This is a genomic window from Arthrobacter sp. FW306-05-C (assembly GCF_021801725.1).
Classification (GTDB): Bacteria; Actinomycetota; Actinomycetes; order Actinomycetales; family Micrococcaceae; genus Arthrobacter.
This window is the reverse complement of the sequence record NZ_CP084556.1, coordinates 4,044,428-4,101,500: the sequence shown is the minus strand read 5'-3', so window position 1 is coordinate 4,101,500 and position 57,073 is coordinate 4,044,428. Positions and strand designations below refer to the sequence as shown.

Sequence of the window (57,073 nt, the reverse complement as noted above, 5' to 3'; positions counted from 1 at the left end):
CCCGGCATGGCGCACCTCGACGAGAACAAGTACTCGCTCAGCCGCCGGGTGGCACGTTTCGCCACCGAGCACGCCTGGACCGAGGATCCGCCGTCAAGATTGCGGCACTACGTCACGAACGTCCGCACCTTCCGCACGGACAAGGCGGACGAAATCGTCGCCGAATCGGCGGTGCTGCTCTTCCGGAGCCGGGGCGATGTCGGCGAGGCCGCCACGGTGTCCGCAGGCCGGGAGGACCTCCTGCGCCGCACCGGAACCGGCTGGGAACTGGCCCGCCGCACCATCATGCTGGACGAGTCCGTCATCCGGATGCAGAACCTGGCGATCTTCCTTTGAAACTCGGGTGGGAAGGTGAAGAAGAGGACCGTCTCGCAGCCATCCGGGCAGCAGAGGAACGCACCCGGCTCGAAGCCAGTGCCGTGGGGACTCCCATCGTGATCGCCAACGAATTCTCCGAGGTCCAGGTGACCCGCGTCGAGACCCGGAACGGGTCCCGGCTAATGATCACTTCGCCCCGTTCCGGCCAGTGGGTCACGCTGTGTCCGCTGGAACTCGAAGCCCTAACCTGGCAGGCCCCGGCCACCTTTTCGGCAATGATCGGAAACCCGTTCGGGCCCCTGATCACCGAAGACCAGTAACCAGGACCCACAAACAGCATCAAACCAAGCGAAGGAGCCGACCATGCCTGTCGTGAAAGCCGACCTGCAGGCCTGTCAGGGCTATGCCAACTGCGTTGTTGGAGCCACTGACTATTTCGATCTCGACGACGACGGAATCGTCGTTGTCCTGCGCACAGAGGTACCCGAAACCGACCGGCTGCGGGTTACTGAAGCTGCGCGCAGCTGCCCCGTTACCGCCCTCGTGGTGGAGGACGCATGAGTGACGCCACCGTCATCGTCGGGTCATCCATCGGGGGCGTCCGGACCGCCCAGTCACTGCGGCTGGAGGGTTACACCGGGGACATCGTCCTCGTGGGGGAGGAAACGGAACTTCCCTACGACAAGCCGCCTCTGTCCAAGGCGGTGCTGGCCGGCACGGCGGAGGAATCCTCCATCCGGCTGCTGACCGGGGGCGACGCCGATGCGGCCAGGATCCGGCTCCTGCTCGGGCACCGGGCCATCGGCGTCGACATCGCCGGAAGGACGCTCGAACTGGAAGGCCACGAGCCGGTAGGCTTCGACAACCTCGTCATCGCCACCGGAGCCTCGGCCCGGCCTTCGCCCTGGGGACAGCGGCCCGGAATCCATGTGCTCCGCACGCTCGAGGACGCCCGCAGGCTCCGCGCGGACCTGCTATCTGGAGGCCACCTTGCGGTTATCGGCGCGGGCTTCATCGGCGCCGAGGCCGCGGCCACCGCACGGTCCCTGGGCCTGGATGTTACGGTGATCGACCCGCTGCCCGTCCCCATGAGCCGGATCTTCAATCCCGAGATCGGCCAGTGGTTCGGGGATCTGCACCGCAGCAACGGGGTCCGGACCATCTTCGGCACCGGTGTGGAGTCGCTTGAAGGTGAGCAGGGGTCCTTCGTCCTCCGCTTGACCAACGGGGAACGCCTTAATGCCTCCGTGGTGCTGGTTGGCATCGGTGCTGTCCCCAATGACGCGTGGCTCGCTTCCTCAGGGCTGCTGGTGGACAACGGGGTGGTCCTGGACGAATTCTGCCGGGCCGTGGATGCGCCCGCCGTTTACGCCGTGGGCGACGTGGCCCGCTGGCGCCACCTCACCCACGGCGAAGACACCAGGATCGAACACTGGACAAACGCCGTCGAGCAGGCATCCTGCGTTGCGCACAACATCACCCACCCCGGCGCGCCGCGGGCCTATACGCCCACGGAATATGTCTGGAGCGACCAGCATGACTGGAAGATCCAGGTGGTGGGGCGTGTGGGCGGCGGCGCCAGCCACACCGTTATCGGGCACCCAGAGGCCCACGGCAGGTTCGCCGCCCTCTATACCGCAGACGGAACCAGCCTTCGCGGCGCGGCCATCGTCAACTGGCCCAAGGCACTCGTGGCCTGCCGCCGGGGCATGGCAACGGGCATCACGGTGCAGGAGCTGCGGGACAAGCTTGAATCCCAGCTCGACCCGCAACCAGTGGTTGCTTCATGAGCACGGACCGTCCGGCTTTCGCCGATGCCGGGCAGGCGCAGCGCGAATCCATTGCGCTGGCCTGCCGGGTCCTGGCCAACCGCGGCCTTGCGGACGGCATTCTCGGCCACATCAGCCTGAGGATCTCGGAAACAGAGCTCCTGGTCAGGTGCCGCGGTCCGCAGGAACGCGGCCTGGCCTACACCGCGGCCAGCGACATCCACCTGGTGGACCTTGATGGCAACCCGGCAGGAGCGGGGGAGCTCGACGGCGGATACAGCGTTCCCAACGAACTTCCGCTGCACACCGAGGTACTCCGGCGGCGCCCGGACATCCGGGCGGTGGTCCACGCCCACCCGTCGAGGACCGTCGCTGCAGATCTGGCAGGACTTGCGGTGCGGCCCATCGTCGGAGCCTACGACATCCCCGGAACCCGGCTGGCAGCCGGCGGCGTCCCCGTATATCCGCGCGGGGTGCTGGTCAGGAACAGGCAGTTGGCCGCCGAAATGTTAGAGGCCATGGGGGATAGGCCCGTAGTCGTTCTGCGCGGACACGGCATCACCAGTGCTGCTGCAACAGTGGAACAGGCGGTGCTGCAGGCTATAAGTATTGACGGTCTTGCCGCACTGGCGCTGCAGGTGTCTGCCGCGGGCGGCGAACTGATGGACCTGCCGGAAGCCGACATGGCCGAATTGCCCGACCTGGGCGGCTCCTTCAACACCGGCACAGCCTGGCGGCACGAACTCGCAAGGCTAGGTTCCGGCGTGTGAGGGCAGACAACCAGGCCCCTCCGGAGGCAGGTTTTCGGCTGGGTAGGATTAGGCCCATGCAACCAACAGACGTGGAGGGCCCATCCAAATACGGACCTCCTCCGCAGTACCGCATCGAGTCCGTCGACAATGCACTGCGCCTGCTGCTGTTGTTTGAAACCCAGCCGAGCATCAGACTCACCGATGCGAGCCATTTCCTGGGCGTGGCGTCCTCGACCGCCCACCGTCTGCTGGGAATGCTCCAGTACCGCGGCTTCGTCCGGCAGAACCCGTCCACCAAGGCCTACGAGCCGGGCCAGGCCCTGAGCTCCATTGCCGTCGCAATTCGGCGGCAGGTGGACATCAGGACGTTGGTCCATCCCGTACTGGAACGGCTTTTCGAATCGACGGGGGAGACGGTTCACTTCGGCAAGCTGGAGGGGACGAGCACCCACTTCATCGACGCCATCGAAAGCGCCAGGGCGGTACGCGTTGCCTCCCGGCAAGGCCTGACACTGCCAGCGAACTGCACTGCCACCGGCAAGGCCATGCTGAGCCGCCTCAGCAATGAGCAGCTGCGGAAGCTTTACCCCCAGGAAGAACTGCCAGGCCTGACCAAAGGCTCCATCACGACCCGGACCGAACTGGAGCGCGCCTTGGAGATCATCCGGAAGACCGGTTACGCCACGAGCCAGGAAGAAAGCGAAGACGGCGTGACCTCGGCAGCTGCCGCTGTCGTGAGCCCAAGCGGCGGCTGCTTCGGGATCAACGTGTCGGTTCCGGCCCACAGAATGACCGACCAACTCCGGATCGAACTCGGCACCAAGCTCCAAGAAGCCGCCGCAGAGATCGAGGGCCTGCTCGTCTAGCCTCGCACCAATCTAGTGCCCCCGAGGACACAGGGAGAGCGAAGCGAAATGTCCCCAGATAATGAATGTCCTTCCGGACCGTTGATCCTGATTGCTCGGCGGGCTGAGGCGGTGTGCTGCCAGGGTATACGACACGCCAGGCAGCGTTAAAGGCCAGTGCTAACCGGGTTTGCCGTCCCCGTTGGGATGTAATGCGGGGTGGAACGCCCCCGGGCCCAGGCAGGCGAGGTCCGCGAAGGAGAGCATAACGGTCTCCCCCGCGCGTTCCAAACGCCCGTGATGCTCGTCAATAGCCGTTCGAGTACGGAATTGGGAGGTCGGCGTAGGTTGCGCCATTGCCCACACCTCCGTAGCGTGGACTCGCCCTCCCGTACGCGCATCCGACTGTCTCAGACGCCGGCGGTGTGCTTCAAAGCGGCTTGACCTGATGCTGCCAAAACCCTCAGCGAAGTGTCAGCATGCACCGCTCAAATGGATCACCAGGTGCTCGTAAAACGTGCCGGACGCCGCCCTGGCAGAGTCAACGCCGCACACGATCTCCTGGCGCTGGCCCATGGGGAGGGGCGCACAGGGTCTCTATCTCTCTGTTACTCAACCAACCAGCCCGGCAAGTCCCGGACCCGTATCCCGGATATGCGATCACCGCTAGGGTCTCTAGCCAACCAACAGTGCAGGGTCGTCTGTGACTTGTTTATATCGTCGCCGAAGAACCCCGTCCCCGAGGGCCAAGAAAAAAGCCGAGAGCTATAGACATGGGGCCACGCAGGGTGAAGGATGAAGCCACTCTACAGAAGTGGCTTCTGTCCTCAAGAATCGGAAGAAGGATATCGGATGGATAATCACCTTTACGACTACAGCGCAATTGTTGATCGACCGGCTCTTCAATGGCCCGATGGTAAGCGCGTCGCTTTCTACGTGGGTCTGAACATCGAGCACTACCAGGTTGACAAGCCGTCCACCAGCATCTTCGGCGGGACGGCCGGCCTGCAGCCCGATCCGCTCAATTACGGCTGGCGTGACTATGGCCTCCGTGTTGGAATCTGGCGCATGATTGCAGCGCTCGATAGGCACGGAATTCGCGCCAGCGCAATTATCAACTCCGATGTGTGCAGCCGATACCCGCAAGTCATTAAAGCCGGGATTGAGCGGGGCTGGGCGTGGGTGGCGCACGGGCAGGACAACTCCACCTTCCAATCTGGGATGTCACGAGAAGAAGAGACTGCTTACCTCAAGAACGTAGTTTCAACCATCGAGGCGCATACAGGCTGCAAGCCACAGGGGTGGCTGGGCCCTGCCCTGACGGAGACCAGCAACACCCCCGAAGTCCTCGCAAAGCTTGGATTGAACTATGTGCTCGACTGGTGCTCAGACGACCAGCCCTTTGACCTCAACGTGGATGGCATGATGAGCGTTCCCTATTCGATTGAAGTCAATGACGTGACCCTCTTTTCCGGCAGGAACCTCCGGGGAAAGGACTTTTTGCAGGTCGTAAAAGATCAGTACGAACAGCTAAGCAAGGATGCCGCCGACAGCGGCCGGGTCATGGCTCTCTGCCTGCACCCCTTTATCATTAATCAGCCGTTCCGGCACAAGTATCTCGAAATGGCACTGGAGTTCATAACAGCTCAGCCGGATGCGTGGATCACGACGAGTGATGACATTGCCGCACACTACAGGGCTGCGAACCCCCGGCTGCTTCCCGCCGAATCAACAGCACAGGGCTCGGGTTCTGTCGTCTAACAAGCATTGGTTTGGCCTGCTGCGACTGCGGCAGCTGCCAAGGTGCATCCCGTTCCGTCTCGCCGCGACACGGCCCACGAGGACACCGTCAATTAAAAAGGGCGTCAAGGACAACGGGTCGGAGACAAGGGATGGCATCGCCGCCATCGTTCCAGTCGAAACCTCGAGATCGCTAGACGTGCCGCCCCGGACGCTCCGTCTGGGGCGGCCTACGACTTTCTACCTGCCGCTCGGGCGGCAGTTGCGTCGCTATCGTGAAGCCGGCCACGCCCAGGGCGGTAATTCGGCGGCCGGCAGGGCCGGGGCCAAGTTCCTCCAGATGACGCCGCATCGTCTCGCCGATCCGAACGAGGAAGCCGGGCGTGGCTGTTTCAGCGATGACGATCCAGCCTTGCTGGCGGGCTTTTTCTTGGGCCGCGCTGAGCAGCGCTGTCTTGCCGATGCCGCGGGCGCCGGAGATGATGGTCAACAATCCTGGTGCGCCCGAACCGAGCCTAAGGCCGTACTCGAACTCGTCGAGCATTCCCTGGCGTCCGATGAGTTCCGGGGGAGTGGCCCCCGCCGTGCGGCGGAAGGGATTGGGCAGCGGGGGCATCTGTGAGTACACCAATTGCAACCCGGGGCGGGCATCCGAGAACGAGTGGGAGCTCCGTCCGTTGGCCGTGTCCTCCCTTGTCAGGCGGTTATGACGCCAGGTCGGGGTGTAGTCGTATCCGAGGAAGACGAGTTTGTTCACCGCCTGGGCCGTTCGCTCTCCGCCCCAGGGGCAAGATCGACCCCCTAAAATTTGAGGTGTCATTGTGGGGAGTAGGGGCCTATGGTTGTGCTATCAAAAGCTCCTCGTATTGGCCCGACGAATGCGGCCATTGCCGCATGCTGTCACAGTGCGGATGGATTGCCGCTGGTTTTCAGGTGCCAGATCCTGAGGGCGAGGTGGTTGTCGAGTTGACGGGTGGGGTGGAGCCAGTCTTCTCCAATCAGCAGAGAGATGCGTTCCAGGCGTTGCTTGACGGTGTTGCGGTGAACAAAAAGGTTTTCCGCGGTGCGGGCGTAGTTGCGGCTTGTCTCTAGAAACGTCCAGGCCGTACGGGTCAGATCGGTGTTGTGTTTTGCATCGTGGTCTATGAGGGGCTGGATCTGTGAGTAGAGGCTTTCGTGGTCCCCGTTGGAGTGGACCGCTCCAAGTAGCAGCCCTAAGTGTCCGAGGTGGTTTCCGTCCAGGAGTTCTCCGTGTCGTTCGAGAACTATGAGGCTGGTGAGGGCGAGTTCGGCTTGGCGGTGTGCTTTTTTGATGCCGGCGAGACCGTTGGTTGTGCCCGCGTGTCCGGCGGTGGTGGGGATGCTTGATTCTTTTAGCTTTGTCATGACAGCTTCGATGATGTTTTTACTTCCAGCGGCCAGTACGTACGTGCGCGACCGGCGACGGGCGATGAGGGCTGTCGCGGTCCCGAGCCCCTCACGAATGGTTTTTTCCACTCTGGCGTAGTCGGCGCCTGCGGAATCGAAGACAGCCAGGGTCATTTCGCCGGTCGGGGGGACACCGAAGCGCGCGGCTCTTTGCTGGATGAGGTCTAAAGGAACATCCCGGTCGGAGAGAAGATCGTCGAGGACTTCGAACTGGAGCCGTTGGGCGGAGTCCTGTGTTGCTTGAGTGAAAAGCCGCAGAACCGTCAGGAAAACGGCCAACCGTTCGGCCACCACACGTTGGGTTCCGGTCAGCGGCCCACGGATCGCCAGCGTGGCCAGGTGCGTAGGGCCGGCGTGGGCTGTTGCCAGAACAACGTCTTCCCGAGTTGTTGCGAAGATTTGCGGGCGCCCGGTAGCCAGGGCCCGATTCAGGCTTGATGTGAACGCCGCCTGGTAGTCCTTCGCTGTTAGCAGGGAACTAAGCGGAGCCGTAACCGGATGCAGAGACTCCCTTGATTCTTCGTGGAGAACTCCGTTTGCTGCATCCAGTATCAGGATGTCCGTGCCAAGAATCTGCCGGGAAAGGGCGGCGAAGCCTTCCAGGCCCCTTCCGTGGACCAAGACTTCGATGAACCGCTCGTCAAGGTCGACAAGTCCCTGAAGGACGCCCATCTCTTCCTGCCTGGTGCGGTTTTCGTTTCCCAGACGTTGAAGTGCCGAAGTAGCCTCGGTAAAGCTCTGCGCGTTGTCGATCGCGACGGCGGCGTGCTTGCCAATCGTATCCACTAGATCAACAAGCTCCGGAGGGTACGTGCGCGGCCTCCTGTCAGCGATCAGAAGCGCGCCGATGACTTTGCCGTAGAGATACAGCGGAACACCAAGTATCGCCCGCACCCCCTCCTTGCTGACAATGCTGTCAATGTCGGGCAGGTGCGAGAGGGCATCATCGGTGAGGTAATCCACGGTCTGAAAGGGCGAGAGACCCGCCGCGGCTTTGCCCAGTACGCCAGTTCCGATCGGCATTCGGATGGTCCGGTAATCCTCGGTGGCGACCCCATCGGATTTTCTGATGTACGTCTCGTTTCTGGCGTAATCGTTGAGGCTGATGTACGCCATATCGCTCCCGGCCAAGATGCGCGTGCGTTTGACGATTGCCAGCAATACAGCCTCGACGTCCCTGATGCCCGTCAGGTCGGTAGCGGTCTCATGGAGGGCCCTGAGAAGGTCCTCGCGTTGACGCTGCTGGCGCAACAGTGCGTTAACGCTGCGCGCGGCGCCGGCGGTCCGAGCTGTAATTTCATGGCGGCCGAGTGCTTCGTCCAAGGCCTTGGACAACTCATCGTCGCTGATTCCGGCCTCGATGCGTTCCAGCCACAAACCTGCGGTTTCCATGTCCGCCTCCCTCACGTTCAAGTCAAAGTATCCCAGAAGAGTGCACAACGCCCTGCGGGGAGTCCACTTGGTGGTTATTGGTGACATAGCCGCAGTGTGAGACGCGGCATAGTCTCGATGGAGGTTTTCCCAACGGAAAGGATCGTCATGGGTGACGACATGAAACTGCACGTACTCTCCAGTGGGGTCATGGAGTGTGACCACACCTGGTTGTTGCTCAAGGGGGGAACAACAATCATGGATCGCAACAACAAGACCGCGCCTCCCGCATGGGGGGACTGCCCCACGCATGCGGTACTGATCGAGCATCCCGAAGGCCGGGTGCTCTGGGATACCGGAGTGCCACGTGACTGGGAGAGCCGGTGGGCGCCCACCGGCTTCCAGGACTTCTTCCCCGTCAAAGAAGACCCCTCAGGCCCTGGCTACCTGGATTCAGCGCTGGCGGAGCTGGAGCTTGAACCGAGTGACATTGATATCCTCGTCCTCTCCCACCTCCACTTCGACCACGCAGCCAACGCGAAAATGTTCGACAACGGCAAGACCAGAATTATTGCAAGCACCGATGAGATCGAGGGTGTCAAGGGCATTTCCGGGGCTTTCCAGGGTGCCCACCTGGTTTCGGACTTCGACGGCCTCAACCTCGAACCGGTGGCCGGTGACGCCGAGATCCTTCCGGGCGTGAGCGTGATCGCCACTCCTGGCCACACCTGGGGCACAATGTCGTTGCAGGTCGATCTTCCCAACGACGGGACCAAGATCTTCACGTCCGACGCGGTCTACCTCGGAGCGAGTTGGGGTCCGCCGGCCGTTGGAGCGGCCATCGTGTGGGACAACCTGAAGTGGCTGGAATCAGTAGAAAAGCTGCGCGGCATTGCCGAACGCACCGACGCGCACGTCATCTTTGGCCACGACCCGGAGCAACGCAAAACCCTCCGATTCGCACCCGACGGATACTACTCCTAGGAACAAGTCATGATCCTCTACGATGTGAAATGCTCCGACGGCCACCGCTTCGAGGCAGCCTTGAAGTCGATGTTTGATGACACACCGCCGTGCCGTGAATGCGGTGCCCCCACGGGCAGGATTCCCGCCGCAATCAAGCTCTCAGGCACTGCAGATCCTGGTCCCTCACGCGAGCAGATGCCCAACACCTGGCGCGGGATCCGCCGGGGAGACCCGGAGACAGTGCGCGGATGGCACGGGCTGATGTCCAAACGCGAAAAGCTCGAAGAAAAATACCCGGAACTTGCCGGAGACCGCAGACCCGTCCTCGCCCACGAAGGGATTTTCGAGAACGCCCCACTGCGCGCCGGAGACCCGCTCGCAGACAAAGTGGCGGCAGCAACCTTCAAAACCGCGCAGCCTGGCCAGACAGAGGCGCCACACACCAAACAGCGACACGGAAAAGAAACGGACAAATGAAAATCACCGGCGCAGTTCTTGAAGAAATCGGACGTCCCCGGCCCTTCGCTGAATCCCGGCCCGTTACCATCTCCGAGCTCGAGCTTGGAAAGCCCGGCCCCACCGAGATCCTGGTCCGGCTCGAAGCAGCCGGGATCTGCCACTCGGATTTGAGCGTTGTCGACGGTAACCGGGTCCGCCCGGTGCCAATGCTGCTCGGACACGAAGCGGCCGGACGGGTCCTGGAAGTCGGGTCAGACGTATCGGACATCCAGGCCGGCCAGCGGGTCGTCATGTCCTTCCTCCCCAGATGCGAGGAGTGCGACAACTGTGCCGAGGACGGCCGCCTGCCCTGCACTGCAGGCTCCAAAACAAACGGTGAAGGCGTCCTGCTGCACGGCTCGGCGCACCTCAGCCGCGGCGGTGAGCGAGTCTTCCACCACCTCGGCGTTTCAGGCTTCGCGACCCACGCCGTCGTCGACAGAGCCTCCGCCGTACCCGTCGGGGATGACGTTCCCCCGGACATCGCCGCCGTCCTAGGATGCGCAGTGCTCACCGGCGGCGGCGCCGTCCTGAACGCAGCCCGCCCCAAACCAGAAGACAGCATCATGATCGTCGGGCTCGGCGGCGTAGGAATGGCAGCACTTATCACGGCCATCTCCCAGAACGTTTCACGCATCGTCGCCGTAGACACACTCGAGGAGAAGCTCGAGCACGCCCGGCGGCTGGGCGCCCACGAAACCTTTACCCCGCAGCAGGCGCTTGAGCAGGGCATAAAGGCCAAGTACGTCATCGAATGCGCTGGGAACCCCAGGGCCTTCGAAACTGCCTTTGCCGCCACCGCGGTGGGTGGAACGACGATCACCGCCGGGCTGCCCTCACCGGACGCCCGCGCCCAGATCCCGCCAATGACCATCACTGCCGAAGCACGCACGATCATCGGCAGTTACCTCGGATCCGCAGTACCAGCACGTGATATCCCGAAGTACGCCCAGCTCTGGCGGGAAGGCAGGCTCCCCGTCGAAGAACTCATCACCACCCGCATCGGTTTGTCGGACATTAACCAGGCCATGGACCAGCTGGCCGACGGGAAAGCAGTCCGCCAGGTCATCATGTTCGACACCGATCACGAACGCACCAGCTAGGGGCGTGCCCCCCCAGACGCGGTACCGGTCACCGGCAGTTCCCTCTCCTGCCGGTGACCGGGGTGTCCGACGCCCCGGTTCTCGCTACCGTCCTCAACGACAGGAAACAACCGTGACATTTGAGCTACGGACCTACACCGCCGCACCGGGAAAGATGGAGGCGCTTCTGGAACGCTTCCGCAACCACACCACCAAGATTTTCCCGGACCACAGCATCCACGACATCGGCTACTGGCTACCCGTTGAAGACCGGGACACACTCATCTACCTCGTAAGACATGAGGGCGACCCCGAATCAAACTGGAAAGAGTTCAAAAACGATCCCCGATGGGTGACTGCGCGCGCAGCGTCCGTCGCCAATGGTGAACTCACCCTGACTATTTCCTCGGTCTACCTGACCGCCACTGACTTCTCGCCGCTCGGCCCCTGACAACAGACGGCTTCACATCCGGCCAAAAAGAACTTCGGAAATAAGAATGACAACGACCATTGAGCAAGAAACCGAACTTCTTGCCGCCGTTCCTACCGGGCTTCTCATCAACGGTGAGTGGCGCGACGCCGCCTCGGGCAAGACGTTCGACGTCGAGGATCCCGCCACCGGGAAGGTGCTGCTGAGTATCGCCGACGCCGGTCCCGAGGACGGTGCAGCCGCCCTGGACGCCGCCGCCGCTGCCCAGGAATCCTGGGCGAAGGTGCCGCCCCGGGAACGCGGCGAAATCCTCCGCCGTGCCTTCGACATGGTGACCGAGCGGGCAGAAGACTTCGCCCTCCTGATGACCTTGGAAATGGGCAAGCCGCTGGCTGAAGCCCGCGGCGAAGTGACTTACGGCGCCGAGTTCCTGCGCTGGTTCTCCGAAGAAGCAGTCCGGGCCTTTGGCCGTTACTCCGTCTCGCCCGATGGCAAGTCCCGGTTCCTGGTGGCCAAGAAGCCGGTGGGCCCCTGCCTGCTGATCACGCCGTGGAACTTCCCGCTGGCCATGGCCACCCGCAAGATCGCCCCGGCAGTTGCTGCAGGCTGCACCATGGTGCTGAAGTCCGCGAACCTGACGCCGCTGACGTCCCAGCTGTTCGCCGCCGTCATGCAGGAAGCCGGCCTGCCCGCCGGTGTCCTCAACGTCATCCCCACCTCCACGGCCGGAGCCACCACCGGGCCCCTGATCAAGGACTCCCGCCTGCGCAAGCTGTCCTTCACCGGCTCCACCGAAGTGGGACGCCGACTGCTGGCCGATGCGTCGGAAAACGTTCTGCGGACCTCAATGGAGCTCGGCGGCAACGCCCCGTTCCTGGTGTTCGAGGACGCCGACCTGGACGCCGCCGTCACCGGCGCCATGGCAGCCAAGCTGCGGAACATGGGCGAGGCCTGCACCGCGGCCAACCGCTTCATCGTCCATGAGTCGGTGGCCGGCGAATTCGCCGAGAAATTCGCCGCGAAGATGAAGGAAATGACCACCGCCCGCGGAACCGAGCCCGAGTCCAAGGTGGGCCCGCTGATCGACGGCAAGAGCCGTGACAAGGTCCACGAACTCGTCTCCGATGCCCTCGCCTCCGGTGCGAAGGCAGTCCTGGGCGGCGCTCCGGTGGAGGGGCCCGGCTACTTCTACCAGCCCACCATCCTGTCCGGTGTTTCCGAGGGGACCCGCATCCTTTCCGAGGAAATCTTCGGGCCCGTTGCCCCGATCATCACCTTCAGCAGCGAGGACGAGGCCGTGCGGCTGGCCAACAACACCGAATACGGCCTGGTGGCCTACGTGTTCACCAAGGACATCAACCGCGGCATCCGGATGGGTGAAAAGCTTGAAACGGGCATGCTCGGCCTGAACGCCGGTGTCATCTCCAACGCGGCCGCACCCTTCGGCGGCGTCAAGCAGTCGGGCCTGGGACGCGAAGGCGGCCTGGAAGGCATCGAAGAATACCTCTACACCCAGTACATCGGCATCGCCGACCCCTACGCGAGCTAGCATCCGGCCTGCCCGCAGACCGCAGGCCAACCGCAAGTGCCGGCCGGGAACTTTCCCGGTCGGCACGTGTGCTGAACTCGGTACAGCGACGCGACTGTAGAAAGGAACGGCCTCGCCACGATCCATGTGCGCCGGTCCTAGGCCGTCGACGATACCTCAGCCAGATCAACCGATAGTGGGGCACGGGCCGCGGGCCCGGCTCCATCCTGTCAAGCCCGTTGGTTTGATGTGGAGTTTCCCAACGAAGGAGCCTTGATGTGCGACCGAATCCGTAACGCCGGCATGCACGACCGGATGATGTCTGCCGAGCAGGCCGCTGCTCTGATCAAACCGGGCATGACGGTGGCCATGAGCGGATTCACCGGCGCCGGGTACCCGAAAGCCGTACCGCAGGCCTTGGCCGCCCGGATGGAGGCCGCGGCTGCCGCGGGCAGCCCGTTCCGGATCAAAGTCCTCACCGGAGCCTCCACGGCTCCCGAGCTCGACGGTGCTTTGGCGAAGGCCAATGGCATGGAGTTGCGGCTGCCGTACCAGTCCGACCCCGCACTTCGGGAGCGAATCAACAGCGGTGAAATCGACTACATCGACATGCACCTCAGCCACGTTGCCCAGCACACCTGGTCCGGGTATTTCGGCAAGATTGACCTTGCAGTGGTTGAGGTCGCGGGCATTCTGGAGGACGGACGGTTAGTACCCTCCTCCTCGGTCGGAAACAACAAGACCTGGCTCGAACAGGCAGACCAGGTCATCCTCGAAGTCAATGCCTTTCAACCAGCCGGACTCGAAGGCATGCACGACATCTATTACGGCACGGCCCTGCCCCCGGAGCGGAAACCCATACCGCTGACGGCACCGGATGAACGCATCGGCGAAGCGTATTTGCACGTGGATCCCGCCAAAGTCGTCGCCGTCGTTACCACCGACGCACCTGACCGAAATTCCCCTTTCACCGCCCCCGATGAAGCCTCCCGGAGTATCGCGGTCCACCTGCTGGACTTCTTCGGACATGAGATCAAACGGGGCAGGCTGGGCCGGAACCTGCTCCCGCTTCAATCTGGGGTGGGTAACATCGCCAACGCCGTACTCGCGGCTCTCTCCGAGGGTGGTTACGAAGGGCTTACCGCCTATACCGAAGTCATCCAGGACGGCATGCTTGACCTGATTCGCACAGGCGTGCTGAAGATGGCCTCGGCCACGTCTTTCTCACTCAGTGCCGCGGGCGTACAGGAATTCAAAGACAACATCGACTTCTACCGCACCCGGATCCTGCTGCGTACCCAGGAAATCTCCAACCACCCTGAGCTCATTCGCCGCCTTGGTGTCCTCGCCATGAACGGCATGATCGAAGCCGACATCTACGGCAACGTCAATTCCACCCATATCGCCGGAAGTAAAGTCATGAACGGAATTGGCGGCTCCGGGGACTTCGCCCGAAACGGTTCAATTTCCATTTTCATGTCACCCAGCACCGCCAAAAATGGCGGACTATCAAGCATCGTGCCCATGGTCAGCCACGTCGACCACACCGAACATGACACAATGATCATCGTCACCGAACAAGGCCTTGCTGACCTACGCGGGCTCGCACCCAAGCAGCGCGCGCAACTCATTATCGACCGGTGCGCGCACCCCCTTTACCGGCCCATGCTCCAGGACTACTACGACCGCGCCAGACGTGAGAGCTACGGGCAACATTCCCCCCACCTTCTCGCCGAAGCGCTTTCCTGGCATGACAGGTTTGTTGAAACCGGCACCATGCACACATTTCCGACCATCAACCAGCCTTCCCGCTCTCCCGATAGCGGATTGCCTGAGCTGCCCGGGAGTCTGTTGGGAACCTAACAGTGTCACCATGAGCAGCCATACTCGTATTTGAGCCCCGATCACTCGCGCCTCGGCCACCGCGTGAGACTTCAAAATGTCAGCCTAATTTCTTGTCGTCGCCGTCCCGAATGGTGGAACTTCGTGGATCGGGATTTTGCAGAATCAGGCTCGGAGTTCGTGGGGGCGGGGGCTGCTCATCAGTCATCACGGGAAGCGGATCGCGGATCCCTCGCGGAGACTAGGACATGCACGTCGTCGATTTCGTGTACGAGGCGTCGACCTGCTCCGCGATCGAGCCAAATCCAGAAGGCTGAGCCGTCGGGCATCCAGGTATCGATAACGCCGCCACCTAGATGTTGGCCGTGGGCCATTAATTGAACATGGCTTCCTTCTGGAATTGCCTCGGGGTTAGCTCTCATTGCTTCACCTTCCCTCTTGTGGCCGCGCTGAACGATTGAATAAGACAGGCCCACACGTGACAACAAGGGCCACTTCAGGGCCCGATGCCGCTGCGAAGGATTCTGGACCAACGCATGGTGCCTTCAAGTAGGCGGCTGTGCTCAGTGCACCAACCGGAGTTAGGAGAAATTCCGATGCCCGGATGCGCCACTTTGCCGACCGCCGGCACGGCGCGACGAGACCAGACAGGGGATTCCAACTCGACAGGCCCATATTGGGGGATAGCGCCTGCCGAGATGGAACTAATCGCAAATATACCATAGATTCGTCCACGAACTATTCATGCACGAAACATCCCATCGTGCTGGTGATTTCATCGTTGACGAACCCGCGCGGTTACCATTGCAGTCATGACTTCTTTAGGGAGCGAAGATGATCTTCTGCTCGAGCGGCAGCTATGTTTCGCGCTGTCCGTCGCTGCGCGGACTGTCATCAACGCCTACACGCCCCTGCTGGAGCAACTGAACCTCACGCATCCGCAATACCTCGTGATGCTCGCCCTGTGGCAGGAAAGCCCGCGCACGGTAAAGGAGCTTAGTCAGACGCTACTGCTTGGATCCGCAACCCTTTCGCCGTTGCTCAAGAGGCTCGAGGGGCACGGGTACCTCACCCGTGAACGGGCCGAGGGAAATGAACGATCCCTTGCGGTTGCGCTGACCCCTGAGGGGGCGGCGCTGCGGGACAAGGCTCTTACCGTGCCCGGCGCGATCCTGGATATCTTGGGCCTCACCAGGGCCGAGGCCGAAGACCTCCAGGAGCGTATGACCCGGCTGGCCTACTCAGCCCGGATCCAACACTAACGATCCGGGGGGGGCCGTGCCTAAAGTCCTTCGGCCTGCCGTGAAATGGACATCTATCTTCCTTTTCAGCCTTCCCTGATCGTTAGTCTGGCAGCATGCGAACTGATTTCAGTCCCTCAGGCACGTCCGCCCGTGATTTCTACCGGCTGCTCACCGCGGTGGTGGTGCCCCGGCCCATCGCCTGGGTTTCGAGCGTCTCTCCCGAGGGCATCGACAACCTGGCACCACACTCCTTCTTCACCGTAGCGTCAACCAATCCGCCCATCGTGCAGTTCACCTCGGTGGGCGAGAAGGATTCGCTCCGCAACATCACGGCGTCCGGCGAATTCGTGGTCAACCTGGCCCCCGCCTCACTCCTGGAAGAGGTCAACGCCACCGGAACCAATTTCCCGCCGGAGATCAGCGAGTTTGACGCCGCCGGCCTGACTCGGGAGCAGAGCCTCACCGTGGCCGCCCCCCGGGTCAAGGAATCACCGGCGGTGCTTGAATGCCGTCTCCACTCCGTGCTGCCGATAGGGGACTCGACCCTGGTTTTCGGCGAAGTCACCCATGCCGCCGTGAGCGAAGAAGTGTTGGACGGCAGCCACCCGCGGATCGACCTGCTGGAGCCGCTGGCCCGCCTGGGGCTTGATGAGTGGGGCACGCTCGGTGAGATCCAGGACCTGACCCGGATCCGGCTGAAGGACTGGCCGGGCCACTTCCGGCCCAAGGACTAGGGCCGGCCGGCCCGCCCTGCCCGTGGAAAGGGAAAGACAAGGGAAAGGGACGCCCGGCGGGGACGTCCCTTTCGCTTGTCCGCCCGGGGCTCTTAGCCGAGGCCGAGCTGGACGAAGACGAACCAGACGAGGAGCGGCACCACGCCGATCATCGCGATGGCCCACAGCAGCAGGGCACGGAAGAACATGCGCTCGTCCTTGGGCTGCGCGCTGGCCATCAGCAGGGCGCCGCTGGTGGACATGGGGCTCACGTCAACCACGGAGGAGCTGATGGCGATGGCCGTTATGACGCCCACGGGGGTGAGCAACGGATCCATGGCTATCGAATGGACCACAGGGCTGATGACGCCGAGGGTTCCGGTGGTGGAGGCGAAGGCCGACACGATGGCCACCACGTAGCTTGCGATCAGGGCCGCCAGGGAACTGTTGCCCAGGCCTGCGATGCCTTCCTGGAGTTCCTTGAGCGCACCCATTTTCTCCAGCATGCCCACGTAAGTGACGATGCCGGTGACCAGGATGATGGCCGACCACGGCATGCTTTCCACCGCGGGCTTCTGCACGTTGGAGTCCAGGACGATCAGCACCGCGGCGATGACCAGCGAGGCGACTCCCACATCGAGTCCCAGGACGGTGGTGAGCACCAGCAGGGAGGCGATGCCCACCAGTGTGAGGATGCGCATGGGGGTTGCGGCCACCTTCTCCGGGCGGGTCCGGGTTCCGGTAGTCACAGAGGTGGGGGCGGTGAGCACGGCCGTTCCGGTGCCGCCGGGACCTGAAAGGGCTTCCCCTGAGGGTGCGCCAGCGCCGCCGTCGTCCTTCACGTCATTGTCACCGCCGTCCGTGTGAAGCGTGCCTGCCTTGGCTGCCCGGCGCTTCATGATGGCCTGCACCAGGGCGTAGGCGATCACGGCCAGGATGGCGTTGAAGATGAAGCAGTACGCATAGAGCTTGAAGGAATCGTCAGAAGCGCCGGCACCGTCCAGCATTTTGTTGCCCAGGACGCCGAAGGGGTTGACGGGAGAGAACGCGCCGGCGTTCGCGCCCTGGACGATGACCAGGCCCATGGCCAGGGTGCTGATGCCGAACCGCGCGCCCAGTGCCAGGCCCACCGGGGCGACGATGGCGATGGCGGCCGGCGTGAAGGCGCCGGCGGAAGCCAGGGCTGCGGTCAGCAGGAACATCAGGATGGGGACCAGGATTTTCCGGTCGCCGGCGAGCCGTTCCGCCCAGTATGCGAGCAGGTCGATGGTGCCGTTGATCCGCACTATGGCGAAGAGCAGGGTGGCGCCCACCAGGATGAAGAACAGCCCGGCGGGGAACTGTCCGATGACATCCTTGATGGACATCCCGGCCAGGAGGGTGCCCACGCCGAACGCGGCGACCGTGGCCAGCAGTCCGGCGTTGATCTTGGTGAAGGAACCGACGGCGAAGGCCGCCACCAGCACCAGGAACGCGATGAGGGAGAGCGACATGGTGCCCGCCGCCTATGCGTTCGCCGGGGCGGGGACGCCGGCGCCGGACAGCAGGCTGCCCGCTCCGGTGATGGCGGGCTGGTGGCCCAGGGCCTTGAGGATCTCGTAGGTGGTGGCCGTGGCCGCCGTGATGACCGGAAGTCCCAGCTCGTCCTCCACTGCCTGGACCGCGGCGAGCGACGGCATCTGGACACAGGCGGACAGGACGACGGCGTCCGCGCCTTCGCGCTGCAGGCTGCGGGCCAGTGCGGGCAGGTTCTGGGGGTCAAGGCAGCCAACCTCGAGGTTGTCCGCAACTTCGAGGCTGATGGCGTCCAGCACCGTGATGCCCGAGCCCTCGATGTAGTCCACCACCATCTTGGTCAGCGGCTTCATGTAGGGGGTGATCATGGCGACCTTCTGGGCGCCGATTTCGTGCAGGGTCCGGACCAGGGCGCCGGCGCTGCTGGTGACCGGGGCCGGGTGTCCGTTGTCGGCGGCGGCGTCGGCGATGACCTTTTCGGAGCCCTCGTGGGCTTCGGGGCCCTGGGCCATGACAGCCACCAGGCAGGCGTAGGCGATGACGTCCACGTCGGCGTCGGAGACCGCTTCGGCGCACTGCGCTGCCTTGCCCACCATGGCCAGCAGTTCTTCCGTGGTGACCTTCTTCATGCCGGCGCGGGCGGAGTGGAAGGTGTACTTGTGGCCGGTCGCCTCGGCCTGGCGCCGGAACAGTTCCGGCAGTTCGGTCTCCATGGTGGTGTTGGAGCTGGGGACGATCAGTCCCACCCGGCTCGCGCCGGGGCGCTTGGGCTCGGGGGCTGTTTCACACGTGATTGCGGGGGTGCTCATGGATTCTCCACGTCGTTGTGTTGGGGATCTGTTGGATAAACCCATAAAGTGGGTTCTAATCCCATGATGTGGGTTACCCTGATGGGATGTCAAATGGATCACATGCTGGGGCGGCTCCCTGCTCACTAAGCTGGAGGCTGGCGGAAACAGATTGAAAGGGTGTTCGGACAGTGGCGAAGGAACCGGGAGCTGGGGCCTCGCCCCTGTTGGTCCTGCACAAGGTGGCGGAGATTCTGGACTGCTTTTCGGTAGAGGAGCCCGAGCCGACGCTGCAGCAGATCATCCGCAAAACCGGGCTGCCGTCCAGCACCTGCCAGCGGTTGGTCCAGAACATGCTCCGCGAGGGGTTCCTGGACCGCGACGGCGACCGGTACCGGATCGGCATCGGCCTGGTCCGCTGGGCTACCCCCGGGACGTTCGGGCTGGACGTGGTCCGGCTGGTGAAGCCGGTCCTGCAGCAGCTGCGCGACGAAACCGGCGAAACTGCCTGCCTGTACGCCCGGGACGGGGCCTTCCGGACCATCGTCGCAGTGGCCGAGACCCGGCACGTGGTGATGCGGCCATTCATGGTGGGGATGGTCATGCCGCTGCACGCCGGTGCCCCCGGCAAGGTGTTCCTGGCATTCGATCCCGGAGCCTGGGATGACCTGGACGGGCAGGGGCTCGAGGACTTCACGCCGGATACCCCGGTGTCCCTGCAGACGCTGCGGGAGCAGGCGGCCGTTGCGCGCGAGCAGGGGTATTTCGCGGCATTCGGGGAACGCAACCAGGACGTGGGCTCAATCAGCGCACCGGTCTTCGACCATACTGGAAGGCTTGCATGCGCCGTGGGCCTGGGGTTCCCGACCCAGCGGATCGGGCCTGCCGACGTTGAGCGGCTGGGGCCGTTGGTGGCCCGGGCGGGGCTGGAAGCCAGCCGTGCACTGGGGTACGACAGCAGCCACGCCGCAGACTGAGCCCGAAGGTCGGCCAGCCTGACCCCCAGCTGGGCCAAAGCCTTTTTGTGAGTCCCAAGCGACCGCATTGTCAGATAAGTGCGGACCAGATATTTCTTCCCCCGGGCGCCGAAAGCAGCGAGCTATGGCGACAGCCAAGGAAACGGGCAGGGACGTCACGGCCGGCATCTACGGTCGAGGTCATTTTGTAGCCATCGCTCCAAAGATCACGGGCGCTGTCGTGGCTTGGCTACAAAAGGCCGTAGGTGGGCGCTGTGTAGCGTTCTATCGAGAACGCCGCCCAGGACCAGGAGAAACTATGAGCCATCCGACGACCCCGACCTCGGCACGCCGCGGCCGGGCCGAGGCAGGGCGCCGCGCGCCTCATGGGTTGCGGGATGCGCAGTCCCTGGCCTTTATTTCTGTGTTCGCCGCGTTGATCGCGGCCTCGGCGATTGTCCCGGGCATCCCTGTCGGTGGCTTCGGTGTGCCTATCACGCTGCAGACCTTGGCCATCATGGTGACCGGCCTCGTCCTTGGCGGATCGCGTGCCGTCGCCGCGGTCGCGCTATACCTTCTTCTTGCGTTCGCTGGGCTGCCGATCTTCTCGGGCGGCCGAGCGGGCCTGCAGGTCCTCGCCGGTGGATCTGCCGGATACGTTATGGGCTTCCTTCTTGCGGCCTTTCTCGTTGGCATCGCCGCCGAGCAGATCATCCGGCGCCTTCCGGCCAAGCGGCGTGGGCTTGGGTTTTTCCTCGCCAGCATCGTGGTGACGGTGGTCGCATCACACATGCCCGGCGTACTCGGCATGATGGTGAACCTCAAACTGTCCTGGCAGGCTGCCTTCGCCAGTGATCTGATCTTCTACCCCGGCGATATCCTGAAGGACGCCGTGGCATCGGTTGCGGCGGTGGCTGTGCACAGGGCCTTCCCCGACATCCTTGTCCGCCGCGTGAAGTGAGCGAGGCAAGAGTCGTGAAGATCTTCGGCAAAATCGTCGACGACCAAACCCGCTGCATCCATTACCGCACCGATGTGGATGTGATAGCCATAAAGTTCAAGTGCTGTCTTCGGTACTACCCCTGCCATCTCTGTCACGAGGAAGAGGCCGATCATCAGGCCCAAACATGGCCAAGGAACCAGTGGCCAGAGCTGGCAATTCTATGCGGTGTCTGCAAATGCGAGATGTCCATCCACGCTTATCTGGCAACCACATCGTGCCCGAACTGCTCTGCTCGCTTCAACGAACGGTGTGGCGCCCACGCCCATCTTTACTTCCAGGCACCTGACGCGGCTGGAGCCGCGCCTGCATCGCAAAGCCGGCAGTGATTCCGTGGGCTCAGTGCCGGTCGTGAACGTCCACGACCGGAGACAAAGGCGCCGCATTAGTGGGTTGAAGGACAGCCTGAAGGAGGCCCGGGAACTGTGCTTCGAGGTCTTCCGTCCGCAGTGAGTTGAGGATCGCGGTCCCCTGGTAGTCCTGGCGAATCAGGCCTGCTTCACGCAGAACCCTGAAGTGATGCGTCGAAGTGGACTTGGTAACCGGCAGATTGAAGGCACTGCAGGCATGTGTTCCGGGGGATGCAGCGAGGTAGCCGACTATCTGCCGCCGAATTGGATCCGCCAGGGCTGACAGTACGGCGTCCAACTGCAGCTCACCCTTCTCGGGATGGGCAAGTGATCGCACGGGGAAGGTCTCCTGCTGTTGGCTGGTCGGGTCGTTCTCTATTGTACGATGTATTCCGTACTACGATGCATGTCGTACTAGACAACCCGATGTTGCCTTCCAGGCCAATGCTTTCCCGCGCCCAGCTCCCATGACCCACAACACCCGCTCAAGACTCAATCGTTGGGCCGGAAGTACATCAACGATTTAAGGACATCCGATGAACTCCACGCCGCTTTGGAACCCGCTGCAGATCGGTTCTACCCACCTGCCAAACCGTGTGGCACTGGCCCCGATGACGCGTATCAGCGCGACGGAAGAGGGGCTGGTTACCGGGAAAATGATCTCTTATTACGAGGCATTTGCCCGCGGCGGGTTTGCCTTGTTGATCACGGAGGGCATCTACCCTGACGCCTCCTACAGCCAGGGCTATCTCTACCAGCCAGGTCTTGCAACGGAGGAACAGGCCAGGTCCTGGACCGGGGTCGTTGACGCGGTGCACGCGGCGGGCTCCAAGATTTTCGCCCAACTGATGCACGCCGGGGGCCAGGCGCAGGGAAACCGTTTCAAAGACGGAAGCATTGCCCCGTCGGCCGTCGCCCCAAAGGGTGAGCAGTTGGACTTTTACCGCGGTGAGGGCCCGTACCGCGTCCCTGCCGAAATCAGCCGTGAACAGATGGACGAAGTTCGTCAGGGCTTTGTGGATGCCGCACTGCGCGCCAAGGAAGCAGGATTCGACGGCGTAGAGATCCACGGCGCCAACGGATACTTGTTGGACCAGTTCCTCACCGACTACCTGAACCTGCGAACGGACGAATACGGCGGTTCGGCAGAAAACCGCGTCCGGTTCCCGGCCGAAATCGCACACGCCGTCCGCGAAGCCGTAGGCCCGGACCTGACCGTGGGTATTCGCGTCTCCCAATCCAAGGTCAGCGACCACGACCACCGATGGGCCGGAGGGGCCGAGGAGGCCGAAGTTATCTTCTCAACTCTCGCCGCCACGGGTGTCGACTTCATCCACACCACCGAATACCGGGCCTACGCTCCAGCGTTCGGGGACCAGGGACCATCGTTGGCTGCCTTGGCCAAACAGCACACAGGCCTGCCCGTCATAGCCAACGGTCACCTTGATGACCCCGAAACGGCCCTATCGATGCTCACTGATGGCGCCGCCGACGTCGTGGCCTTGGGTAAGGCCGCCCTCGGCAACCGGGACTGGCCCAACCGGGTCAGGAACGGCCGGCCACTCGACGAACTGAACGCGAGCCTGTTCGCCCCCGTGGCCGACGTCAAAGACTGGGAACTCGAACTGCTTCCCTAAGCCCCCTAGTGGACAACGAACCCCTTGCCCCGCCTGACGGTAACGCCCCTCCGAACAAACGCGCACCCGGGGCGGGGCGGGGGATTCCAACAACAGGCGAATACCCCAACCGACTGCATTAGGCGTGGGGTGGGTTCGGTCCTCTACTCATGGCCCCCAATCGCGCTATGGACAGTGCCTTCCGATCAGGGCGAAGTCTCCTAATATTGACGGTCGCGCATGATCTTCTTACATCCGCCTTTGACCGGCGGAGGGGAAGGCAAGGGTACGGAAGGAAGCGAGCGTCCGGGAGTCACCCGCGATTTTCGCCTGTCGCGTGGGCTCCTCCGTCGCGGAAGGAACATCAAGGGCTCTCGCACCGACGTGGGTTAGGCCGGCGCCGGCCAGTCTCTCGTTCCAGGAATGCTCGACCAGCATGGCTGCTGTTGATAAGAGGCGGCCGGTGGGCCAGGAACCCCTGAGGCATTAGCGCGGTATCGGACGTGGCGGTATCAGCCCCACCCGGGACCAACGCCGGCACGCGGAACCGCGAATGGTTCGCCTCCGGTGAGTGAGGTGCCGTGAGTCGCGGGTCTTCCATGATGGCTTTCTGATCGTTGCGGCCGGCCCTTTCGGCCCGCCATCTGTTTTTTCGTTGTTGTCGCTGCTGCTGGGCCATTTCCGTGTTGGTTGGCGACCGGGTTGTTCTGGCTGGTCGTGAAGTCAGTCGCAGGGATGCTGGCCTGGTTACCTTGTGGGAGCGGGCCAAACGTCGTCCCTCGGCGCCGTCAAGTTGGCAAGCAGTCTCTGGCGGGTTCGGCATTGAGGGGTTGATCCGGTCGCACTTGGCGTTAGGAGTTGGTCGTCTCCGTGATCGCGGGCTGAGTCTTTGCTGCAGCGATAAGCCGGGTCATTGCTGTATGCAGCTGTATAACGTCCTCGCGCTCCAGCTTCAGTTTCTGCATCATGATTCCCGGCACGGACATCGCTTCCTTATTGAGGGCGGCGCCGGCTTCGGTCAGTTCAGCAGCGAGGGAGCGCTCGTTCCCTGCAGCCCTGCGGCGGGAGAGAAGTCCGGCGGCTTCGAGGCGTAAAAAAGACAGCAAAGGAAACACTGATGGCCTTTGTGGAAAGATTCATGAACGCAATGGGCAAGTTGCGGGCCGTCTTCGGACCGCCCACAGAACGTCTATTGATCACGACATGACGAGCGCAAACAGGGAACTACTGGGAAAGCGCCAGGCCGAAACACAGCAGTGGGAAACCCGTCACCGCTCCGACGGCAGCACCTACGTCGTACCGAAGAATCCCGAGGACATATCCCTGCGTTAAAGCCGTAGTCGGAAGGTCGCCCCGAGGAGCTCCACCCCGCAGGCTTGCCGCCATCCCATCCGAGCATGCTCGGATAATTATCAGTTCTGGAGATTTGTATTGACCGAGTTGAGCATCCCGCAAACCGAAACAGCAGGAGCTGAGGAAGACCTTCTGCTGGAGAAGCAATTGTGCTTTGCCCTAAGCGTCGCGGCCCGCAACGTCGTCGCTGCATACAAACCTTTGCTCGACAGGATGGGTCTCACCCACCCCCAATGTCTGGTCATGCTGCGCTGTGGGAAAATAGCCCCAGACCTGCGAGAAATCTACCCGCGCGTTTATCGGGACACGAGGTAGCTTGTGCCGTCGGCGTTGCCTACCGTGGTCCACTGGGGCAGCTGCTCTTCACGTTGGCGCTGGGCCGCGTCCTGCCGGACTATCACACGCCCCTGAACCGGGCCCTGCTGAGCAGGCCCAAAAAATGGCCCGCAACTTCCCGGTCCGCCGCATGAACTTCTGAGCCGGGGTCTCTCCACTGGCCACGTTCTTCCCTCCGCATTTTCCTACGACCAACATTGTTACTGAAAACTTCGTACACGAATAGTTAGTCGGCGAATCCATGATACTTTGGTTGCGGGTTCCACTCCCGGCAGGCTCCAGCCCCCATTCCGGACCTGCCGGGGTGGAATTTGTGGCGACCATATTTGTGCGTATCGCAGAAGCCGTCTCAGAAAGCGCCCCCTTTTCTGGGCCAAACGTCGCCACGGGGACCAATCGAAGCCATGAACCGAGAACCCCGAGCAGCGGTGGACACGACACTGATCCGCGCCGCAAAAAACGAAAAACCTTTATCAGTAGAAGCAGGACCACGTAATGATCACCACCGTCCAGGCGGGGAGTACGTATCACGTCAGGGGAGATAATCCATGGATTATTCAGGAGGACCTCACCGCAGCCGTCGAAATTGCCCGTCACGAGGCGATGAAAGATGGCCGGCAGGGCATCTTGGTCACACGCCTAGGGCCAGGATCCTTCACAGTGGCTCTGAGCACCAAGGTTCCCTACGGAACTACCCAGGAATTCTGCCAAATGAAATCCGGTCGGCAATGACTAGCGGGTCACCCGAAATCCCGGACCCTAATGAAATGCTGAATGCTTTGCTTGGCCGTGTTGAAGTAGCAATCCGGGAGACTGCATCGACCGCCAGCGGCCTGCCGCTCTTCGTTGTCGAGGAAGAGTTAAACACAAGGCTCCGCGCTGCCCTGCCGGACGTACGGTTCACTGCGGAGGACATAAAAGCGTGGTCCGCACAAATTGCTAGCTGACCCGACACCTGTATCCAACGCGGCAATGCGTCAGTGCTATTTCTCCCATGAGGTGAGCGCCGATTTGACACTGATGTCCTGTAGGCTGCTAGCCCTCCTCGCGCACTATTCCGCACCCGCAGTCCGCCTGCGGGCTCAAGGAATGCCAGCCCTAACTATCAAAGCCTTTCCCGGGTTAATCTGCGCCACCAACCGTGAAGGAGGCGTGAACGCCTGCCTAGGGCCTTACAAGTGATATGAAAGGGTCCCAGGGAACCTACGACTAGATTTCTGGACTGCTGATTTCAGTAAGGACGGGCTTGCGTACGGGTGTTGAGGAGTTGTCGTGGAACTAAATGGGCAAGAAAGTGACATCGTGACCATCGATCTATCCCCTCACGGTTACTTGCATGTGCGATGGAAGCCCGGAGCAGTGGTCACTGAAATCGAAGCGACCGCTTTGAAGAGCCGCGCTGCTGAGCTGAGTTCAGGGCGTGCACTCCCAATGTTGGTGGAAATGGCCAGCATGAAGTGGATCGGTCGCCGCGCCACGGAGATTTTTGCAGCCCCGTGGCCGCTCGCGCAGATGGCCCTCGTGGGTGCCAGTCCTGTAGACGAAGTCATAGCCACCTTTTATGCCGCACGGCATACCCATTCGTGTCAGACGCGGTTCTTCACCTCGATGGACGAAGCGGTAACCTGGCTGACCGAGTGAATAACTCAGATCGACGGCACGTTCCAAGGCGACGTATCTTGGCTATTTTCTTCCACGCCCCCTTCGGAAACAGTCTTTAATGTTTCGCTAAAGCCGCACCGATGAACAAGGAGAGAGCCCGGGACGACTGGCTGGATTCCCCAACTCTGTAGCAAGACCAGGCCGTACGCGGTGCGAGCACGAGGATGGCCAGACGCCGTCAACCAGCTGCTGGCTGGCCGGTTCTATCGCCAAGAATTCGGGAAAAAGCGGGACGAACGACAACAGGAAACGGCCCCTCTGGGAGGCACTCCCCCGGCAGCTTTAAAGAGCCGATAGTGGACGTTCTGTAAGGCTGGGGGGCGAGGAACGGCAAAGCTCATTTTGCGACCGGGAGGGTTTAACGACGTCTCCGCACCGCGTTCATGCTGACCCAGACACTGACATCGTGCAGGCCATGCCGAGGTTGCCGGAAGTCCTAGATTTGGCGAAACTCCGGCCAAATAGCGGTTGGCCGAAGTTCCATAAACAACCCTGGCGGGTAAACCTTGGGGCTGGCTGGGAACGAAGGGCCGGGGGAGGAAGTGGTTACTGCAACGCAGCCTGGCGCTGGTACTGGTAGACCGTTTCCCTGCTGATTCCATAATCGCGGGCGAGGACGACTTTCGGAGTGCCGGTGCCGGCGCGCTGGACCAGTTCGGCCACCCGTTCCGGCGTCAGCGCCTTTTTCCGCCCTTTATAGGCGCCGCGTTGTTTGGCCAGGGCGATGCCCTCGCGCTGACGTTCCTGATCAGGGAGCGTTCGAACTCCGCGAAGGCGCCCATGACGGAGAGCATGAGGTTGGCCATGGGCGAGTCCTCGCCGGTGAAGACGAGCTGTTCTTTGAGGAACTCCACACGGACTCCGCGCCGGGTCAGGCCTTGTACGAGTGCACGCAGGTCATCGAGGTTGCGCGCGAGCCGGTCCATGCTGTGCACAACCACCGTATCCCCGTCGCGGACGAATCGCAGCAGCTCCGTCAGCTCGGGCCGGGCGGTATCCCGGCCCGAAGCCTTGTCCGTGAAAGCCCGGTCCAGGACCTGGCCCTCGAGCTGACGGAACTCGTTCTGATCCACAGTGCTCACCCGGACGTAGCCGATCCGCTGACCAACCATGGTCGCCTCCAACGCTTGTCTGTGGACTGAGTGTCCAAGCATCGGCCCGAAGCGTCAAGAGTCTTTTCTGTAGCGAAGAGGCAGCGGTCCTCCGTGCGCCGTTGTGCGGTTCGAAAGTGGCGGTGAATCTCCGTCGAGGTGAGCCAACGTGACTGCACCGGGACGCTCGATGCCTATTTCGGGATAAATCCGGAGACAGGTAGTTCCTGTTCGAGCGCGGTCGCTATCTTCCGTGAGCGAATGTTGCCCATAATTCCCAAGGCAAGGCAGCCGATAAAAAGCACCGGCCCAAGTAGCGGGATGGCAGCAAGGATAGCGCCCATGATGACACCAATAATAATCATTGCTACGCCCGCGATCCGATGAATTAGCGGACTGTATCGCCTGTCCTTGTCTGTAAGCACCACTTTTCCCTTAGGTGGCTGGCGGTCCGATTTCCTGAAAGGGGGCACCGTCCGAAAGCTGCTTTCGCCCGCTGATGGTGTGGTGATGGTCCTAGGGCTGCGGGGCCTGGGGGCATCTCCGGTGTAGGCGGGCGGGACTGTATAAGCGGCGGTTTCCGGCGTCAGCGGGGGGGAAGGAGGGCATCGTACTGAGCCACGCGTCATTCAACTCGGTGGCCCTGGCACCCTGAATGACCAGCTCGGCTGCAAGCCCCGAGCCTTTGATCCTGGCCCAGATCCCCAGCTCCTTCCCTGCATCTGCTGCGTGAGAAATCGATGGCAGATAGTGGTTGGAGGTGGTTGCTGTCAGCTGCCCCACCCGTTCACCGTCAAGACGGACCTCAACGAGGTTCTTCTCGGTGCCGTTCTTTAGGGTCTGCACGAGCTTGTGCATCGTTAGAATGACAAGCCCTTCGCCGTTCTGAGGCAGGTAGTTGAACAGATGGGCGAAATGCTGGTCTTCGCCCGTCACTTGAAGGGCGCCACTCCAAGGAAGAACTGCCAAGTTGGCCGGGAAATGGTTGTTGAGCGGAAGGATCTCGTGGGCCTCGGGCAGGTAAATACGAACATTTGAGAAAAATCTCGCCTGCCGCTCAGCTTCCCATGACTCCCGCACCACAGCCCAGATCCGCGCCGTGGTTGTGGCTATCATGCCGCTTGCAGCGATGCGGTGGATTAAAGGGCGATAAACGGCAGCAGAGTCACGGTCCAGGTAACCGACGACCTGTCCGTTGACCCGCACCGAGATAGCGTTCGCGTCGTGGGGATTATCCGGTTCCGGCACGAGAAACGCTTCGAAGACGTCCTCGATCTCTTCGTCGAGCCTTGGGCGGCGCCCCAGAGCTGAGAGGATCTGTTTCTCGCGATACGACTCGCCAACAATTTCAAAGTTGTGCCAGTTGTCTTTGCCCGGCAGATAGTACTTTTTCACTTTGCCCCCATGTCATTCTTGTGCACCTAACATAATGCACCCAAGATTTCCGCAGTTCTCTGTGGTTTTGCAGTCACTGGCAGCGCCGGCATGACGTTTATTTCGTGTATACGACGCCAGGACACCTTCGAGCAGCAAGACCCGGTCTGAGAATAACTGATTGAAATGGAGCCTCGATCCGGAATGGACACAAAAACGCTACTGTTCTTCTTGGAACTTTCTGACCAGGCACGACGGAGCCAGTAAATTTCGGCGGCACATTAGCCCTCAATTAGGACATAACCCTGACGCTTGCTCTCTTGCAATGAGTACCGAAGCTCGCGCTGTACCTGCTCTTGGAGGTCGGTTGGAACCTTGCAACCCGATCCATTGCCAGAGCCGTAGCCCTGAGGCTGGGACGGACGGCAACGAAGTTCCGGCGGTACACCGCGCTGAACGTTGACGCAGAGCTCGTGCTCGTGACCGGAGCGGCAGCGGAAAATTGCTCGCACGCTTTGTTCCTGCTTCATCAGTATGTCCCCTTCTTTGATGGCAGCACTATGCTTCCGTTTAGGACGCTACCTGCGGGGTCTGACAATGGCGTGGACTCTCGCGTTAAGGATCGGCTTCATATCTGAGGATCGCGGTGACTCTGCGGATACCTTCGGTTTATGCGTATGCGCAAACTTTGGACGAAAGCCGTGAAGGGATTCCTTGAGGCGGTGGATGATCGCAAAACGTCGTGGGTCTACGTGGTACCAGTAGTAATAATCGCCTCCATCTTCGCTGGGGTGCTTCAGGGCCAGGACGGGGACTCCAAGCTCCAGGCAGCACTCTTGCTCGGGCTCGCCGCCATAGCCTTGGTGACCTGCTGGATATGGGCAGCAAGGCTGTCGAAGCTGCCTCTAACCCTTGTTGACTACGTGAAGGGAACTACTACGTCGAGGGTGATGTTGTGGTTTTGGGTCGTCTTCGGAATATCATCCGTCGGGGCGGAGGCTATAGGCATCGGCTCCAAGAGCTTTATGCCTCTATGGGAATCATCCATTCTGGCTTTTGGCGGAGTTGGCTCGATTCTGCTAACTGCTGGGCCCGCATACAAGGAGTACCGTGAGGCCCAGGCAGTCGCGCAAAATGTTCAATGAATCCCCAGACACATACACCTGACGGGCCCGAACTGCAGGGTTCAGTGCTGTCTAAGTCCGTTGCGGAGGGCCCGTAGGGAGGCTCGCTCCGCGTCAGCTTTACATAAGATCAATTGTCGAATTTCAGGTAGTTCCTTCGTCCGGCACCGGGAACGTCCGCCACTCCCACCGTAGTATCCAGACACACAGCGCAACGCAGGCGGCCCCGCCCGTAACCTGTTTAAATGCCTCGTTTCGCACTGGACATCGAATCCGTCCTCCGCCCCGCCCGCGCCCAGGCACTCCTGGACGCCGTGAACCACCGGGTGGTCATTGCCGACGGCGCCATGGGCACCATGCTGCAGGGCCGCGACTTGCAGCTGGACACAGACTTCCAGAACCTCGAGGGCTGTAACGAGATCCTCAACGACACCCGCCCGGACGTCATCGCGGACATCCACGACGCCTACTTCGCCACGGGGATCGATGCCGTGGAAACCAACACCTTCGGCGCCAACTGGTCCAACCTCTCGGACTACGGCATCGACGACCGGATCGAGGAACTGGCACAAAAGGGCGCCAGGATCGCCCGCGAACGCGCCGAAGCGGCGGAACAAACCGACGGCCGGATGCGCTGGGTTCTCGGCTCCATGGGCCCCGGCACCAAGCTCCCCAGCCTTGGCCACACCAGCTACGACTGGCTCAAGCAGACGTTCGCCCTTCAGGCAGAAGGCCTCATCGACGGCGGCGCGGACGCCTTCCTCATCGAAACCAGCCAGGACCTCCTGCAGACCAAGGCTGCGGTCAACGGCTGCAAGCAGGCCATCGTCTCCAAGGGCATCCGCCTCCCCATCTTCGTCGAAGTTACCGTCGAAACCACCGGAACCATGCTCATGGGCTCCGAAATCGGCGCCGCCCTCACCGCCCTGGAGCCGCTCGGCGTCGACGCCATCGGCCTCAACTGCGCCACCGGCCCGGACGAGATGAGCGAACACCTCCGCCACCTCGCCAAGCAGTCCTCCGTCGCCATCGCCTGCATGCCCAACGCCGGCCTGCCCATCCTCGGCGCCAACGGCGCGCACTACCCGCTCACCCCCACCGAACTCGCCACCGCGCACGAACAGTTCGTGCGCGAATTCGGCCTGGGCCTGGTGGGCGGCTGCTGCGGTACGACGCCGGAGCACATGGCCGCCGTCGTCGAACGTCTCGCGCCCTTCCGCACCAAAGCCGTGGCCACCGAGGACAAAACAGCACCGGCCAGAATCCCCGAAGAGCGCGAAGCCGGCGTCGCCTCCCTGTACCAGCACGTGAACTTCGACCAGGAGTCCGCGTACCTGGCCATCGGTGAGCGCACCAACGCCAACGGTTCCAAAGCCTTCCGCCAAGCCATGCTCGAGGAACGCTGGGATGACTGCGTGGACATCGCCCGCGAACAGATCCGCGTCGGCGCGCACCTGCTGGACGTCTGCGTGGACTACGTGGGCCGCGACGGCGTGGCGGACGTCAAGGAAATCGTCTCCCGCTTCGCCTCCGCCTCCACCCTCCCGCTGGTCATCGACTCCACCGAACCCCCGGTCCTGAAGGCCGGGCTGGAACTCATCGGCGGCCGCCCCGTGGTCAACTCCGTCAACTATGAGGACGGCGACGGCCCCAACAGCCGCTTCGCCCGTATCATGCCGCTCGTGAAGGAACACGGCACCGCCGTCATCGCCCTGACCATCAACGAAGAGGGCCAGGCCCGCACCACCGAGGGCAAGGTGGCCATCGCCTCCCGCCTTATCGACTCGCTGGTGGGGGAATGGGGCATGCGCGTCGAGGACATCATTGTCGACTGCCTCACCTTCCCCGTCGCCACCGGCCAGGAGGAAACCCGCCGCGACGGCATCGAAACCATCGAGGCCATCCGCCAGATCACCGCTAAATACCCCGGCATCAACACCACGCTCGGCGTCTCCAACGTCTCCTTCGGCCTGAACCCGGCAGCGCGCGTCGTCCTGAACTCCGTGTTCCTCCACGAGGCCGTCCAGGCCGGCCTCACCAGCGGCATCATCGACGCCGCCAAGATCGTCCCGCTTGCGTCCCTCCCCGAGGAGCAGCGCAAGGTGGCCCTGGACCTGGTGTGGGACCGCCGCGAATACGACGCCGACGGCAACACCACCTACGACCCCCTGGCCATCATGCTCGACATGTTCGCCGGCGTCGACACCGCAGCCCTCAAGGACCAGCGCGCCGCCGAACTCGCCGCACTGCCCACCGGAGCGCGGCTGGAACGGCGCATCATCGACGGCGAGGGCAAGGGCCTCGAGGAGGACCTGGACCTGGCGCGCAGCGAGGGCATGACCCCGCTGGGTATCATCAACGACCACCTGCTCGAGGGCATGAAGGTGGTGGGCGAACGCTTCGGCGCCGGCGAGATGCAGCTGCCGTTCGTGCTCCAGTCGGCCGAGGTCATGAAGAACGCCGTGGCCCTGCTGGAACCGCACATGGAGAAGTCGGACTCCTCCGGCAAGGGCACCATGGTGATCGCCACCGTCCGCGGCGACGTGCACGACATCGGCAAGAACCTGGTGGACATCATCCTCACCAACAACGGCTACAAGGTCATCAACATCGGCATCAAGCAGGGCATCGCCGAGATCATCGCCGCCGCGGAGGAGCACAACGCCGACGTGATCGGCATGTCCGGGCTGCTGGTGAAGTCTACCGTGGTGATGAAGGAAAACCTTGCCGAGCTCCAGTCCCGCGGCCTGGCCAAGAAGTGGCCGGTGATCCTCGGCGGCGCAGCCCTCACCCGCGCCTACGTGGAGCAGGACCTGGCCGAGCAGTTCGACGGCGTGGTCCGCTACGCCAAGGACGCCTTCGAGGGCCTGTCCCTGATGGAACCGCTGGTGCGCGTGGCCCGCGGCGAATCACCGGACGACGTCGGCCTGCCGCCGTTGAAGAAGCGCATCCACAAGGGCGGGGCGAAGTTCACCATCACCGAGCCCGAAGCCATGCCCGGCCGCTCCGACGTCGCCAGCGACAACCCCGTGCCCGTGCCGCCATTCTGGGGCACCCGCATTGTCCGCGGAGTTTCACTCCACGACTACTCCGCGTTCCTCGACGAGCGCGCCACCTTCATGGGCCAGTGGGGCCTCAAACCCGGCCGCGGCGAGGACGGCGCCTCCTACGAGGAACTCGTGGAACGCGAAGGCCGGCCGCGCCTGCGCTACTGGCTGGACCGCATCCTGGCCGAGGGCATGCTGGACGCCTCCGTCGCGTACGGCTACTTCCCCGTGGTCTCCGAAGGGGAACAGGTGGTGGTGCTGCACCACGGTGAGGATCCCGACGGCGTCCTGGGGCAGGCCGGCCTGCTCGCCCCGGACGGTGGTTCAGGCGGTCCGATCGGCACCGACCGCCTGCGGTTCAACTTTCCGCGCCAGCGCCGCGACCGGCACCTGTGCCTGGCCGACTTCGTGAAGTCCCGAGAGTCCGGCCAGATCGACGTGCTGCCCATGCAGCTGGTCACCGCCGGCTCGAAGATTGAAGAGTTCACCTCCAAGATGTTCGCCGCCAACCAGTACCGCGACTACTACGAGCTCAACGGCCTGGTCATGCAGCTCACCGAGGCGCTCGCCGAGTTCTGGCACGCCCGCATCCGCAAGGAGCTGGGCTTCGGGGCCGAGGAGCCGAAGGACACGGCAGGGTACTTCAAGCTGGACTACCGCGGTGCACGGTTCTCACTGGGCTACCCCGCGTGCCCGGACATGGAGGATCGCCGCAAGGTGACGGAGCTGCTGAAGCCCGAGCGCATGGGCGTGGTCCTCAGCGACGAGCTCATGCTGCACCCCGAACAGTCCACCGACGCGTTCGTGTTCCACCACCCGGAGGCCAAGTACTTCAAGGTGTGAGCTGGCGTCTCAGTGGTTTCCGAACCGCTCCCGGGCAGTTCGAGCGGACGTGCCGAGGGCGGCGCCGATAACCTCCCACGAGTCTCCCTTCGCGCGGGCGGCGCTGACGGCGGCCTGCAGCTCAGCCGCGGCTTTCGCGGCAGCCGTATGGGCAGCAGAGATCCTTCGGAAGTCGGCGGCCTCCCTGTCCACGTGCGGGACCGGATTCAGGCGAACGAGTGTTCCATCCACTCGCAGCGGAGCGGCTAAGTGCTCGACGTGCAGTACGTAACCTTCCTCGGGTGCGCGCTGGATGTAGAGGGTGAGGACAGCCTTTCCCTCTCCGTCATTAAAGTCGACTTTTCCGTAGCTCTCGCTGGGGCCAACAGGCCACGGGCGCGGCTTTAAGCGCCATCCAGCTTCGTGATGCGTCGGCTCGTAGGCTGGTGCTTCGCGAGGGGGCATGATGGCCGATCTCCTTCAGATTGTCTTTCAATGCGCCCCGGCGCGTAGGGGCGCAGCAAGGCCTCTGTAAGCAGCGAGGCCTCTGTAAACGGTACGGCCGCGGTCCAGCGGGCACCCGGGTGGCAGGTACCCGAATCCCGCGACGGCACTTACGTGCGGTGGGCGCCGTGTCAGCTTGTTGATGGACTACCCCGCGTGCCCGGATATGGGGGACCGCCGCCTCAAGGTGTGAGCTGGCGCCGAGCCCGGGAAGAGTGGCCCCGTACGGAGGAAGAGGGGTGGGCGGCCTTCGCGTCGGAGCCTGCAGTCCCCGCCGACACCGGCTTTACCCGCCGCAGCGAGGCAAGCACCGCCCGGCCCACCACCGCGATGCCGATCACCGTGGTGACGGCGCGCAGGGTGTCCCAGCCCGCCGTCGACGTCAACAGCGAGTACAGCAGGAAGCTGCTGAGGTTGGTGCCCAGCGGCGCTCCCGGAACGTAGGAGATGCCGGTGCCCGCACCCACGGCGAAGGGCCAGAACCACAGGTTCAACAGCAGCCCAAACACGTAGGACGCCACCACGCCGTACGCCGCCAGCATCCACAGCTCGGCCCGGCCGCGAACCCGCTTGGGGAGCAGACCGGCCCCGGCGCCCACCCAGGCACAGGCGAAAATCTGAAACGGCGTCCACGGGCCGATGCCGCCCCATAGCGCGCTGGAAACGGCAATCGTGGCGGCACCGAGCAGCAGCCCGAACCGCGCACCGAACGCACGGCCGGCCAGCATCAACAGGATGAACACCGCCTCCACGCCGCCGACGCCGGTGCTCGCCACCCGCACGGCGGAACCGACGGCAGCCAGCACGCCGAGCAGCGCCACCGTATGTGCCGAGCGCACCGATCCGTCCAGCGAAAGCACGACGGCGACCGCGGCCACGGGTGCAATTGCCAGGGCGATGTAGGGGGTTGCGGCGGCAGCGTCCTGCGGGAGTGCCGCGGCAAGCAGCGGCCAGCAGAATGCCGCGAGGGCGAGAACGTTGGCGGCGGCGAGGACAGCAAGCTCGGCGCCGCGCGGCATCCGGAAGCGGTGGGGCTTCTGGGCAGTTTCAATGACAGCCTGCGACTGGACAGCCGCTGGTGCTGGACGGGCAACGGCAGGCCGGGGCGGCGCGGGAATGAATGCTTCCTGGACGCGTTCCAGTTCCGGTGACGGGGCCACACCATCCCGCATCGGCAGAATCCGGGCACCCAGGCTGGAGGCGAAGTCGAGGTCGTGCGTGGCAATCAGGACCGCCGTGCCATCCTCCGCCGCGGTGCGCAGCGCCTCCGCCACCGCCGTCCGCGCCGCGGGATCGAGCCCGCGGGTGGGCTCGTCGATCAGGAGGACCGCAGGGTTGTCCATGGTCTGCAGCGTGATGGCCAGGATCCTGCGTTCGCCGGCGGAAAGGTCCCGGGGATGCTCATGGCCAAGAGGCATTCCCGTCGCTCCGCGCAGCCGGGCAAGACGCGCAGCAGCAAACCCGGGTGCAGGCTGTACACCGTTCTTTCCACGCGCCAGCCGCCGTTCCGCCGCACGCAGCTCGCCCGCAACCGTGTCACGGGTGAAGAGGTCGTCAGAGGCGTCCGGCACCAGGGCGGCCCGCCCGCCGTCGACCGTTCCCACACTGGTCATTCCCGGCACGCTTCCATTCAGGGCTAGCGCCACCAGCAGGGACGACTTCCCGGCCCCGTTCGGCCCCACCAGCGCAACGATCTCGCCGCGGTGCAGGGCCACGGAGGCATCGCGGACCATCGGCGTGCCCTTCCGCTGCACTTCAAGGTGGGTTGCCGCCAGCACGGGGACGTGGCTGTTGACAGTAACCGCCACCGGCCGGGAATCGGCGGGAGCGGACGGGGTGGGCGCGGTGCCCGGGACCAGCGCGCTGTCCTTTATAGTCCACCAGGAGTCAGCCACCGGCACCAGCGCCGCGGCGCGGTGCTCGGCGACGATGACGCACACGCCGTCATTGGCCAGGGCACGAAGCACGGCAATGACGCGGGCGCGGGCCGTGGAGTCGAGATCGGCCAGGGGTTCGTCCACCAGGAGAAGCCTGGGGTGGTCCACGACGGCGGCGGCGATGGCCACCAGGGTTGCCTCACCGGCCGAGAGGGTGCTGACGTCCCGGTTCAGTAGTGCCGAGGCTCCAATGCGTTCCGCCACTTCCAGCACCCGGGCCTCCGCAGCAAGGGGCGGCACTCCGCGCGGCTCAAGCGCCAGGGCGATCTCGTCCCGGACGCGGCTGGTCGCGAACGCAGCGCGGGGATTCTGCAGAACCACCCCGACCAAACGGGCTGTGTCCCGGGGCGGAGTGTCGGCGCGATCCAGTCCGCCCACCCGCACGGTGCCGGAGATCTCCCCGCCGTCGAGGTGTGAGAGGAGGCCAGCCAAGCCGCGCAGAATGGTGGACTTGCCGGAGCCCGTGGGCCCGATCATCACCGACACCGTGCCTGGCTGCGGTTCGAAGCGGCCAACGTGGAGCTGAGTCTCACTAATGCGGAAACCGGCGTCGCGCACCTGAAGGGGAGCGCCGCCGTCGTCGTCCGTCCCGAGAGTGTTCCGGCTGCCGAAGCCGCGCAGCTCCAGGGCCGCGGCAACCCGGCCCGCGTGCTCCAGGGTCCGCTCGAGGATCGGCACCAGGGCGCGCGGTCCGAACTTTTCGCCCCGGAGCCGGAAGGCCAGGCGGACCGAGTCGACGGCGTCGGAAAGGGCGGGTAGCGCAGCCCACGCGACAACCAGCATCCGGGCAACGCCCTGCAGGGGGCCGCCCCGGGCCAGGCGAACGAAGCCGCGGGACACGTCCACCCAGGCATTGAGCAGGCCGAACCCCAGGATGGTGAGTGCGATCGGCAGGGCGGACAGCACCGCCTGCCAGAGCCCGGGCCCGGTGACCGGACCCAGAAGCACTACGTGGGCGTACGGCGCCGGCAGCCGCAGCGGCGGGAGATTGAGCAGGACCGGGCTGCCGGTGCCGGCTCCATTGAAGAGGACGCGGTAGACGACCCGCGCCGCGATGAACACAGCAGCGAGAACCGCCGCTGCGCGCAACGGCGCGGGCCGGAAGGTCATGCCGCGGGAGCTGCCGGTTCGTTGTCCACGGTGTAGAGCAGTTCAAGGCTCTCGCCGGGGCTGAGCTTCAGGCTGTCCAGGCCTTCCTGCGCGTAAGCCCACGTGCCGGCGGCGGGTTTCACCCAGAGGGCCCAGTAAGAGACTGTGTTTTTGTCATCGCACGCTTCGCGGGTGGTGCCGCCCTTGTGCTTGATGTCGAAGTCCGCAGCGGGCACGCCGTTGACGCGGCACGCGAAGCTCGTGGGGTACTTGGCGGTGCCCTCGATCTTCACGTCGGCTTTGCTCAGCACGTCCGAGGCCACGGTGGGCCCGTCCACGGACACGCAGGCGGAGGTGTCGGCGGCGGACTGCTTTAGGGCGCCGGAATCGACGATGACCTTCACACCCGCGCAGGGGCCGGCAGAGGTTGAAGCGGCGCTCGACGAAGCCGCTGCGGAAGAGGCAGGGGCCGAGGAGCTTGGCTGGGTGGAGGCCGGCGTGGAGCAGGCGGCGAGGGTAAGCAGGAGGCCGGCAGCGGCCAGGGAGCCCGCGGACGCGGTGCGAATTTTAGTCAATGTCACCTGTCAAGGGTAGGGCGTTGGCGCTCCGGAACGGATGGCCGTTCCGTTGTGTGACGCTGGGCCTCAACATGCCGCCCCGGCCAACGCAAAAAGGCCGACGTCGGCACTCGAGTGAGTGCCGACGTCGGCCCCTATAGGTGAAGCGTTGCTAGCCTTCGGTTGCCAGGACGGCGTTGGCGGGTACTGCCTCCTCCGGTGCGTCATACCGCGGGTCATTGGACGCCGGGTGGGCAGCGACTGCGGCGGCGTGCTCGGCGAGCACCCCGGTCTGGTGGCGGATCTTCAGGCGGTAGAGCAGGGTGCCGCCGATCACCACGGCGCCCACGAACATCACCCCGCCCCACTGCAGGTACCACTCGAATGGCGGCACCGAGTTGTAGATCTCCGGGCGCGGCCACACGAGGTTGATGGTCATGGCGGCGCCCCACAGGACGGCGACGATGTTCACGGGAAGACCCCACTTGCCCATGGAGAACCCGGGCTCGGAACCGTCCGCGATCAGGGGCCACTTCTTCAGCAGCCGCTTGCGCAGCAGCGGGACCGTGACCAGCAGGTAGGACAGGTAGATCAGCACGATGCTGATGCTGGACAGGATGGTGAAGATGGCCGGCTGCATCACGTTGACCAGCAGCGGGATGACGGCCATGACGCCGATGACGATCGCGGCGACCGTGGGGGTCCGGCGGACCGGGTCCACCTTGCTCAGCTGCCGGCTGAAAGGCAGGTTGTTATCGCGGGCCATGGCGAACATCATGCGGATGGCGGCGGCGTGGACCGCCAGGGTGCAGACCACCACAGCCACCACGATGCAGGCCAGGAAGGCCTTGCCGAACGGGCCGCCCAGGACGGAGAGCACAATGTGCTGCAGGCCGCCGTCCGGGGAACCGATCTGCGGGTCCGTGAGGTCCGGTGCGGCCAGGATGCCGAACAGCAGGATTCCACCGCCCAGCAGGAACGACGCCGTGACGGCGCGCAGGATGGCCTTGGGAGCGGTCTTCTTGGGGTCCTTCGTCTCCTCGCCCAGTGAGCTGGCGGTATCGAAGCCGTACATGACGTAGCCGGAGGCCATGGCGCCGATCAGGAAGACGCCGAAGAAGCCCAGGTCCTTCCCTTCGCCGAAACCGGCCGTATCAAAGAAAACCTCCGGGCCGCGGACCACGTGCCAGCCCAGTGCCAGGATCAGGAGGACGGCGGCGATGAGCTCCACGAAGACGCCGATGCTGTTGATCCGGGTCATGAGCTTCACGCCGAAGGCGTTGATGAGGGTGGAGATGGTGATCATGATGGTGGCCAGCACCACGCCGTTCATGGCGAAGTCGTACGGGCCGGTGCCATCACCGACGAACTGGAAGCCTGACCAGAGCTGCGGCAGGGTGATCTGCAGGGCCAGGGCCACGGAGCCCAGAGCCATGATCGAGGACAGCAGCAGCAGCCAGCCGGCGAGCCAGGACGAGGTTCCGGACGCGAGCCGCTTGGCCCAGTTGTAGACGGAACCGGCCACCGGGTAACGGCCTGCCAGTTCGGCGAAACACAGGGCCACCATCAGCTGGCCAACGAACACGATGGGCCAGGACCAGGCGTACGCCGGGCCGGCCATGGAAAAACCGAAGTAGAACAGCTGGAAAACACCGGTGAGGATGGAGATGTAGCTGACACCCGCGGCGAAGCTGGCAAACTTGCCGATGCTCCGATCCAGCGTCTGGGTGTAGCCGAATTCGTCCATGCCGCTTGAATCAATACTCTTGCTGGGTTCCAATATGGACTCCTAGTTGTATTGACCTGAGAGGTTGGTGACGCGGCTGGCCGGTGGCTGACCGTTGAGTGAGGTGTGGCCTCGATGATGATTGTAATGATGGAGCCAGTCGGCGAAAGCGGCAACACGCTCGGCCTCGGAGGCGTAGGGACGGGCGTAGGCCCATTCGTCGAGCATGGTGCGGTTGTAGCGCTCGACTTTGCCGTTTGTCTGAGGCCTGTAGGGGCGGGTGCGTTTGTGCTTGATGTCCGGGCCCAGAGCGTCTTTGAATGCGTAGGAGCGGTAGCAGGATCCGTTATCGGTCAGGACCCGTTTGACAGTGATCCCGTGGGACTCGAAGTAGGCATTGGCGCGTTCCCAGAATCCGGCCGCAGTGTCCTTTTTCTCATCGGTCAGGATCTCCGTGTAGGCGAGCCTGGAGTGATCATCGACGGCGTTGTGCAAGAAGGCGTGACCCGGTCTCCGGTTCGCCGCGGTACCGGTCTTGTTCCGGTTTCCGGCGGCCCTGCCGACACTGCGGTGTCCGCCGCCGTCAGGGATCCGTCCAAGTTTCTTGATGTCGACGTGGACCAGGTCCCCGGGGCTGTGGTGCTCGTACCGGCGAATCACCCGGCCCGTGGCCCGGTCCATCCACGCCAGCCTCGCCAGCCCAAACCGGGACAGCACCCGGTGCACCGTGGAGGGGTGAATGCCCAGCAGATAGCCGATCCGTGCCGGGCCCCAGCGCCGGTTGACTCTGATCGCGACGATCCGCCGCTCCCGCCGCGTGGAGGTCCGACGCGGGGAGTTGATGGGCCGGCTGGAACGATCACCCGTCCCGTGCTCCCCGTGCTCCCGGTAACGGGCCGCCCACCGCGCTGCGGTCGTCACCGACACCTGGAACCGCTCAGCAGCACGGCGCAGCGGCCACCCGTCATCGACGATGCACCGGGCCAGCCGGAGCCGTCCCTTCGGCGTCAGAAGCGCGTTAGCATGGGACATTGAAGACCTCCTTGTGGATCGGACTCTTAGACAAGCCCCACTCCACTTGGAGGTCTTCTTTTTGTCACCTAACCACGCCGCATGTTCCTAACCTCCGTGGTCAATACACCTAGTTCAGAAAAGCACGATGGGAACGGCCGCCCTGGGGTGCGGCGAGATAAACGTTCTGCGGGGGCCGGCGCTGTTGGGAACGCGGCCCCCGGGATGACCCGCCGCTTAGGCGAGGGACGTGCTGAGCTCCTTCTCTTCCAGGGCGTGGGTGCCGGCGTAGTCCGCCTTAATCAAATCAGCGCAGCGCTCGCCGATCATCATGACGGTGATGTTGGGATTGACGGTGACGTGTTCAGGCATGACGGACGCATCGGCGACCCGGAGGCCGGTGACGCCTTTGACCCGCAGCCGGGCATCCAAGGGAGACATCCCGTCGTCGTCCGCTCCCATGCGGACCGTGCCCACCGGGTGGTAGACGGTGTTGTGGGTCTTGCGGATGTAGTCCTGCAGTTCCTCATCCGACTGCGCCTCGACGCCGGGCGACAGCTCACGGCCGGTCCATTCGGCCATGGCGGGCCGGGCGGCGATTTCGCGGGCCTTGCGGATGCCGGCCACCATCACGCGCATGTCGTGGCCTTCCGGGTCCGTGAAGTAGCGGGGATCCACCATGGGCTTGTCGCGGAAGTCGCGGCTGCGCAGGCGCACGGTGCCGCGGGAGCGGGCGTGCGTGACGTTGGGGGTGAGGCTGAAGCCGTTTTCCGTGGTGGGGTAGCCGTGCCGCAGGGTGTTCATGTCGAACGGGACGGAGCCGTAGTGCATCATCAGGTCGGGCCGGTCCAGGCCGTCCTCGGTGGGCGTGAAGATGCCGATCTCCCACCACTGGGTGGAGGTCTGCACCATGGGCTGCTTGGCCTCGAACTGCACCACGCCCTCCGGGTGGTCCTGCAGGTTCTCACCGACGCCGGGGGAGTCCACCAGCACCTCGATGCCGTGCCGGGCCAGGTGCTCTGCCGGGCCGATGCCGGAGAGCATCAGCAGCTTGGGGGAGTCGATGGCGCCGGTGGACACGACGACTTCGCGGTGGGCGGTGAGCCGGTGGGTCCGGCCGAACGCGCCGTCCACCACGTCCACGCCGGTGCAGCGCTTGTCGGCGTCGAACACCAGCTGGCGGGCACGCAGGCCGGTCAGCAGGGTGAAGTTGGGGCGGTCCACGATGGGGTGGATGTAGGAGACGGAGCTGGAGGACCGGGTGCCGTCAGCGCGGCGGTTGATCTGGAAGAAGTTGGCGCCGTTGACCACGGTGGTGCCGGTGTTGAACTTCGCCCGCGGAATCCCGGTCTGCTCACAGGCGTCCAAAAGCGCGACGCCGGCAGGATCCGCCGGGGGCACGTTCATCAGGTGCACGGGGCCGGAGTCCCCATGGTGGGGTGCGTCCGGGCCGGCGTCCTCATTGGTTTCCAGCCGCTTGTACAGCGGCCAGGCGTTGGCAGCGTTCCAGCCGGTGGCGCCGTACTTGGATTCCCATTCGTCCAGGTCCTCGCGCGGGGCCCAGAAGGCGATGCAGGAGTTGTGGCTGGAGCAGCCGCCCATGACCTTGGCACGGGCGTGGCGCATGAAGGAGTTGCCGTTCTCCTGCGGCTCGATGGGGTAATCCCAGTCGTAGCCCGATTCCAGCAGTTCCATCCAGCGGTCCAGCTGCAGGATCTCGGGGATGTTCCGGTCGTCCGGGCCCGCCTCGACGAGGGCCACGGTCACCTCCGGATCCTCGCTGAGCCGTGCTGCCACGGCGGCCCCGGCGGACCCGCCGCCGATCACGACGTAGTCGAACCCGCGGTCGCTCACGTCCTCGATGTTGTCGTAGTGCATCTAGTTCTCCTTGCTGTGGTCAGCGAACCAGCCGGTGACCTGCGGGCCGGTGTTCTGGTAGATGTGCTTGGCTTCCTGGTATTCGGCCAGGCCCGTGGGGCCCAGCTCGCGGCCGACGCCGGACTGGCCGAAGCCGCCCCACTCGGCCTGGGGGAGGTAGGGGTGGTAGTCGTTGATCCAGATGGTGCCGTGGCGGAGCCTGCCTGCAACGCGCTGGGCCTTTCCGGCGTCCTGGGTCCAGACGGCGCCGGCCAGGCCGTAGATGGTGTCGTTGGCGGTCGCCACTGCCTCGTCCTCGGTGCGGAAGGTTTCCACCGTGACCACGGGGCCGAACGCCTCGTCGGTGACCACGGACATGCCGCGTTGCACCTGGTCCAGGATGGTCGGCTGGTAGTAGAAGCCGGCGTCGTACTTTTCCCCTTCCGGCGCCGCGCCGCCCGTTCGCAGCCGCGCGCCCTCCGCGATGCCGCGCTGGACGAAGGCGTCCACCTTGTCCCGGTGGGCGGCTGAGATCAGGGGTCCGGTCTCGGCGTCCTCGTCGAAGGGGCCGCCGATCCGGATGTCCTTGGCGCGGCGGACCAGTTCATCCACGAAGCGTTCGGCGATGGATTCCTCCACCACCAGCCGGGCGCCGGCGGAGCAGACCTGCCCGGAGTGGACGAATGCGCCGTTGAGGGCGTTGTCCACGGCGGCGTCGAAGTCGGCGTCCGCGAAGATAACGTTCGGGTTCTTCCCGCCAAGCTCCAGCGCCACCTTCTTGACGGTGCCGGCAGCGGCCGCGGCGATGCGCTTGCCGGTTTCCAGGCCGCCGGTGAAGGAGACGAGGTCGACGGCGGGGTGTTCCGAAAGCGGTGCCCCCGCCTGGGGGCCGGTGCCGGTGACGAGGTTGGCGACGCCGGCCGGCAGGCCGAGGTCCTGCAGCAGCTGCATGGCCAGGATGCTGGTGGACGGGGTGAGCTCGGAGGGCTTGAGGACGAAGGTGCAGCCGGCAGCGAGGGCCGGGGCGATCTTCCACGCGGCCTGGAGGAGGGGGTAGTTCCATGGGGTGATGAGGCCGCACACGCCCACGGGTTCGTAGACGATTTTGCTCACGACGGCGGCGTCCCCGGCATCCACCACGCGGCCTGCCTGCTGCCCGGCGAGCCTGCCGAAATACTCGAAGCAGGCGGCAATGTCATCCATGTCGATGCGGCTTTCCACCATCCGCTTGCCGGTATCCAGCGATTCGGCACGGGCGAACTCTTCCCGGCGCTCGCGGAGTCCCGCGGCAACCTTCAGGAGGAAGGCGCCGCGCTCCGGTGCCGGGACGTCCGACCAAACGCCGGAGTCGAAGGCGGCGCGGGCTGCGGCGATGGCGCGTTCGGCGTCTTCCCGGCCGGCTTCGGAGACGATGGCGGCCAGTTCGCCATCGGCCGGATTGCGGATTTCGCGCACGGCGCCGGAGGCTGCCTGCTCCCACGCGCCGTTGATGAACAGGGTGGATGCTGTATCGGTTTCGACGCCGAGGACGGGGTCCTGCGTTGATGTGGCGTAAGTCATACCGAGGACAGTAATGCACATTGAACAAGTGTTCAATAGATTTCTTGAACGCTTGTTCAATGATGTTGATGGCGCTACGGTTGCCTTGCGGTAGGGCCGCTCAGCCTGCTCAGGCCCGGCGTTTTAGCCGCTTTCGCCCCGGCCGGGCTCGTTGATTGGCGCGAAGGCGATCTCTTCCGTCCGCGTAATACTTCGTTGAATGGAGGCTTTGTCCACCCCGAGCAGCGCCGTCAGCCACATGCCGTTCTGGATAACGACGATGTCCGAAGCCCGCTCCCTGCACGCCAGCCAGGGCAGGTCGGGCTTGGCGCTGGACACCAGCGCGGCGAGCCCGTCGATGTACCGGTCAAAGGCAGCGGCGTTGATCTGCGCGTAATCCTCGTCCGCCTGGGCCAGGGCCCAAAGGTGAAGGCGCAGGGAAAGGTAGCGGGTGGTGAGCAGGTCGGCGGCTGCCACTCGATGGAGCGCCCTCCGAAGTTGCTCATCGGGGGACACCGACGGGTCCGGCGCGACGAGCAGGAGATCGTGCTCATCCACCCTGCCCAGGGCTGCCCGGATCAGGGTGGTTTTGTCGTCGTAGTAGTAATTGACCAGTCCCAGTGCCACGCCCGCCTCGCGCGCCACGGATCGCATGCTCACTCCCGCGATCCCGTGACGGGACAGCAGTTCCATCGCTGCGTCAAGGATGCGCGATTGCCTGTCAGTCTGTTCGCCGGAGTTCACGGCACTGGTCCCCATCTGGCCAGACTATTGCCTATCACTGCACCTGCCTAACCGCGCACCAGCGCGCACTTTCAAGGAACGGCCGGCCTGCCGATTGTGTTTGAAGCCGTCGCCTCCCGGGCACGGTACTGGTACACCCGGGATTTATCAGTACAGCTTGGAGAAAGATGGAAAGCGCAAGCCTCGTTGCCCTCTTGTTTGCGGGCGCCATCCGCGCCGGCGGCAGCGCACTGCCGCACGCCCCACAGGTCGTGGCGAAGCCCGGGTGGAAGCGGCTGGCGTGGCTGGCGTTTCGGAGCAGGACAGCAACTTTCCTGCACCGGCTGGCCTGGGCGGTTGAACCGGACCCGCGCTGACGCGGAAATGTTCCTGCCAGGCGCTGTGGCACCCGCACGCCCGGTCCGCCTCAAGCGCGGGCGTGGTCCGCGCGCTCCAGCAGGCGGGACACCCCGTAGCCGATCACCAGCCCCCAGAAGGCTGCATGAATGTTGAAGAGGTTCATGCCGGAAATGGTCACCACGAACGTCACCAGTGAACCGAGCGTGAAGCTGCTGGCGAAGGCCGTGACAAACGCCTGCTGGAGGGCCCGCAGCATCGCGATCCCGCCCAGTGCCAGGACGAATTCCTTGGGCGCGGCCAGCATCAGCCGGGTCAGGGTGGGGGCAAACGCTGCGAACACCAGGGCCAGCAGGCCATACGCCACGGCCGCCGTGTATTGGCGCTCCCTCTTCCCGGACGTGGTCAACAGGGCGTTGGTGGGGCCCGTAACGCAGGCCGAAACGGCACCGAAGCCGGCGTTCAGCACTGAGAACGCACCGGAGGCCATGGCGAAAGCATTCACCGGCGGCTGGTGGCCGGCAGCGCGGAGGACGGCGATGCCCTGGCCGTTTTGAACGAACAGCACGGTGACGGCCAGCGGAACCACCAGTTCAAGCTGGGCGGCCCACGTGAATTCAGGGGCGGTGAAAACCAGGGTGGCCAGAAGCGGCCCGCCGGGCAGCAGGCTGAACTGGCCGCTGGCCGCCACCGCGATGCAGCCCGCCACCAGGGTGCCCAGGACCGGCGGCAGGAACCTGCCAAACCGTGGAACAGCGGTAAGGACCAGGAACGCGGCCACCATCGGAGCTGCCACCGCCGGGTTGTCCTGGGTCGAGGCGACGATGTCTGTACCGAACTTCAGGAACACCGCGGCAACCATCGCCATCACGAGCGGCATGGGCACCAGCGCCATGGCTTTGCGCACAACGCCGGTGGCGCCCAGGGCGAGGATCAGCACCCCGGACGTAAAAAACGCCCCAACTACTTCGGGGAAGGACAGGTGCTGGAGGGAAGGTCCAAGGAGTACCGTGCCCGGAATGGACCAGGCAAAGCCTAGCGGCTGGCGGTAGATGAGCGACATCAGCAGCGTGGCGGCCCCGCCGGAAAAGAGAATGCCAAAAACCCAGGACGACAGCTGGCTTTGGGTCAGGCCGCCCGCCGTTCCGACGGCCAGGGTGACGGCGATGGGCCCGGAGGCCGCGAAAATAAGCCCGATGGCGCCGTTGGAGACATAAGACAGGCCCAGGTCGCGGAGGATCCGGCGGGGACCCGCGGGCCGGACGCCGGGACGTTCCAGCAGGCGTTCCGGAGCTGCAGCCACGGCAGATTCAGCAAAGGCAGATGGATCCTGGTGGGGGTGCGTCATAGGGGCTCCTGGCAGTGGCTGCATCAGTATAGGCGTTCGGGGTGCCTGAATGGACCCGGCCCGCGCTTCCGGCCTGGTACGTCATCGGACTGGGCTACGGCAAGGGGGCGGCGCGCCCTGTCACACATCCAGCAGAAAGCGAGTACTTGGGGAAAAAAGACAAGTGGTAATTACGCGTGTTCTACCCCTGCACCGAAATCTACGGTGGGCCTGTGAGGCGGCCAGAGAGGTCAGCCGCAATGGTCTTTATCAGGAGCTCGCATGCGCACTTCCCCTTCCAAATCCCCCCTGTCCCGGCGCCTGGCTGCAGCTGTGGTCCTGCCCGGACTGCTCACAACCACCCTGGTGCTGGTCCAGCCCGCGGTGGCAGCCCCCGGCACGGCCCCCGGAATCTGTAACGGCGTGGTCAACCAGCTGGCGCACCGCGGCGCCGTCCAGGAGAACCTCCTGAAGGCCGCCGCCAAGAAGAACGCCGACGCCATTGCTGCCCGGCAGGCGGAGAAGGCTGCCCTTCAGGCCCAGGCAGATGCACTGGCGGCACAGAAGGCGGACGCGGAGAAGGCGCTGGCTGACCTTGCAGCCCAGGAGACGCAGCTGGACAGCCAGGAAGCAGCAGCGCAGGCGGAGGTGGACAAGCTAACTGCCCAGCAGGCGAGCCTGGCCTCCCAGGTGACGGCAGCGGAAGCCGCCCTCGCCGACCTACAGAACCAGCAGGCAAGCGTGGCGGGCCAGCTGGCGCCGCTGCAGGATGAACTCGCCGCGGCCCAGGCCGCCTCCGCCGCCTTGAAGGACCAGGCGGACAAGCTCGGCGCAGAACTGGTGGCCAACAGCACGGCGGTTGCGGCTGCCCGTACGGAGCTTTCCCGGCTGCAGCAGGCCGCGGACCAGGCCGCTTCAGACGTCACTGCCAAGGAAACCCAGATCCAGCAGGCCCAGGAACAACTGGCGGCCCTGACCGCTCAAGCGCAGCAGGCCGCAGACGCCGTGAAGGCTGCACAGACGGAAGTCACTGACGCCGAAAATCAGCTGAAGGTACTTGAAGCTGCCGGAACCACCGCGGTCGCGGACCTTCAGGCGCAGCAGGACAAGGTGGATGCGGCCAAAGCCGCACTGGCCACACTGCAGGAGACCGCTGCCGCCGCGGACGCCGCTGTCAGCAGTAAGAAGGATCAGATCGCCACGGCCCAGACGGAGCTTACGGCCCTGCAGTCCGCGGCCTCCACTGCCAAGGCGGCACTCGATGCCAAGAACGCAGATATCACCGCAGCCCAGTCGGACCTGGCCACGCTTCAGGCCAATGCGGAGGCAGCCGCCAAGGCAGTCAGCGACAACAACGCCAAGATCGCCGCCGTGAACGCTGACATCACCAGCCTCCAGAGCCAGATCTCAAGCGTGAACAGCCAGATCGTCACGAAACAAGCGGCGCTGGCCCAGGCCCAGAGCGACCTTGCAGCACTGCAGGCGCAGAAAGACGCGTTGACTGCGCAGATCGCTGACCTGGACAGCCAGATTGCTGCCATCAATGGAAATTCCAGTAAGAAACGGACGCTTCAGGCCCAGCGCGACGCCCTCCAGGTTCAGTTGAATGGCGTGAACGCCCAGATTGCCGACAAGAACGCGACGATTTCCGGACTCCAGGGTGACCTGGCCACCCTCCAGAAGCAGGTCACCGACTTGAACAGCCAGCTTGTGGCCAAGCAGCAGGAAAGCAGCACCCTGCAGCAGCAGGCAGCCCCGCTGCAGGCAGCGTTGGACGCCGCCAACGCAGCGGTTACTGCAAAGCAGGACGACATCGCCACCCTCAAGGCGCAGGTGCCAGCGCTGCAGGACGCCGTCAACCAGGCCAACGCGGCTGTTGCCGACAAGCAGGCCGAGCTCACCACCCTGCAGGGGCAGCTCCCGGCACTGGAACAGGCAGCGAAAGACGCTGCAGCCGCGGTGACGGCCCAGCAGCAGGTGGTGGCGGACCTCGAAGACGCATTGCCATCCCTCACCGAAAACGTTGAGCAGGCCCAGCAGGCCATCACGGATCAGCAGGCCGTCCTCGACGCGAAAAATGCAGCATTGACGGACGCGCAGGCAGCACTGAGTGCAGCGAATGCCGCCGTACAGGACAAGCAGTCGGAAATCTCTACGCTCCAGGGCCAGCTCCCGGGACTGCAGGCCACCCTTGATGCCGCCAACACTGCCGTTGCACAAAAGACTGCAGAAATCGACTCGCTCAACCAGATCGGCGACAGCCTGGTAGCCCAGATCTCAAAGCTCAATACCCAGATTGCCGCCGCCGAAGCCAACGTCCTGGACCTGCAGACGCGGGTGGCGCCGTTGTTGGACCAGCTCAACAGCCTTACCGGAGACATAAATGCTGCGGAAGCCAACCTGGCATCCCTGCAGGGCCAGCTGACCACGGTGGACAACCAGCTCACCGCCGCGCAGGACACTCTTCGGGCCATCCAGGGCCAGAAGAAGCAGAACAAGGACGCCATTGAGGCCCAGAAGTTGCTGGTGGCCAGCCTGCAAACGCAGCTGGCGGACATCCAGAAGCAGATCGCCGCCATCGATCCCAGCATCGCGAACGGGGGCTGCGCCGCCTGATCAACCAGGCATGAAGACCGGCGCCCAATGGCGTGCGCCGCAAGGAGGGGACCAGTTCTTTGCGAACTGGTCCCCTCTGTTACTGCCTGAAGGACGCGCCGGCTAGCTCAGCGCGGCCAGCACTTCCTTGGCCACGTCCCCGCTGGACTGCGGGTTCTGGCCCGTGATGAGATTGCCGTCCCGGACCACATTGGAGGACCAGGCCGCGCCGTTTTCGACGACGGCGCCCTTCTCCTTGAGCGCGTCCTCCACCAGCCAGGGCGTGTTTTCGCCCGTGCCCCCGCCAAGTTCTTCCTCGTTGGTGAAGACCGTGAGGCGCCGTCCCTTGAAAGTGAACCCGCCGTCGTCGTCTGTTGCGCTCAGCAGCCCGGCGGGACCGTGGCAGAACGGTGCGATGATCTTGCCGCTTCGGTCTGCTGCCACCAGGATGCGGCCCAGGTCGGCATCCTTGTAGAGGTCCGCCATGGGGCCGTGCCCGCCGGGCATCACCACGGCGTCGTAGGAGTCAATGTCGACGTCGGCAAGGACCAGCGGGTGCGCCAGCTCACCGTCGATCCGGGCCAGGTAGTCCTTGAACCCCTGCGCACGTTCCTCGCCGCCGGCCGACTCAGGGGCCAGGCTTACCTGGTCCACGGTGGGCTTCCGGCCGCCGGGGGTGGCGATGTGGACCGTGTTGCCGGCCTCGGTCAGGGTCTGGTGGGACACCACCAGTTCCTCCGCCCAGTAGCCGGTGGGGTGTTCACTGCCGTCCTTCATGGTGAGGGAATCTGCGGCCGATACGACCATCAAAATGTTTGCCATGGTGTTTCTCCTGTCTTAGCTGACGTGAGTGGCTGGAAGCCGCTTGCTACTTGCCGGCTGCTTCAAGCTCAGCGTACGTGTCGTCGTCGAGCGTGATGCCGGCGGCGGCCATATTCTCCTCGAGGTGCTCCACGGAGCCGGTGCCGGGAATCGGCATCATCACGGGGGAGCGGCGCAGCAGCCAGGCGAGTGCCACCTGGGAGGTGGTGGCGCCCAGCCGCTTGGCGGCCTCATCCAGCGGGCCACCAGGCTGCGCGAGCTCGCCGGCGGAAATCGGAGCCCACGGGATGAAGCCGATTCCGTTCTCCTCGGAGTAGCGCAGCACGTCCTCGGAGCTGCGGTCCGTCAGGTTGTAGCGGTTCTGGACGGTGGAGACCGTGAAATGCCTGCCTGCAGCTTCCAGCTCCTCAACGCTCACCTGGGACAGGCCCAGGGCGCGGACCTTGCCTTCGTCCTGGAGCTCGCGCAGCACGCCGAACTGCTCCTCGGCGTCCACCTTGGGATCGATCCGGTGCAGCTGCAGCAGGTCCAGGGTGTCCACCTTCAGCTTGCGCAGGCTCAGCTCGGTCTGCTGGCGCAGGTATTCGGGCCGGCCAACGGGAATCCACTTGTTGGGCCCGGTGCGGGTGAACCCCACCTTGGTGGCGATCTTCAGCCCCTCCTTGTACGGGTGCAGGGCCTCGGCGATGATTTCCTCGCTGATGTTGGGGCCATAGGAGTCAGCGGTGTCGATGAAGTCCACGCCGAGTTCGACGGCGCGGCGCACCACGGCGATGGCGGCCTTGCGGTCTGCGGGCTCACCCCAGACACCGTCACCCACGATGCGCATGGCACCAAAACCGAGCCTGTGCACGGTTCCCAGGTCCTTGAGATCGATCGTTGCGGACAGTTCCAGCTGGTTCGTTGAATCATGGCTCATAGGGGCGGCAACATCGTAAGGGTGCTGAGTATTCCGGAGAAGACGAAATAAGCCGGGCTCCGGCGTGGTTATGTATCAAGTGCCCGCCGCAATCCGGCCGGTGCTTCTTACGAAACGTTCCTGAAAGGCCGCAACTGACGTGACTCTTCCCCTTTCCATCCTTGACCTGGCAACCATCGGCAAAGGCCAGACGGCGGCGGAGAGCTTCGCGGGCAGCGTGGCCATGGCGCAAAGCGCGGAGAAGCTGGGCTACCGGCGCGTGTGGTACGCCGAGCACCACAACATGTCCTCCATCGCTTCCTCCGCCACCAGCGTGCTGATCGCGCACGTGGCCGCGCACACTGAAAGCATCCGGCTGGGTGCCGGCGGCGTCATGCTGCCCAACCATTCCCCGCTGACCATTGCAGAACAGTTCGGCACCCTGGAAACCCTGCACCCGGGCCGCATCGACCTGGGCCTGGGCCGCGCGCCGGGCAGCGACCAGAACACCATGCGCGCGCTGCGCCGCGACCCGATGTCCGCGGACAGCTTCCCGCAGGACGTCCTTGAACTGCAGGGCTACCTGACCGGTCCCACCCGCATCCAGGGCGTCGAGGCTACCCCCGGCAAGGGAACCAATGTTCCGCTGTACATCCTGGGCTCGTCCCTGTTCGGCGCCCGCCTGGCCGCGCAGCTGGGCCTGCCCTACGCCTTCGCCTCGCACTTTGCCCCGGCCGCCCTGCAGGAAGCGGTGGCCATCTACCGCCGCGAGTTCAAGCCGTCAGCCCAGTTGGACGCCCCGCACGTCATTGCCGGCGTCAACGTCATCGCCGCCGACTCCGCTTCCGAAGCGCAGGCGATGTTCCAGGCCACCAAGCGCGCCCGCGTCTCCCTGTTCTTTGGCGGCGGCCGGGAATTCACCGACGACGAGGCGGACATGATCCTGGACTCGCCGCAGGGCCGGCACATGGCACAAATGATGACCTACTCCGCAGTGGGGACGCCCGACGTCGTGATCGATTACCTGGACAGCTTCGGGAAGCACGCCGACGCGGACGAGCTCATCGTGGCGCACCAGAGCCCCGGAACCCAGGACCGCCTGCGGTCCGTGGAGCTGCTTGCCCAGGCCGCTGGGCTGGTGGCGGTCTAACATGGCCGGCGCGGCGAACGCTAAAGACGGCGTAGGGTTCCGGTCCGATCGCGGGCCTATCCTCATTGCCCTGATGCTGTCCACGGGACTCGTGGCCATCGATTCCACCATCGTGGCCACCGCGGTGCCATCGATCGTCCGCGACGTGGGCGGCTTCTCGTCCTTCCCCTGGCTGTTCTCCGCCTACCTGCTGGCGCAGGCGGTGTCCGTGCCGATCTACGGCAAGCTTTCCGACATGGCGGGCCGCAAGCCCATCATCCTCACGGGCATCGGCCTGTTCCTGCTCGGTTCCGTGCTGTGCGGCGTGGCTTGGAGCATGCCCTCCCTGATTGCCTTCCGGGCGCTGCAGGGACTCGGCGCCGGTGCGGTGTTGCCCGTGGCCGTCACCATTGCCGGCGACATCTACACCCTGCAGGAGCGCGCGAAGGTCCAGGGCTACCTGGCCAGCGTCTGGGCCGTTTCCTCTGTGGTGGGCCCCAGCCTGGGCGGCGTCTTCTCCGCACTGGGCATCTGGCGCGGTATCTTCCTGGTCAACGTGCCGCTCTGCCTGCTGGCCGGATGGATGCTGGTCCGCACGCTCCATGAGGACGTGGAACGCGCCACCCACAAGGTGGATTACGCCGGCGCCGTGCTGTTGGCCGGCTCGCTCGGGCTGCTCATCCTCGGCGCCCTCCAGGGCGGCCAGGCGTGGGCCTGGGATTCTCCCATCAGCATCGGCGTGTTCGTGGTGGGCGCAGTCCTGCTGGTCGCATTCCTCCTGGTGGAACGCCGGGCGGCGGAGCCCATCCTGCCGGCCTGGGTGGTGTCCCGCCGGCTGCTGGCCACCACCGCGCTGGTCTCCTTCGGCGTCGGCGCGGTGATGATCGGCCTGACCTCCTACGTGCCCACCTTCCTGGAAGGCGCCCTGTCCTCCTCGCCACTGGTGGCCGGCCTGGCGCTCGCCGCCCTGACCCTCGGCTGGCCGCTTAGCGCCTCACAGGCCGGCAAGTTTTACCTGCGGATCGGCTTCAAATCCACGGCGCTGATCGGCATCGCCGTCTCGGTGGTGGGCCTGCTGATCCTGTCGCTCACCGCCTCCTCACCCAACGTGGCGCTGATCGCGGTCAGCTGCTTCGTCGTCGGCCTCGGCCTGGGCCTGCTGGCCACCCCCACCCTGATCTCGGCCCAGTCCAGCGTGCCCTGGCATGAACGCGGCGTGGTGACCAGCACCAACATGTTTGCCCGGTCCATCGGCAGCGCCCTGGGCGTGGCGGTGTTTGGTGCCGTGGCCAACTCCATCTATGACGGCAGCAGTGGTGGCGAGGCCGATCCCGCCACGGTTATTTCCGCGTCCGGGGCCGTCTTCCTTGCCGCGCTGGTGGCCGGGCTGCTGACCGTTGCCGCAGTGCTGTTTATGCCGGCTGTGAAGGCTGACAGCGTGGAGCAGGCCGGGGATGGGGCCGCGGCAGGCGAAGGCCCGGCAGCCACGGAGCCCGCTGGCAACGCTGTTCCCAGCCCCGCTGTTCCCACCCGAGTAAAGGGCCGCAGCAGCTAGCGGGACGCCCGGAAAATTTCGGGCGCGGGGCGGGTCCCGGTGGCAAGGTCGGCCAGGATCCGCCCGATCACGGGCGTGAACTTGAAGCCGTGGCCGGAGAAACCAGCCCCGATCACCACCGGTCCCACGCGGTCCAGGATGAAGTCCTCGTCCGGAGTGGTGGTGTACGTGCAGCTGATCGTCTCGAACGAATCGGCGTCCACGCCGGGCAGCCACTGCCGGGCGTACTCCTGCAGTGCGGCGAGCTGGGTAGGCTCGGGCAGGAAATCGCGGTGATCCGGATCCACTTCCGGGCCCACCCCATGCCAGCCTGCCTTGATGCCTTCGCCCGGGGTCTGCATCCCGTAGATGGGCGAGTACCAGCCCTGGTAGTCCGGGCCCGGGTAGTGGTTGAAGCCCGGCCACACCGCGCCGGCGTCCGCCACCCGGAAGTGCGCCGGCTGCTCCTGGGTCACCCTCAGCTTCGGGATCCGGATGGCTGGGTTGCCGCCGCCCGCAACCTTGCCCAGCAGCTTCTCCGTCCAGCCGCCCGCCGTCACCACGGCCTGGGCTGCGGTGACCACCTCCGTGCCCGCAGTAGATTCCAGCGTCAGCCGCACGCCGTCGTCGAACACCTGGAAGTCCGCCACCCTGGTGTGGTGCCGGATCTCGGCGCCCCGGGCAGCGGCCAGCCGCTGGAAGGCGGGAAGTGCGGCTTCCGGATTGAGCTGGCCGCCGTCGGGCATGTGCAGGACCTGCCGGTCGAACCGGATGCCGCGCCACCGTTCGCCGGCCTCGGCCGGCTGCAGGAACTCGGCGCGGATGCCTGCAGCAGTGAGGGCTGCGGAAATTTCGTTCGGGTCAAAGCCCGGTCCGTGGGTGACGACGCCGGTGCGCGCCAGCAGCTGCTCGCCGCTTTCCTGTTCCAGTTCCTCCCACAGCGCCAGCGCCTCGGCCAGCATGGCCACATAGTCCGGCTGGTGGTAGCCCGGGTTCAGGTTCCGGGTGGCGCCGTGGGACGCACCGACTTTGTGGCCGGGGCCGAACTGCTCCACCAGCGTCACCTGCCGGCCCCGGCGCGACAACGCCCAGGCAGCCGCGGAACCCATGGCCCCGCCGCCGATCACCACAGTGTCCAACACAGAATTCATCAGCCCTCCAAGCTACGGTTACGCCAACAACAGCGCCACGCCGATCATCGCCGGCACCGCCACCACGGTGGTGATCAGCACGGTATCTTTCGCGACGGTGAGTCCCGTCTGGTACCGGCTGGCCGCAACGAACACGTTCTGGGCCGTGGGCAGGGCCGAGGTAACCACCACGGCGAACAGGGCATGCCCGTCCATTCCCAGCGCGAAGCGGGCGAAAAGGTAGGCAAGGGCCGGCTGGATGCCGAGCTTGAAGGCGCTGGCCAACAGGGTGTCCAGGCGCCGGCCGGCGGAGGCCTGCAGCGGCCGGGTGCCGTTCAGGCTCATGCCGAACGCGATCAGCATGGCAGGAATAGCCGCGCCGCCGATCAGGTGGATGGGCTCCATGACCAGTTCCGGGACCTGGAAGCCCGTGCCGGCCACCAGCAGCCCCAGGCCGGAACCCACGATCATGGGGTTGCGCAGGATCATCAGGAAAAAGCCCAGGACGGTGGTGCGGTGCGTGCTGGTGCTCGAGTCCAGGATCATCAGGAACATCGGGGTGAAGAAGGCCAGCTGGAAGATCAGCAGCGGCGCCACGTAGCTGGCGTCGCCCAGGACATATACCGCAATAGGAATACCTAGGTTCGCGGAGTTCGCCAGGGAAGCGGACATGGCCGACATCAGTGATTCGGGAAGCGCCCGCTTCAGCCAGAACCTGGTGATGGCGAAGAAGATGGCTGCCGTGACAATGGCTGCCACCGCGGTGACGAGCAGAGGTTCGGCGAAGACTTCCTGCAGGCGGGCCTTGCTGAGGGTTTCGAAGAGCAGTGCCGGGCTGGCAACGAAGAAGGTCAGGCCACTGAGGACGGGCCGGGCGTTGTCGCCGAGGATCCTTTGCCGGCCCACGAACCAGCCCACCAGGATGATGCACCAGACAACGAAGAAGCCGGCCAGCACCCCTAGCAAAGGATGCCTCGCGGGGCATGGAAGAAGGGTCTACCGGAGTTCACGCTCCGGGATCACACGGTGGCGTTGTTGAGCGCGAACGGCGGGCGCACGACGCCGGGGGTAAGGCCCTCGGCGGGATCGTTGCCCAGCTGGATCACCCGGTTGTTTTCGTCCACGTGGACCACGCGTGGCTCGAAGGACTTGGCTTCTTCGGTGGTCATCTGAGCGTACGTAATCAAAATTATGATGTCGTTCTCGTGCATCAGGTGCGCCGCTGCACCGTTGATGCCGATCACGCCGGAGCCACGTTCGCCGGCGATGGTGTAGGTTTCAAGCCGCGCGCCGTTGGTGACGTCCACGATGGACACCAGCTCGCCGGGAAGGATGTCGGCGGCCTCCAGCAGGTCGAGGTCAACGGTGACCGAGCCTACATAGTGCAGGTCGGCATGCGTGACGGTGGCCCGGTGGATTTTGGACTTGAACATTGTTCGATTCATAACGGGTCCAGTCTAGACCTGCGGTTCCATGCCCGCAGTGACGTACGAAACACAGAGCCCCCAGATGACGTGGCTGCGCAGCGAGGCGCGATTTCGTTGCGCAGGGGACGCGCCTGCGCAAACCCAAGCTCTTTGAATGCGCAGCTAAGGACACGTACGACGGCGGCCGGTCACCCGGCGTCGTCCGTTGCCACGGCGGCGGCGGCCGCAGCAAGGGTTTCCCGGGCGGCGAGGATCGCTGGACGTTGGGCGCTGGAGCGGCGGACCGAGGTGAAGATGGTGCGGTGCGGCTTGCCGGGAAGCTCCACCAGTTGGGCGGTGGTGCCGCGCCCGGTCCACACCAGGTCCGGCATCAGGGCCACCGCGTTGCCGGACTCGATGAGGCGGGCCTGGGCCTGCAGGTCGGCTGTTTCGAACCGGACGTCCGGTTCGAAACCGGCGCTGCGGCAGGCCTGTTCCGCCCAATGGCGCGATGCGGCACCCCGCGGTTCCATGACCCAGGCAAGCTCTGCCGTGTCCGCCAGCGAGCGGATGGCGGATCCGCCGTCGGACGCCGGGGGAACGGCCAGCCGGATGGCGTCGGTGGTCAGCTTTACCCGGTCCAGCTCGGGGTACCGCGGTGCGGCATGGCCGGGGTACTGTTCGGCGATTACCAGGTCGAAGTCACGTGCCCATGTTTCGTGCAGCGCCGTTTCCGGTTCGCGCTGGATCATTTCGATCCGGACTTCGGGGTATGTGGCAGCCATCCGGGTCAGGGTGTCCGGCATCAGGGCGAGCGCCGCGGACTGGAAAACTGCGATCCGCACCGTTCCCGTAACCGTGGTCAGGGAGGCGGCGAGGTCCGCCTCCGCCTGTTCCATGGTTTCCAGCAGCTGGGCGGTGTGCGTCACCAGCACTTCGGCCTGGGGCGTCAGCTGCACCCGCCGCCCTGTTTTTCGGAGCAGCTCCACGCCCACTTCCTTCTCCAACAGGGCCAGCTGCTGCGACACCGACGACGGGCTGTACTGTAAGGCCTCCGCTACCTCCGCGAGGGTCCCGCGGATGCTTAATTCGCGGAGCAGCCGGAGCCTGCGGACGTCGAGCATGGCGAATTCCTAACTGAAACTAACGAATATAGGTTAGAAGTAGTCACTTTATCTAACGCAACCGCGCACGCATACTGTTGAAATCGAGTTACCCCCGTCACAGCCAGGTCCCTTGGCGTGCCGCGGCGGGGTCGCACCCCAAGCAGGAGTTCGAAATGAGCACCAAAGATTTAAGCCAATCGATTATGCGGCGCAAGCCCATCGATGACATCGAAGAAGAAAGCAAGCACAGCGGACTGTTTAAGTCC

At 64.4% G+C, this 57,073-nt stretch carries 51 protein-coding genes and 2 pseudogenes (2 of these 53 cut by a window edge); 29 read left to right on the top strand and 24 right to left on the bottom strand.

Annotated features, from left to right (window positions below):
- The 7 genes from LFT44_RS19080 to LFT44_RS19050 all read left to right on the top strand — a co-directional run.
- Positions 1-336, top strand: partial view of a 3-phenylpropionate/cinnamic acid dioxygenase subunit beta gene (locus LFT44_RS19080; RefSeq protein WP_236800061.1) — the 3' portion only. It extends 261 nt beyond the left edge of the window; only the last 336 of its 597 coding nucleotides appear in the window; the start codon falls outside the window, past its left edge; the stop codon is at positions 334-336.
- Positions 333-638: a hypothetical protein gene (locus LFT44_RS19075; protein WP_236800059.1), complete on the top strand. Its 306-nt coding sequence runs from the start codon at positions 333-335 to the stop codon at positions 636-638. Before LFT44_RS19080 ends, LFT44_RS19075 begins: the two co-directional genes overlap by 4 nt.
- Positions 639-681: 43 nt before the next feature.
- Positions 682-879 carry a ferredoxin gene (locus tag LFT44_RS19070; RefSeq protein WP_236800057.1) on the top strand — a complete coding sequence of 66 codons (198 nt, stop codon included), beginning with the start codon at positions 682-684 and terminating at the stop codon, positions 877-879.
- On the top strand, positions 876-2,108 hold the full coding sequence (locus tag LFT44_RS19065; RefSeq protein WP_236800056.1) for an NAD(P)/FAD-dependent oxidoreductase: 1,233 nt from the start codon (positions 876-878) through the stop codon (positions 2,106-2,108). Before LFT44_RS19070 ends, LFT44_RS19065 begins: the two co-directional genes overlap by 4 nt.
- Entirely contained in the window at positions 2,105-2,857 is a 753-nt protein-coding gene (locus LFT44_RS19060) for a class II aldolase/adducin family protein (RefSeq protein ID WP_236800054.1), read from the top strand. Before LFT44_RS19065 ends, LFT44_RS19060 begins: the two co-directional genes overlap by 4 nt.
- 56 nt (positions 2,858-2,913) lie before the next feature.
- The gene (locus tag LFT44_RS19055) at positions 2,914-3,705 is read left to right on the top strand and encodes an IclR family transcriptional regulator (RefSeq protein ID WP_236800051.1); all 792 of its coding nucleotides are present in this window, start codon (positions 2,914-2,916) and stop codon (positions 3,703-3,705) included.
- Positions 3,706-4,536: 831 nt separating this feature from the next.
- A complete protein-coding gene (locus LFT44_RS19050; RefSeq protein ID WP_236800049.1) occupies positions 4,537-5,445 on the top strand; it encodes a polysaccharide deacetylase family protein in 909 nt (302 codons plus the stop codon).
- Positions 5,446-5,617: 172 nt separating this feature from the next.
- On the opposite strand, the gene LFT44_RS19045 is transcribed toward LFT44_RS19050, so the two are convergent.
- Positions 5,618-6,052 carry an ATP-binding protein gene (locus LFT44_RS19045; protein WP_236800048.1) on the bottom strand — a complete coding sequence of 145 codons (435 nt, stop codon included), beginning with the start codon at positions 6,050-6,052 and terminating at the stop codon, positions 5,618-5,620.
- 272 nt (positions 6,053-6,324) lie between these two features.
- Positions 6,325-8,244 (bottom strand): helix-turn-helix domain-containing protein, encoded by a 1,920-nt coding sequence (locus LFT44_RS19040; RefSeq protein ID WP_236800047.1) that lies wholly within the window; start codon positions 8,242-8,244, stop codon positions 6,325-6,327.
- A gap of 237 nt (positions 8,245-8,481) precedes the next feature.
- On the opposite strand from LFT44_RS19040, the gene LFT44_RS19035 reads away from it, so the two are divergent.
- The 8 genes from LFT44_RS19035 to LFT44_RS19000 all read left to right on the top strand — a co-directional run bounded on the left by LFT44_RS19035 (position 8,482) and on the right by LFT44_RS19000 (position 16,547).
- Positions 8,482-9,207, top strand: a complete 726-nt coding sequence (locus LFT44_RS19035; RefSeq protein WP_236800046.1) for an N-acyl homoserine lactonase family protein — start codon at positions 8,482-8,484, stop codon at positions 9,205-9,207.
- Positions 9,208-9,216: 9 nt separating this feature from the next.
- On the top strand, positions 9,217-9,666 hold the full coding sequence (locus tag LFT44_RS19030; protein ID WP_236800045.1) for a zinc ribbon domain-containing protein: 450 nt from the start codon (positions 9,217-9,219) through the stop codon (positions 9,664-9,666).
- On the top strand, positions 9,663-10,790 hold the full coding sequence (locus LFT44_RS19025; protein ID WP_236800042.1) for an alcohol dehydrogenase catalytic domain-containing protein: 1,128 nt from the start codon (positions 9,663-9,665) through the stop codon (positions 10,788-10,790). The genes LFT44_RS19030 and LFT44_RS19025 overlap by 4 nt, the downstream gene beginning before the upstream one ends.
- Before the next feature lie 112 nt (positions 10,791-10,902).
- A complete protein-coding gene (locus LFT44_RS19020; RefSeq protein WP_236800041.1) occupies positions 10,903-11,220 on the top strand; it encodes an NIPSNAP family protein in 318 nt (105 codons plus the stop codon).
- 46 nt (positions 11,221-11,266) lie between these two features.
- A complete protein-coding gene (locus tag LFT44_RS19015; protein ID WP_236800039.1) occupies positions 11,267-12,748 on the top strand; it encodes an NAD-dependent succinate-semialdehyde dehydrogenase in 1,482 nt (493 codons plus the stop codon).
- Positions 12,749-13,003: 255 nt separating this feature from the next.
- Positions 13,004-14,590 carry an acetyl-CoA hydrolase/transferase family protein gene (locus LFT44_RS19010; protein ID WP_236800038.1) on the top strand — a complete coding sequence of 529 codons (1,587 nt, stop codon included), beginning with the start codon at positions 13,004-13,006 and terminating at the stop codon, positions 14,588-14,590.
- 791 nt (positions 14,591-15,381) lie between these two features.
- A complete protein-coding gene (locus LFT44_RS19005) occupies positions 15,382-15,831 on the top strand; it encodes a MarR family winged helix-turn-helix transcriptional regulator (RefSeq protein ID WP_236800036.1) in 450 nt (149 codons plus the stop codon).
- A gap of 95 nt (positions 15,832-15,926) precedes the next feature.
- Positions 15,927-16,547, top strand: a complete 621-nt coding sequence (locus tag LFT44_RS19000) for a flavin reductase family protein (protein ID WP_236800035.1) — start codon at positions 15,927-15,929, stop codon at positions 16,545-16,547.
- A 92-nt stretch (positions 16,548-16,639) separates the two neighbouring features.
- Here LFT44_RS19000 and LFT44_RS18995 read toward each other — a convergent pair whose 3' ends face one another.
- Together LFT44_RS18995 and LFT44_RS18990 are read right to left on the bottom strand one after the other, a co-directional pair.
- Positions 16,640-18,019 (bottom strand): SLC13 family permease, encoded by a 1,380-nt coding sequence (locus LFT44_RS18995; protein WP_236800034.1) that lies wholly within the window; start codon positions 18,017-18,019, stop codon positions 16,640-16,642.
- 12 nt (positions 18,020-18,031) lie between these two features.
- Complete coding sequence (locus tag LFT44_RS18990) at positions 18,032-18,850, bottom strand: maleate cis-trans isomerase family protein (protein WP_272910873.1); 819 nt, start codon at positions 18,848-18,850, stop codon at positions 18,032-18,034.
- A 170-nt stretch (positions 18,851-19,020) separates the two neighbouring features.
- Here LFT44_RS18990 and LFT44_RS18985 point away from each other — a divergent pair, with 170 nt between their 5' ends.
- The 3 genes from LFT44_RS18985 (at position 19,021) to LFT44_RS18975 (ending at position 21,114) form a co-directional block, all read left to right on the top strand.
- Entirely contained in the window at positions 19,021-19,806 is a 786-nt protein-coding gene (locus tag LFT44_RS18985; RefSeq protein ID WP_236800033.1) for an IclR family transcriptional regulator, read from the top strand.
- Between the two features lie 298 nt (positions 19,807-20,104).
- Positions 20,105-20,746: a biotin transporter BioY gene (locus LFT44_RS18980; RefSeq protein WP_236800032.1), complete on the top strand. Its 642-nt coding sequence runs from the start codon at positions 20,105-20,107 to the stop codon at positions 20,744-20,746.
- Positions 20,743-21,114: a CHY zinc finger protein gene (locus LFT44_RS18975; RefSeq protein WP_336885630.1), complete on the top strand. Its 372-nt coding sequence runs from the start codon at positions 20,743-20,745 to the stop codon at positions 21,112-21,114. Before LFT44_RS18980 ends, LFT44_RS18975 begins: the two co-directional genes overlap by 4 nt.
- A 10-nt stretch (positions 21,115-21,124) precedes the next feature.
- On the opposite strand, the gene LFT44_RS18970 is transcribed toward LFT44_RS18975, so the two are convergent.
- Complete coding sequence (locus LFT44_RS18970) at positions 21,125-21,472, bottom strand: ArsR/SmtB family transcription factor (RefSeq protein WP_236800031.1); 348 nt, start codon at positions 21,470-21,472, stop codon at positions 21,125-21,127.
- A gap of 199 nt (positions 21,473-21,671) precedes the next feature.
- Here LFT44_RS18970 and LFT44_RS18965 point away from each other — a divergent pair, with 199 nt between their 5' ends.
- Positions 21,672-22,772 carry an NADH:flavin oxidoreductase gene (locus LFT44_RS18965; RefSeq protein ID WP_236800029.1) on the top strand — a complete coding sequence of 367 codons (1,101 nt, stop codon included), beginning with the start codon at positions 21,672-21,674 and terminating at the stop codon, positions 22,770-22,772.
- 830 nt (positions 22,773-23,602) lie between these two features.
- Here LFT44_RS18965 and LFT44_RS18955 read toward each other — a convergent pair.
- The gene (locus tag LFT44_RS18955; protein WP_236800026.1) at positions 23,603-23,857 is read right to left on the bottom strand and encodes a hypothetical protein; all 255 of its coding nucleotides are present in this window, start codon (positions 23,855-23,857) and stop codon (positions 23,603-23,605) included.
- A gap of 11 nt (positions 23,858-23,868) precedes the next feature.
- Here LFT44_RS18955 and LFT44_RS18950 point away from each other — a divergent pair.
- The 3 genes and pseudogenes from LFT44_RS18950 (at position 23,869) to LFT44_RS18935 (ending at position 26,081) form a co-directional block, all read left to right on the top strand.
- A pseudogene (locus tag LFT44_RS18950) lies at positions 23,869-24,083 on the top strand (hypothetical protein).
- Positions 24,084-24,935: 852 nt separating this feature from the next.
- Positions 24,936-25,172: a hypothetical protein gene (locus LFT44_RS18940; protein WP_236800024.1), complete on the top strand. Its 237-nt coding sequence runs from the start codon at positions 24,936-24,938 to the stop codon at positions 25,170-25,172.
- Between the two features lie 570 nt (positions 25,173-25,742).
- The gene (locus LFT44_RS18935) at positions 25,743-26,081 is read left to right on the top strand and encodes a DUF7793 family protein (RefSeq protein ID WP_236800022.1); all 339 of its coding nucleotides are present in this window, start codon (positions 25,743-25,745) and stop codon (positions 26,079-26,081) included.
- Between the two features lie 567 nt (positions 26,082-26,648).
- Here the strand turns inward: LFT44_RS18935 and LFT44_RS18930 are convergent.
- The 3 genes and pseudogenes from LFT44_RS18930 to LFT44_RS18920 form a co-directional block, all read right to left on the bottom strand.
- Positions 26,649-27,214 (bottom strand): annotated as a pseudogene (locus tag LFT44_RS18930) (recombinase family protein).
- A gap of 173 nt (positions 27,215-27,387) precedes the next feature.
- Complete coding sequence (locus LFT44_RS18925; RefSeq protein WP_236800019.1) at positions 27,388-27,618, bottom strand: hypothetical protein; 231 nt, start codon at positions 27,616-27,618, stop codon at positions 27,388-27,390.
- A gap of 91 nt (positions 27,619-27,709) precedes the next feature.
- Positions 27,710-28,588: an HIRAN domain-containing protein gene (locus tag LFT44_RS18920; protein WP_236800017.1), complete on the bottom strand. Its 879-nt coding sequence runs from the start codon at positions 28,586-28,588 to the stop codon at positions 27,710-27,712.
- Positions 28,589-29,268: 680 nt separating this feature from the next.
- Between LFT44_RS18920 and LFT44_RS18915 the strand changes: the two genes are divergently transcribed.
- Both LFT44_RS18915 and metH read left to right on the top strand, forming a co-directional pair.
- Positions 29,269-29,712, top strand: a complete 444-nt coding sequence (locus tag LFT44_RS18915) for a hypothetical protein (protein WP_236800015.1) — start codon at positions 29,269-29,271, stop codon at positions 29,710-29,712.
- Positions 29,713-29,936: 224 nt separating this feature from the next.
- Positions 29,937-33,581, top strand: a complete 3,645-nt coding sequence (metH, locus tag LFT44_RS18910) for a methionine synthase (protein WP_236800013.1) — start codon at positions 29,937-29,939, stop codon at positions 33,579-33,581.
- Positions 33,582-33,590: 9 nt separating this feature from the next.
- On the opposite strand, the gene LFT44_RS18905 is transcribed toward metH, so the two are convergent.
- The 8 genes from LFT44_RS18905 to LFT44_RS18870 all read right to left on the bottom strand — a co-directional run bounded on the left by LFT44_RS18905 (position 33,591) and on the right by LFT44_RS18870 (position 44,539).
- Complete coding sequence (locus LFT44_RS18905) at positions 33,591-34,025, bottom strand: hypothetical protein (protein WP_236800010.1); 435 nt, start codon at positions 34,023-34,025, stop codon at positions 33,591-33,593.
- Between the two features lie 221 nt (positions 34,026-34,246).
- Positions 34,247-37,111 (bottom strand): ATP-binding cassette domain-containing protein, encoded by a 2,865-nt coding sequence (locus tag LFT44_RS18900; protein ID WP_236800008.1) that lies wholly within the window; start codon positions 37,109-37,111, stop codon positions 34,247-34,249.
- Positions 37,108-37,671: a hypothetical protein gene (locus LFT44_RS18895; RefSeq protein WP_236800005.1), complete on the bottom strand. Its 564-nt coding sequence runs from the start codon at positions 37,669-37,671 to the stop codon at positions 37,108-37,110. The genes LFT44_RS18900 and LFT44_RS18895 overlap by 4 nt, the downstream gene beginning before the upstream one ends.
- A gap of 148 nt (positions 37,672-37,819) precedes the next feature.
- Positions 37,820-39,394 (bottom strand): APC family permease, encoded by a 1,575-nt coding sequence (locus LFT44_RS18890; protein WP_236802956.1) that lies wholly within the window; start codon positions 39,392-39,394, stop codon positions 37,820-37,822.
- 42 nt (positions 39,395-39,436) lie between these two features.
- Entirely contained in the window at positions 39,437-40,405 is a 969-nt protein-coding gene (locus tag LFT44_RS18885; RefSeq protein WP_236800003.1) for an IS481 family transposase, read from the bottom strand.
- Between the two features lie 216 nt (positions 40,406-40,621).
- Positions 40,622-42,262, bottom strand: a complete 1,641-nt coding sequence (locus LFT44_RS18880; RefSeq protein WP_236800001.1) for a GMC family oxidoreductase — start codon at positions 42,260-42,262, stop codon at positions 40,622-40,624.
- On the bottom strand, positions 42,263-43,801 hold the full coding sequence (locus LFT44_RS18875) for an aldehyde dehydrogenase family protein (RefSeq protein ID WP_236802955.1): 1,539 nt from the start codon (positions 43,799-43,801) through the stop codon (positions 42,263-42,265).
- 123 nt (positions 43,802-43,924) lie between these two features.
- Positions 43,925-44,539, bottom strand: a complete 615-nt coding sequence (locus tag LFT44_RS18870; protein ID WP_236800000.1) for a TetR/AcrR family transcriptional regulator — start codon at positions 44,537-44,539, stop codon at positions 43,925-43,927.
- Positions 44,540-44,691: 152 nt separating this feature from the next.
- On the opposite strand from LFT44_RS18870, the gene LFT44_RS18865 reads away from it, so the two are divergent.
- Entirely contained in the window at positions 44,692-44,880 is a 189-nt protein-coding gene (locus tag LFT44_RS18865) for a hypothetical protein (protein ID WP_236799999.1), read from the top strand.
- Between the two features lie 50 nt (positions 44,881-44,930).
- Here LFT44_RS18865 and LFT44_RS18860 read toward each other — a convergent pair whose 3' ends face one another.
- Positions 44,931-46,208, bottom strand: coding sequence for a benzoate/H(+) symporter BenE family transporter (locus LFT44_RS18860; protein WP_236799998.1), 1,278 nt, complete (start codon positions 46,206-46,208; stop codon positions 44,931-44,933).
- Between the two features lie 261 nt (positions 46,209-46,469).
- On the opposite strand from LFT44_RS18860, the gene LFT44_RS18855 reads away from it, so the two are divergent.
- Positions 46,470-48,803 (top strand): chromosome segregation ATPase, encoded by a 2,334-nt coding sequence (locus tag LFT44_RS18855; RefSeq protein ID WP_236799996.1) that lies wholly within the window; start codon positions 46,470-46,472, stop codon positions 48,801-48,803.
- Between the two features lie 102 nt (positions 48,804-48,905).
- Here the strand turns inward: LFT44_RS18855 and LFT44_RS18850 are convergent, their stop codons facing one another.
- Together LFT44_RS18850 and LFT44_RS18845 are read right to left on the bottom strand one after the other, a co-directional pair.
- Positions 48,906-49,604, bottom strand: coding sequence for a type 1 glutamine amidotransferase domain-containing protein (locus LFT44_RS18850; RefSeq protein ID WP_236799993.1), 699 nt, complete (start codon positions 49,602-49,604; stop codon positions 48,906-48,908).
- 46 nt (positions 49,605-49,650) lie between these two features.
- Positions 49,651-50,523: an aldo/keto reductase gene (locus LFT44_RS18845; protein WP_236799991.1), complete on the bottom strand. Its 873-nt coding sequence runs from the start codon at positions 50,521-50,523 to the stop codon at positions 49,651-49,653.
- A 139-nt stretch (positions 50,524-50,662) separates the two neighbouring features.
- Between LFT44_RS18845 and LFT44_RS18840 the strand changes: the two genes are divergently transcribed.
- Together LFT44_RS18840 and LFT44_RS18835 are read left to right on the top strand one after the other, a co-directional pair.
- On the top strand, positions 50,663-51,652 hold the full coding sequence (locus LFT44_RS18840) for an LLM class flavin-dependent oxidoreductase (protein WP_236799989.1): 990 nt from the start codon (positions 50,663-50,665) through the stop codon (positions 51,650-51,652).
- Position 51,653: 1 nt separating this feature from the next.
- A complete protein-coding gene (locus tag LFT44_RS18835; RefSeq protein WP_236799988.1) occupies positions 51,654-53,186 on the top strand; it encodes an MFS transporter in 1,533 nt (510 codons plus the stop codon).
- On the opposite strand, the gene LFT44_RS18830 is transcribed toward LFT44_RS18835, so the two are convergent.
- The 4 genes from LFT44_RS18830 to LFT44_RS18815 form a co-directional block, all read right to left on the bottom strand.
- Positions 53,183-54,316: an FAD-dependent oxidoreductase gene (locus LFT44_RS18830; RefSeq protein WP_236799986.1), complete on the bottom strand. Its 1,134-nt coding sequence runs from the start codon at positions 54,314-54,316 to the stop codon at positions 53,183-53,185. The genes LFT44_RS18835 and LFT44_RS18830 overlap by 4 nt on opposite strands.
- An 18-nt stretch (positions 54,317-54,334) precedes the next feature.
- A complete protein-coding gene (locus LFT44_RS18825) occupies positions 54,335-55,261 on the bottom strand; it encodes an AEC family transporter (RefSeq protein ID WP_236799984.1) in 927 nt (308 codons plus the stop codon).
- A gap of 53 nt (positions 55,262-55,314) precedes the next feature.
- Entirely contained in the window at positions 55,315-55,740 is a 426-nt protein-coding gene (gene panD, locus LFT44_RS18820) for an aspartate 1-decarboxylase (protein WP_200830651.1), read from the bottom strand.
- A gap of 170 nt (positions 55,741-55,910) precedes the next feature.
- Positions 55,911-56,825, bottom strand: coding sequence for a LysR substrate-binding domain-containing protein (locus LFT44_RS18815; protein ID WP_236799983.1), 915 nt, complete (start codon positions 56,823-56,825; stop codon positions 55,911-55,913).
- A gap of 155 nt (positions 56,826-56,980) precedes the next feature.
- On the opposite strand from LFT44_RS18815, the gene LFT44_RS18810 reads away from it, so the two are divergent.
- Positions 56,981-57,073, top strand: partial view of an amino acid permease gene (locus LFT44_RS18810; RefSeq protein WP_236799982.1) — the 5' end (the start) only. It continues 1,371 nt past the right edge of the window; 93 of the gene's 1,464 nt are visible here — the first part of the coding sequence; its start codon is at positions 56,981-56,983; its stop codon lies off the right edge, out of view.

Excerpts from the sequence above, each read along its gene's own strand:
- LFT44_RS18905 (WP_236800010.1), bottom strand. The coding sequence starts at position 34,025 with ATGCCCCCTCGCGAAGCACCAGCCTACGAGCCGACGCATCACGAAGCT.
- panD (WP_200830651.1), bottom strand. The coding sequence starts at position 55,740 with ATGAATCGAACAATGTTCAAGTCCAAAATCCACCGGGCCACCGTCACG.
- LFT44_RS18900 (WP_236800008.1), bottom strand. The coding sequence starts at position 37,111 with ATGACCTTCCGGCCCGCGCCGTTGCGCGCAGCGGCGGTTCTCGCTGCT.
- LFT44_RS19015 (WP_236800039.1), top strand. The coding sequence starts at position 11,267 with ATGACAACGACCATTGAGCAAGAAACCGAACTTCTTGCCGCCGTTCCT.
- LFT44_RS19065 (WP_236800056.1), top strand. The coding sequence starts at position 876 with ATGAGTGACGCCACCGTCATCGTCGGGTCATCCATCGGGGGCGTCCGG.
- LFT44_RS18865 (WP_236799999.1), top strand. The coding sequence starts at position 44,692 with ATGGAAAGCGCAAGCCTCGTTGCCCTCTTGTTTGCGGGCGCCATCCGC.
- LFT44_RS18830 (WP_236799986.1), bottom strand. The coding sequence starts at position 54,316 with ATGAATTCTGTGTTGGACACTGTGGTGATCGGCGGCGGGGCCATGGGT.
- LFT44_RS18850 (WP_236799993.1), bottom strand. The coding sequence starts at position 49,604 with ATGGCAAACATTTTGATGGTCGTATCGGCCGCAGATTCCCTCACCATG.
- LFT44_RS18875 (WP_236802955.1), bottom strand. The coding sequence starts at position 43,801 with ATGACTTACGCCACATCAACGCAGGACCCCGTCCTCGGCGTCGAAACC.
- LFT44_RS18860 (WP_236799998.1), bottom strand. The coding sequence starts at position 46,208 with ATGACGCACCCCCACCAGGATCCATCTGCCTTTGCTGAATCTGCCGTG.
- LFT44_RS19070 (WP_236800057.1), top strand. The coding sequence starts at position 682 with ATGCCTGTCGTGAAAGCCGACCTGCAGGCCTGTCAGGGCTATGCCAAC.
- LFT44_RS18965 (WP_236800029.1), top strand. The coding sequence starts at position 21,672 with ATGAACTCCACGCCGCTTTGGAACCCGCTGCAGATCGGTTCTACCCAC.
- LFT44_RS19010 (WP_236800038.1), top strand. The coding sequence starts at position 13,004 with ATGTGCGACCGAATCCGTAACGCCGGCATGCACGACCGGATGATGTCT.
- LFT44_RS18885 (WP_236800003.1), bottom strand. The coding sequence starts at position 40,405 with ATGTCCCATGCTAACGCGCTTCTGACGCCGAAGGGACGGCTCCGGCTG.
- LFT44_RS19050 (WP_236800049.1), top strand. The coding sequence starts at position 4,537 with ATGGATAATCACCTTTACGACTACAGCGCAATTGTTGATCGACCGGCT.
- LFT44_RS18815 (WP_236799983.1), bottom strand. The coding sequence starts at position 56,825 with ATGCTCGACGTCCGCAGGCTCCGGCTGCTCCGCGAATTAAGCATCCGC.
- LFT44_RS18855 (WP_236799996.1), top strand. The coding sequence starts at position 46,470 with ATGCGCACTTCCCCTTCCAAATCCCCCCTGTCCCGGCGCCTGGCTGCA.
- LFT44_RS19055 (WP_236800051.1), top strand. The coding sequence starts at position 2,914 with ATGCAACCAACAGACGTGGAGGGCCCATCCAAATACGGACCTCCTCCG.
- LFT44_RS18940 (WP_236800024.1), top strand. The coding sequence starts at position 24,936 with ATGATCACCACCGTCCAGGCGGGGAGTACGTATCACGTCAGGGGAGAT.
- LFT44_RS18835 (WP_236799988.1), top strand. The coding sequence starts at position 51,654 with ATGGCCGGCGCGGCGAACGCTAAAGACGGCGTAGGGTTCCGGTCCGAT.
- LFT44_RS18980 (WP_236800032.1), top strand. The coding sequence starts at position 20,105 with ATGAGCCATCCGACGACCCCGACCTCGGCACGCCGCGGCCGGGCCGAG.
- LFT44_RS19035 (WP_236800046.1), top strand. The coding sequence starts at position 8,482 with ATGGATCGCAACAACAAGACCGCGCCTCCCGCATGGGGGGACTGCCCC.
- LFT44_RS19040 (WP_236800047.1), bottom strand. The coding sequence starts at position 8,244 with ATGGAAACCGCAGGTTTGTGGCTGGAACGCATCGAGGCCGGAATCAGC.
- LFT44_RS18890 (WP_236802956.1), bottom strand. The coding sequence starts at position 39,394 with ATGGACGAATTCGGCTACACCCAGACGCTGGATCGGAGCATCGGCAAG.
- LFT44_RS19060 (WP_236800054.1), top strand. The coding sequence starts at position 2,105 with ATGAGCACGGACCGTCCGGCTTTCGCCGATGCCGGGCAGGCGCAGCGC.
- LFT44_RS18990 (WP_272910873.1), bottom strand. The coding sequence starts at position 18,850 with ATGAGCACCCCCGCAATCACGTGTGAAACAGCCCCCGAGCCCAAGCGC.
- LFT44_RS18995 (WP_236800034.1), bottom strand. The coding sequence starts at position 18,019 with ATGTCGCTCTCCCTCATCGCGTTCCTGGTGCTGGTGGCGGCCTTCGCC.
- LFT44_RS18870 (WP_236800000.1), bottom strand. The coding sequence starts at position 44,539 with ATGGGGACCAGTGCCGTGAACTCCGGCGAACAGACTGACAGGCAATCG.
- LFT44_RS19000 (WP_236800035.1), top strand. The coding sequence starts at position 15,927 with ATGCGAACTGATTTCAGTCCCTCAGGCACGTCCGCCCGTGATTTCTAC.
- LFT44_RS19030 (WP_236800045.1), top strand. The coding sequence starts at position 9,217 with ATGATCCTCTACGATGTGAAATGCTCCGACGGCCACCGCTTCGAGGCA.
- LFT44_RS18845 (WP_236799991.1), bottom strand. The coding sequence starts at position 50,523 with ATGAGCCATGATTCAACGAACCAGCTGGAACTGTCCGCAACGATCGAT.
- metH (WP_236800013.1), top strand. The coding sequence starts at position 29,937 with ATGCCTCGTTTCGCACTGGACATCGAATCCGTCCTCCGCCCCGCCCGC.
- LFT44_RS18880 (WP_236800001.1), bottom strand. The coding sequence starts at position 42,262 with ATGCACTACGACAACATCGAGGACGTGAGCGACCGCGGGTTCGACTAC.
- LFT44_RS19005 (WP_236800036.1), top strand. The coding sequence starts at position 15,382 with ATGACTTCTTTAGGGAGCGAAGATGATCTTCTGCTCGAGCGGCAGCTA.
- LFT44_RS19025 (WP_236800042.1), top strand. The coding sequence starts at position 9,663 with ATGAAAATCACCGGCGCAGTTCTTGAAGAAATCGGACGTCCCCGGCCC.